We start from the raw sequence: 54,513 nt of genomic DNA, 5'->3' as shown, positions 1-54,513 counted from the left end.
GATGCATCGCAGCAGTGAGCATGGCGCGGTTTGGGCCTCACTACCTTGTTGCGCTCTCCGACGACTTCCCTATGACGGCCGAGGCGTCCAAATGTTCATTCCTGATTGTGTTGATGGAAAGACGAAACAGAGGTCAGTATTTGCCAAAATCAAATACGTCGCTGGTCTTTACTCGTGACGAGTATTCCGACACCGCCTCCATGTTTAACGAGTCGATTGATCATTTCAGACCGATCGATGAAAAATTGAGAGGCTTAACTGTAGACAGTGAGATGCCTAGCGTCATCATCGAAAGACCCAAAGATTTACTGTCTCGTATTGGGACGGAGGACAAGGGGGCGATCGCGGCGAGCATCAACCAGCACATTCACACCGCACTGGATAACGCCTTCTCTGACTTTGAGCCGGACGCAATGAATATCATCTCTTCAGCCAGTCGATTTGTTGGTGGCATGTTGGGCGAGTATGGCCGGGAGTTCGTTCGCAAGGCAACACATATAGAAACTCTTCTCGTGCAGACGCGATCCAATCTCGCTGGCCGCGTCGAAGAGCTTATTGCCTCAACCGCATTAGATGAATCAAGGCTGTCGTCCGACAAGCCACAAGGCTTTAGCCACCTCTGGGGCATGTTCTAACCTCAACAATTCACTGCCATGCCGTTGCACTTCGTTTATGATATATGTATAAGTAAGTGCATACATAGGTGCAACGAGCATGAGCAAGATAAATATCAGCAAACTTCCTTCAATTTCCAACAACAGCTATTACCTGAAGTGCTCTGCGCCGTCTGCGAACGGCAAAGATATGGGGTGTAGCTACACGGTATGTCAACACACTGTCATTACGTTTCAGGCCGGAAAACTTAAGGGATTTGATGGTTGTCGCAAGGCGATCGCTGAGCGCAAATGCAAAGCCGTTGGAATGATGGTCGAGGAAATTAAGTCGGGGGTTCCGATTTACTTCGTCGATAGCGCTGAAGAAATCCGTCTCGTTGAAGAGGAACGCGCCAGATCAAGCATCTTCGCCGCGCGGAAAAAATCGTCTCCGACGTTCGCATCTCGTATCGCCAAAACCGAATCAGTGCCGGCCGCTAAGCCAGCGGCTCCAATCGTAGATATTTACGCGGAGCTCGTCGCGGCCGAATTGTCCAGTAAATAAGCTGTTTACATAATAAGAGAGAGTACACATGAAACTGTCATATACGCCAGTTGTAGGCGAGCTATGCCAAATATCCGCGCAGTATCTCGGTGCCGGGTGGTTTGACTGCCAGGTGCTGGCGATGTCGGAGTTCGGTATTTGTGTGAATGTTACGAAGGAAGACGGGAAGAACTTCTTCTGGATTGACTCGACCGACGAGAGCGTGGCGGCCGACTTCCGTCGCAGCCTGTCTTTCCATCTCCACTGGGCCAACAAAGAGACTAACGACCGTGTCGAGATGATCTGTGTCGCCGACGACGCAACGACGCCTGAGAGCCGCACAAACAAGATTGTCGCATATATCGATCGTACTGCCGGCGTCGTGTCTTACCTCCAGTCTAATGACTTCCTCGACAGATTCGAACGTGTGGAGGGTTTAGACAACTTCCCATCCGCTCCGCAGCCTCAAGACGGTTGCGACATTCTGGAATCTCAAGACAACCCGATCATCACATCAACCACACTGGAGGCCACTGCCTAATGGAAAAGCTGATCGCATTACGTGACAAACTGGACGCCATTAAAGCGATGGGGACCAATGCCAAAAAAGTCGCCCTGGCTGAGCTGGATGCGTTCGAGCAGAGCATGGTGTCCATGATGCTTAATCCGTTCATTCGTTTCGGCGTGAAGAAGTACAACGTGGCAGAGCCGGCGCTGGAGAATAAAATCTGCGATGAAGATGCTGTCCAGATCCTGTGCTCGCTGGCCGACCGTCGAATTTCCGGTGGCGCCGCTGTCGCAACGGTAGAACAGGCGATATCTGACATGACGGCGGAAGGTCAAGACGTCTTCCGTCGCTTCCTGATTAAAGACCCAAAGGCCGGCATCGGCATTAGCCTGTGCAATAAAATCTTCGACAACCCGATTCCGGTGTTCGAGGTTCAGTTAGCTACGTCGTACAAAGAAAAAGGCGACAAGTATCCGTTTAAGGAAAACCCGAAAGCCAAATTCCCGATGATTGCCAGCCTCAAGCTGGACGGGATGCGCGTCATTGCCGAAGTCATCGTTGACGAGGAAGAGGTTAACTTCCTGTCCCGCACCGGCAACCCGGTAACGTCTCTCGACCATCTGAAGCCAGCAGTATTAGATTTGGCGCGTATGACGCCGCATAAGCACATCTTCTTTGATGGTGAAGCGACGGCCGGTTCGTTCAACGATTCCATCTCAGCGCTGCGTAAAAAAGGCGTATCAGCTATTGGAGCGGTGTTCCACGTCTTCGATTACTTCTTGCCTGAATGGAAAGCCATTGCCAAAACGAAGGAGTACAAAAAGACCGGCCGCGTCCTGAAAGATCGCCATATCGATTTGTGCAGCTGGACTAACTGGAAACGTCGACCGGACAACCAATACAAAGGCGACGTGCGACTACATCCCTTCCAGCTGGTGCATAGCCATAAAGAGTTTATCGATCTGTTTATGGCGGCGCTGGACGCCAACGAAGAGGGGTACATGGCGAAAGACCCGTTCTCCGTTTATGAATTTAAGCGCACCAAAAGCTGGTGGAAGATGAAGGATGAGATTGAGGCCGATGGTGAAATTGTCGGGTTCAAGCCAGGCAAGCCAGACTCAGCATTCGCCAACACTCTCGGCTCTGTTACTATCCGTCTGGAGAATGGCGTGGAAGTTGAAGCGTCCGGCATCAAGCATATGTACCTGGATGATATCTGGAACAATCAGGACAAGTATCTTGGCCGTATCGTGAAGGTTAATGCCCACGAAGAGACGCCAGACGGCAGTTTACGCCATCCGCGCCTTAAATGGCCATCCTGTCTGCGCGACACCGAAGATCGTATTGGTGACAAAGAATGATGGACGGTTTGGCTGGAGTTGGCTTGTTGGCCTTTCTTCTGGGTTTCTTTCTGGGCAGCATGATGCTCATATCGGTAAAGAAAGACAACGTTGAGGCCGGGTTCATGGGGTTCAGGGGCCGGATTTATCGGCTCGTGGATGTGACACATGTTGTAAAAGCCCAGAGCGGGGAGTAGTGATTCAGCTAACGAAGCGGGAGCTGGCCACACTGTTCGAAATTGATAAGTGTGGTTACTTCCTGGAAAACTGGCGACCAAAGACAAGGGCGCGTTTAGAGCGCGTCCGTTTGGTTGATATGAAGGAGTCGAACGGAGAGATACGCTACAAGCTGTCCGACGTCGGCAGAGAGCTGATTTTGGCTTTAATGGAATCAAAAGAGAGTGTTTGAAATGATGGATATTGTTTTGTATGCGGCGGTAGTCGTCAGCTTGTTTTACACGACGGCCAGTCTCGTTGGGTGGCTGTTCAATCTGTTCTCTGCAAAGTGCCTGGCAGATAAGAAAACCGTTCAGAATGGTGCATCCAGGCTTATTAGCCTGGTGATTCTGCGCTGGGGCGAGCTCAGGAAAGAGACCGCTTATGAGATCGTCACAGGCGGCTATGTCGTGACAATCAAAAAAAAATAGCGGTTTAGATATATAAGTGTTTACATACATATCCGTAATGTATAAGATTGTTTTGTTTTCGGAGTGATGCGATTTTTGCGGAGTTTTAGAAACTGACCACAAAGATAAATGCAAACGATGATGTAGTTCTGATGGCGGCTTAACAGCCTATAAGTCAGTGAGGTCTTCCGATTCCTCATTAACAAATTCGGCGCATTGTGGGTACCGAGATGTGATTAATAAATCGGAACCTTGAAGAAGTGTTTTGGGTGATGGCCTTTTAGTTTGTCGATTAGCTGTGCATAGCGTCGGCGAGCGAAGTCTGGTGACTTAAAGGTTTATTCCGATGCCTGGTGTGTGAAATGCAAATAGCATATTTGAGGCAGAGGATTGTGGGTTCGATTCCCGCGTCACTCTCCAGCGTCTTAGTGTTTTGGGTGGTTGGTTAATTCTTTTTAACCCCCCGGATTTAAAGCAACCTGCTGACCATCCAAAACACTGCGTCGCATTACATTTCATTATGTCTCATTTAAATTGGGTTAAACGAGCGCGGCGCAGTGCAAAGAAGGTTTGAGAAAGCCTTCTCTGGAGCAAACAAAGCAGTCTGGTTGACTGCGGCCGAGGAAGACGTCTTATCCGGCAGAGAGTGGTTCGATTCCGCTTGTTTGCGCCAACCTAAAGGGCTTTTTCGAGAGTCCTTCAGATTGGATGCCCAATGCGACAAAACGGTAAGTCGAGAGGATGCTGAATCCGATGATGCAGGTTCGAGTCCTGCTTGGGTAACTTATCTAAGATGATGTGATTCCATACATCACTTAGTGTCGAGGTCTAAATGGTGCGGCCATCAACCGCGTAAACAGCCATTAGATCCGAGCCACAAGCCTCGTCTGGCACTAACGTAAAGTGCAAGTGACGTGAAATTCAGGCTGTACGGCCAGAAGAGTAGCGTCGCTAACCATAGATCAACTTCATAATTTAAAAGAGAATACACATGTCTGAAGTCAAGAAGGTCATTACCGTAGCTGAACGTTCCACCAAAGCTCTGGTCAAAGTCGTTGCTGATAGCCAGAAGGTGCTTGCTGAACTGGCTTCTATGGCTGATTCAAACGTTATTCTGGCCGAAGAGATTGAGTTTAAACAAGGTCAGCTGGCTGATATCGAAAACCAGATCGCCTCTACCGAGCGTGAAGCTAAAGCCCAGCTGCGTCTGCGTGTAATCGAAAACGAAGACAAAGTTCTGGCCGACCTGATGAAAGCGCGTGGCTATGCCGTCATCACCTTCTCTGATCTGGATTCTCTGAACTCTGACCTGGTTGCGGCTAAAACCGACAACGATTTCGCGGTGTCCGAAGCGCGTGAAGCTGGTTATCAGGCAGCTGCTGCTAAATTTGGCGCAGAGAACCGTGAACTGGCATCCCAGCACAAAGTTGAACTGGCAGAGTTTAAGGCTCAGGCGGTTGCTAAAAACCAACGCATCTCTGACCTGGAAGCGCAGGTTTCCGAACTGCGTGGCCAGATCACCGCAGAGCGTGAAACTCGTCTGGAAATCGCTAAAGCTGATGCTGGTCGCGCAGGTGTGGTTGTGAACGCCGGCAAGAACTAATGTCGACTTGGCCTCTTCGGAGGCCATAGCCGAAAGACTGATTGCGATTGTTCTTTCGGCTGTGACTCGACCCATAGCAACTCCATTGTACCGAGATAGACACGATAGAAACTTTTGTTCGCGCAAAAACCAAAGGAGCCGAAAGGCTCCTTTTTTGTATCAGGAGAAAGGATGACCAGTAAAACTATCAACCCACCGCTGAAGTGGCCAGGCGGGAAGCGAACCGTGATGGGGTTCATCAACCAACACTTCCCAGAGGGCCGGCGACTCATCGAACCATTTGTCGGCGGCGGTTCCGTTTTCCTGAATGCCGGGTTTGATCGCAATCTACTGAATGACGTCAACCCGGATCTGATTAACTTTTACCGCCAGCTGGTGGCCGGTGGCGCCGGTTTCGTTGAAGTGGTGCGTAATCGTACTTGATCTGGACCCCCTTTCGCATTTCACTTGGGCATTGTTCCCAAATCACTTGATCACCTCCAGCAAAAACCAGAGGCACTCACCTACAATTGCACATACATTGTACAAAAGGAAAAGATGAGTGATGGACTGTTGACTGTCACACAGAGGTCTCTCCTTAATTAAAATTCATGCGACGAAACCGACTAAACCTGTTATCGGGCAGCGAATATCGTATAATTTCCAAAACTCAACCAGCCGCAGACTGACCACTGATATCTCTGATTTTTTTTGTATTTTTTGTCATGATGAACTGTCAGTCTGTCTTAACAGGAATGAAAATGACCAGTTTGCAACAACGTGCCGAGTTACACCGCCAGATATGGGCGATTGCCAATGATGTCCGAGGCTCCGTGGATGGATGGGATTTTAAGCAATACGTGTTAGGGGCGCTGTTCTATCGTTTTATCAGTGAAAACTTTGCCAGTTATATGAACGCTGGCGATGAAAGCGTTAACTACGAAAAGATGGATGATAGCGTCATACCGGATTACTCGAAGGATGATGCTGTCAGAACCAAGGGTTACTTTATCTACCCCAGTCAGTTGTTCAGTAACGTGGCAGCGAAAGCCAACACCAATGACCGCCTGAACGCTGACCTGAACAGTATCTTTGTGGCGATTGAGAGTTCAGCTTATGGTTATCCGTCTGAACCCGACATTAAAGGGCTGTTTGCTGACTTTGATACCACCAGTAACCGACTGGGTAATACGGTTAAAGACAAAAACACGCGTCTGGCCGCCGTTCTGAAAGGCGTGGAAGGGTTAAAGCTCGGTAACTTTGACAAGCATCAGATTGACCTGTTCGGGGATGCTTACGAGTTCCTGATTTCCAACTATGCGGCTAATGCCGGTAAATCAGGTGGTGAGTTCTTTACCCCTCAGCATGTTTCTAAGCTGATTGCTCAGCTGGCGATGCACGGACAGACCCACGTCAATAAAATCTACGACCCGGCAGCTGGTTCAGGTTCATTACTGCTTCAGGCAAAGAAGCACTTTGATAACCACATCATCGAAGACGGCTTTTTCGGGCAGGAGATTAACCATACGACCTTTAACCTTGCGCGTATGAATATGTTCCTGCACAACATCAACTACGACAAGTTTGATATCCGCTTAGGGAACACATTACTGGCCCCTGAGTTTAAAGACGAAAAGCCGTTTGATGCGATTGTGTCTAACCCGCCTTACTCCGTAAAATGGATTGGCAGCGATGACCCTACGCTGATTAACGATGACCGTTTTGCACCTGCTGGGGTACTGGCTCCGAAATCCAAAGCTGACTTTGCTTTTGTTCTCCATGCGCTTAACTACCTGTCGCCCAGAGGTCGCGCCGCTATCGTCTGCTTCCCCGGTATTTTCTATCGAGGTGGTGCAGAGCAGAAAATTCGTCAGTATCTGGTAGACAATAACTACGTTGAAACCGTGATTTCATTAGCGCCAAACCTGTTCTTCGGCACCACCATTGCGGTTAATATTCTGGTGCTGTCAAAGCATAAGGCCGACACCAAAGTACAGTTTATCGATGCCAGCAGTCTGTTTAAGAAAGAGACCAACAACAACGTTCTTACCGATGCCCATATAGAACAGATTATGGCGGTGTTCGACAGTAAAGCCGATGCAGACTATCTGGCTAAATCTGTTACTGCTGAAGCCATTGCAGCTAATGATTACAACCTGTCTGTCAGTAGCTACGTGGAAGCCAAAGATACCCGCGAAATCGTCAACATAGCCGAACTGAATGCTGAGCTGAAAAAGACCGTCACCAGAATAGACCAGCTTCGTACTGATATTGATGCGATTGTTGCTGAGATTGAAGGTAGCGAGGTACAGGCATGAGCGAGCTGAGTTATCTGGAAAAACTGCTGGATGGGGCTGAGGTTGAATGGTTACCTCTTGACGAGATAATAGAATTAAAACGTGGGAAAAGATTAGTCAGGAGTCAGCTTGCGTTAGAGGGGAAGTATGCTGTATACCAGAATAGCATGACCCCTTTGGGGTATTATCACGAATGCAACACGAATCCTGAGATGGTTTTTGTTATTTGTGCAGGGGCTGCCGGTGAGGTGGGTTATAGCATTAATCCTATTTGGGCTGCGGATGATGTCTATTATGTTGCTTCATCAGGGAAATTAAATAACAAGTTTTTGTATCACTTTTTGCTAACGCAAAGAACCAAAATTTTATCACAAGTACGCAGGGCTAGTATTCCTCGACTATCAAAATCATCGATAGATAATATAGTCATCCCCATCCCTTGCCCCAACAACCCTGAAAAATCGCTGGCAATCCAGTCAGAAATCGTCAGGATTCTGGATAAATTTACCACCCTTACCGCTGAGCTTACCGCTGAGCTTACCGCACGTAAAAAACAGTACAACTACTATCGTGACCAGTTGCTGAGTTTTGAGGAGGGGGAGGTTGAGCATCTTCCAATGGGGCAAAAAGATATAGGTGAATTTATTCGAGGAGGAAGTTTACAGAAGAAAGATTTCACTGAATCCGGCGTCGGTTGCATACACTATGGGCAGATTTTTACGCACTATGGAACATATACAGACAAAACAAAAACATTTGTATCTGAGTCACTAGCCAAGAGGTGTCGTAAGGCTCAGTCGGGTAATTTAGTTATCGCAACCACCAGTGAAAATGATGATGATGTGTGTAAAGCGGTAGCATGGATGGGAGATGACGATATCGCGGTGAGTAGTGATGCTTGTATTTATAAGCACAAACTCAACCCTAAGTACGTTTCTTATTTTTTTCAAACAGAACATTTTCAAAACCAAAAAAGACAGTACATCACTGGAACCAAAGTGAGACGTGTTAATGCTGATAATTTGGCGAAAATACTAATACCCGTGCCATCACGGGAAGAGCAAAATCGTATCGTCACCATCCTGGATAATTTCGATACTCTGACCAGCTCTATCACTGAAGGCTTACCGCGTGAAATCGAGCTTCGCCAGCAACAGTACGAATACTACCGTGACTTGCTGTTCAGCTTTCCAAAGCCTGAAGCCGTAACAGACTGACATAAGCGCTCCTGCCAGCGAGAGTGGCTGACTGGCAGGGCCGTTCGCATGGCTATTAGCCGATGTTCACGCCGTAATGACATCACCGTTTCATCCTTCGCAGTATAACGACAGCAGGGAGTAGCATGACACAGCAGACCAGAACCATCGCCGAATCCAATAACTTCATCGTGCTGGATAAATACGTCACAGAATGGGAAGCCGGTGAGCGCTACCAGAGTGAAGCGGAGTTAGAGCGTGAACTGATTCAGGATTTACGTAATCAGGGCTATGAGTTTGTGCCTGATTTAACCTCCCAGTCGGCGATGCTGGCGAATGTCAGGGTGCAACTTCAGACACTGAATCAGGTGGTGTTTAACGAAGGGGAATGGCGGCGTTTTACCGAACAGTATCTGGATAATCCTAGCGATACGATAGTCGATAAGACCCGTAAAATTCACACCGATTACATCTGTGACTTTACCTTCGATGACGGACGACTGGAAAACATCTACCTGATTGACAAGAAAAGCCTTGTCCGTAACAAGGTACAGGTTATACAGCAGTTTGAACAAACTGGTAGTCATGCCAATCGCTATGATGTCACGGTGCTGGTTAACGGCTTACCTCTGGTGCAAATCGAACTGAAAAAGCGGGGCGTAGCGATTCGGGAAGCCTTCAATCAGATACACCGCTACAGCAAAGAGAGCTTTAATACCGAGAACTCCCTGTTCAAATATTTGCAGCTCTTCGTGATTTCAAACGGAACCGATACCCGTTACTTTGCCAATACCACAAAGCGGGATAAAAACAGCTTTGATTTCACCATGAACTGGGCACGGTCTGATAACACCCTGATTAAAGACCTTAAAGACTTTACCGCCACCTTCTTCCAGAAACACACCTTACTCAATGTTCTGTTCAACTACACCGTGTTTGATGTCAGCAACAATCTGCTGATTATGCGTCCCTACCAGATAGCAGCGACGGAGCGGATTTTGTGGAAAATCAACGGGGCTTATCAGGCAAAAAAATGGAGCTCCAGAGAGGGGGGCGGTTTCATCTGGCACACCACAGGTAGTGGTAAAACCTTAACCAGCTTTAAAGCCGCAAGGCTGGCAACTGAACTGGATTTCATTGATAAAGTCTTCTTTGTGGTTGACCGTAAAGACCTTGATTACCAGACCATGAAGGAGTACCAGCGTTTCTCGCCTGACAGCGTCAACGGCTCTGACAGCACCGCTGGACTGAAGCGTAATCTGGAGAAAGATGACAACAAAATCATTGTCACCACTATCCAGAAGCTGAACAACCTGATGAAAGGTGAAGCAGATTTACCGGTCTATCAGCAACAGGTGGTCTTTATCTTCGATGAGTGTCACCGCAGTCAGTTCGGTGAAGCCCAGAAGAACCTGAAAAAGAAATTCAAACGTTTCTATCAGTTTGGCTTTACCGGTACGCCGATATTTGTCGGTAAAAATGCCTTAGGGGATGAAGACACCGCCAGCGTATTCGGGGCAGAACTACACTCTTACATCATCACCGATGCTATTCGTGATGAAAAGGTGCTCAAGTTTAAAGTCGATTACAACGACGTTCGCCCGCAGTTCAAAGAGCTGGAAACGGAAACAGACGAAAAGAAACTCAGCGCCGCCGAGAATAAACACGCTTTGCTGCATCCGATGCGGATTAGCGAAGTCACGCATTACATCCTGAAGAATTTCCGTCAAAAAACACACCGGGCATTCTCTGGTGCTACAGGCTTCAATGCCATGTTTGCCGTCAGCAGTGTGGATGCAGCCAAAGCCTACTATGAAGCGTTCAGGATCATACAGCAGTCGGCTGTTGAACAGGATAAGAACTACAAGCCTCTGAAGGTGGCGACCATCTTCTCCTTTGCCGCCAATGAAGAGCAGGACGCGGTCGGTGATATCAATGATGAAGGGTTTGATGTCACGGCGATGAACAGCAGTGCGCGGGAGTTTCTGGAATCGGCTATCGGTGACTACAATGCCATGTTTAAGGTTAACCATAGTACTGATGGCAACAACTTCCAGAACTACTATCGTGACCTCTCTGAGCGCGTCAAAAAGCAGGAAGTAGACCTGCTGATTGTGGTCGGGATGTTTCTGACCGGATTTGATGCCCCGACACTCAATACCCTGTTTGTGGACAAGAACCTGCGCTACCACGGCCTGATGCAGGCATTCTCCCGCACTAACCGGATTTATAACGCCACCAAAACCTTCGGGAATATTGTCACCTTCCGTGATTTAGAACAGGCCACAGTGGATGCCATTACCCTGTTCGGGAAGAGCAATACCCGAAGCGTGGTGATGGAAAAAAGTTATGACGAGTACATGGAAGGCTTCACGGACACGCTTACCGGAGAGGCGCGACGTGGCTTCACAGATATCGTGAGCGAGCTGGAGACGCGTTTCCCGAAACCCGCAGACATTGAGTCCGAAAAAGAGAAAAAAGCCTTCGTTAAGCTGTTCGGGGAATATCTTCGGGTAGAGAACATACTGCAAAACTACGATGAGTTTACCACGCTGAAAGCGCTGCAAACTGTTGACCTCAGTGACCCGGTAGCCGTGGAGGCGTTTAAAGCCGGGCACTATCTGGATGATGAGGCTTTCGCTGTGCTCCAGACTGTACGCTTACCCGCTGAGCGTAAAATTCAGGACTATCGCTCCAGCTACAACGATATCCGTGAGTGGCAGCGCCGTGAGCGTGATGCAAACACCAAAGACAAAAACACCGTTGACTGGGATGATGTGGTCTTTGAGGTGGATTTGCTGAAGTCTCAGGAGATTAACCTCGATTACATTCTGGGGCTGATTTACGAGCATCATCAAAAGAGTACGGATAAAGAGACCCTGAAAGAGGAAGTTAAACGCTTAATCCGCGCCAGTCTGGGGAACCGTGCGAAAGAGGGGCTGATGGTTGATTTTATCGAGCAGACCAGTCTCGATAACATACCGGGTAAAGAGGGCGTCATTGAAGCTTTCTATACCTTTGCACAACAGGCTCAGCAGCGCGAAGCCGAGGCTCTCATCAAAGAGGAGAACCTGAATGAGGAGGCTGCCCGGCGCTATATCAGAAACTCTCTCAAGCGCGAATACGCCACGGAGAACGGCACAGCACTGAATGAAACGTTGCCAAAACTCAGTCCGCTAAACCCGCAATACAAAACCAAGAAAAAAACCGTTTTTCAGAAGGTGTCCGCCTTTATCGATAAGTTCAAAGGTGTCGGCGGAAGCGTCTGATATCACACAGGAGGCTTCGGCCTCCTGATTTTGTTCTCAGGGCTTCTCTCTGCAATGGGAAACCATATTGAATAATTGTGCTGTAGGTGATCAAGTAATTTGCGAACAAGTGTCCAACTAAATTGCGAATGGGGGATCAAGTAAATGCAAATACACAAAATGGCGAGAGAACTGTTTTCAAAAAACAGTGAAGGCGAGTATTACGACATCCGTGAGAAATTTAGAGCGCGAGATTCTGCGCCGGATATGCAAGCAGCCTACTTCCTGTATCTCAACCGGCACTGTTTCAACGGGCTGGTCCGCTACAATCAGGCTGGTGCGTTTAATGTCGGGTATGGGAAATACAAAGCGCCACATTTCCCAGAGGCAGAGATGCTTGCGTTGATCCAAATGGCTGGCTTGCGAGAACTGGCGTTTGTCTGTGGCGACTTCGACAGTGTCATAGAGGAAGCGGGGGATGGTGACGTTGTGTTCTGCGATCCGCCATACGAACCCATGCCAGATAAAAATGGCTTCACAGCGTACTCAGGGGCGACGTTCAGCTTCGCGGACCAAGAGCGTCTGACTCGTCTGCTGATCGCGGCCACGGAGCGTGGGGCGCGTGTGATGATAACCAATAGCGGAGCGCCAAAGATTCTGGAGCTGTACCACAACAACGGATTCACGCAGCGCCGGTTATCCGCTCGTCGCTCCATTTCATGCTCAGATTCCGGGCGTGAGACGGTAAGTGACGTGTTAGCCATTATTTAAAACACGAATATATGTAATGACATACATATGTGATAGCGGTATATTCCAGATGTCACTCATCAATTAAAGGGATTTTAAAATGGGTTTACCACGTAAGAAGGCTCGCAAAGCAGGGAAAGGGGATCACGCATTACGCGGTCGTCGCGCTGATTACATCATTGTCGATGATCTGGCAGACGTCCAGACCCCGCGCTCCAAGCGGGACAATACACCCATTGAAGCACGCAATGAGGCTCAGGGTCATTACCTGGCCAACATTCAAGCCAAGTCGCTAATCATCGCCACCGGCGAAGCCGGCTGCGGCAAAACGTTCCTGGCCACCGCGTATGCTGCGGACCGTCTGCTTGCGAAAGACGTCCAGCGCATTATTGTTACCCGCCCCGTACTGCAAGCTGAAGAAGATTTGGGTTTCCTTCCGGGCGATGTGGGTGAGAAGTTTGCTCCCTACTTCCGACCCGTCTATGACGTTCTCCAGAAGCGTCTGGGCGCGTCCTTCCTCGAATACTGTCTCAAGCCAGAAGTCGCCAAAGTAGAGATCGCCCCGTTCGCTTATATGCGTGGCCGGACGTTTGAGAACGCTGTGGTCATTCTGGATGAAGCGCAAAACGTTACACCGTCACAGATGAAAATGTTCCTGACCCGCATGGGCGAGAATGTCACCGTCATTGTGAACGGCGATGTGACGCAGTGCGACCTTCCGTTGGAGGTTGAGTCCGGTCTGGACGATGCTCTTCGCCGCTTCAAACCCAGCCGTGATGTGGGGATGGTCGAGTTCTCGTTAGAAGATTGCGTCCGCTCTGACCTCTGTAAAGTTGCACTAGACGCCTACCAGTAAGGAAACACAAGATGTCCAGAGTCGTATTGCCGAAATATCAAAGCATTAAAGTTGTGGAGGCGGCCAAGATTGCGAGAATCCACGGTCAGGTAATGCTGTTATCCTTCTGCAATCGTGTAACACGCTCTGAATTGGGCCACGTTACCAAAGTTGAAGTAGAACAGAGTTACATCGACAAGCATCAGCCGCAAGTTGGCGGGTATTACGTTCGTTACGAAGATGGGTATGAGTCCTACTCACCACAAGGCCCATTTGAATCAGGTTATTTGCCGGTCGACACCGCTATCCATGCCGCCAAAGTCGGTGCATCTTTTGGTATTGCGATCGAGATGCTGAAAGACGGCCATCGCGTCGCTCGCAAAGGCTGGAACGGCAAAGGTATGTTCTTGCGCATGGTGTCAGGCAAACAGTACGACGTCGCTTGCGGCATTGCTCGTGATCTGGAGCTGGCGCCCTGGATCGGCATGAAAACAGCGGACAATAAGTTTGTTCCCTGGCTGGCCAGCCAGACCGATATGCTGGCTGAGGATTGGGTGATTGTGGAGGTCGCTAAATGAAAGACCAGCACACCAAAATCAAAGGCTATCGTGATCTGTCGGCTGAGGAAATCGCGCTGATGAACGAAGGCAAATCGCTATCCCAGAAGGTTGGCGAGTTTATCGAGAAGCTTGAACGTGCCGAGTTCGCCAAAACTGGCGATGAAGTACCGGACAAACGCTGGCTTGCCATCGGTAAAACCGACCTGCAAAAAGGCTTTATGTCTGTGATCCGCAGCATCGCAAAACCAACAACTTTCTGAGGCTGAGATGACTCCAGAACAATTTGCATATTGGTTACAAGGGTTCGTCGAGCTCAATGGCCAGCAACCGACTGACGCGCAGTGGGACAGCATTAAAGAGCACCTGCAAACCGTGTTTAAAAAGGTGACGTCGTCCGTGCCGCCTACAGGTCCAGTCCCTCGTGGTGGCCTGGAGCAGCTTCGTGGCTCGGCACTTGATCAAACTCTCTTATCATTATCTTGTTAGGAAAACGCATGAAAATTACCATCTACGGTAAAGAAGACTGTTCATACTGCAAACGTGCGGTTGAGCTCTCCAAACAGCTTATCGAACGTGGTTGCGCGGATTCGTACACCTACTTCAACATCGTCGAAGAGGGGTTCGACGCGGCGACACTCAGTATTATTTTGGGCCGACCGGTCCGAACCGTCCCGCAGATCCTTGTCGATGGGGTCGCCATCGGCGGGTATACGGAACTGGCCGCACTCGCCACAACGCTTTAAGTAACAAAGGCCCGGTCTAACCGGGCCTTCTTCTCCCCGCACCGCCTTCCTCAATTTGTAGACACGAACGCAAAAAGAGATTAAATTAGCTCTAAATTTAGAGTTAATCGGAGGTTTTATGTTCACTGAAACGGTACTGGCCAAACGCACATCGTCTATTAGCGAGTTCAAGAAGAACCCGTCCGCCGCAATGAGTGAGTCGCATGGCGAGCCTGTCGCTGTCCTGAGCCACAACAAGCCGGCCTTTTACTGCGTCCCACCTGCTCTGTTTGCCCTCATGATGGACCAGATTGGCGACCAGCTCCTTCTGGATAAGGCTATGTCTCGACTGGATGATGATGAGGTGGAAGTCACCCTGGATCAGCTTTAATGGGCGACAATTTTACAACAAAGCTGACGTTCAAAAGGCTTGCTCTGGCCGAGTGGAAGTCGCTATCCACACCCATAAGGGATAAGTTCAAGAAGGTTTTGGCTAAGCGTCTGGAGTCACTGGATTCGCTGACGATGCCGAAAAATAGGCTCTCTCTTCAGCATAATTGCTACAAGATTAAGCTGAAGAACGACGGCTATCGTTTGGCCTATACGGTAAAAAATGACGAGTCCGGCACCGTCACCGTCGTAGTAACTGTCGTTGCGGTGGACCGCCGTGATGAAATTTACAATGAGTTGAAAAAGAGACTTAATGACGAATAGAGAACGGGAAAATAAACCCGCTCTGGGCATAAGGCAGAACATGACCACCGAAGAAATGCGCGACTTCCTTTTGCAAAACAACTTTATGCGCGTCAGACAGCTGGAGGATGGAAGTTGGATCGGCACGATGAAGTTGATGTTCACCACGTCAGTTTGCATGGACATCGATGAGCTTTCCCCCTTCCGCTATCGCTGGTGCTTCGCGGACCCGGAGGAAGCGAATCACTTCTTTGATACGGCAGTCGACTTTGACGAAGTTCCGACTCGTCGAACGTCACTGAAAGGACACCGGTATCGGGGAGAGCCTTTGTTGCGCGAAAAAGACGAATTTGGATTTGATAAATGGTAGGCGGAAGCCTGCCAGAATCCACCATAACCCACCTCTTTGATTCCATACTTATATAGTATGGAATCAAAGGTAAAATGAAGCTATATTTGGCATCATCCTGCCGCCCATTTCCTATCAGGGAGCGTTATGAGCCTCGATCTCGATCACCAAAAAGCCATCGAAAACAGTTCAGTTGAGACAGTCGCCTATCTGGAACAGTGTCGGGCGATGTCCGGCAAGCAGCTGCTGGACGCCCCGGACGAAATGACATTTGAGATGGGCTTCCGCATTTTCACCAGGCTTTCACTTCTCGTCACCCGGCGCCGGCCGGAGATAGCGGTACACTGTGTCCTGATTCACATCATGCCGATGTTGCAGTCAAAACAAATTACCGCCATAAAGCGATCCGACATTAACAAAATCATCAATGGCCTGGTGCTGGACGGCAAGATTGTCCAGAGCCGACGCGTCTTTTCTGTTATGAAACAGTTCCTTAGCTGGTGCGAGTTCCAGGGCCACATCGACACATCTCCCCTGGCTTCCATCTCGCTAAATAAGGTTGCCGGCGGCGTTCGCATGAAGCCGAGAGAGCGGATCTTGAGCGACGAAGAGATAAACCTGTTCTGGACGATGTGGGATTTGGCCGACGTTGACGACTGCACCAAGTGGGCCGCCCGCCTCATTCTCTGCTCAGCCAGAAGGCCGGATGAGGTGCTAAGGGCCAGGCGCAGTGAGTTCGATCTTGATAGAGATGTATGGAATCAGGGTACGCGCAACAAGTCCGCAAGACGACACACACTCCCCATAAGTCCAATTATGAGGGAGTGTATTGAGTCATTGTTTTTGGCCGGAGGTAACAGCGAGTGGCTGGTTCCGTCAAAAAGAAGGGAGGGCAATCCGGTATCCAAAGTGCTGATTTCTCAGGCATCACGTCGGATACAGGGATTGTCCTACAGTGGATTTAATGAACCCTTTGAGATTCGAGACTTAAGGCGCACCGCCAGAAGTGCGTTTTCGCGCCTTAAGATTTCTCAAGAGGTAGCACGACAAATTATGAATCACTCGCCAGAAGGTCTGGATAACGTATACAACAAGCACGACTACTTGGATGAAATGGCCGAAGCTATGTTGAAATATTCAACCTTTTTAAGAGGTTGCATTAAAGGGTAGATTTCAGACGCTCTATCTCCGCCGTCAACTCTTCTTTGGATTTCTTCAGAAGTTCGTTTTCTTTACGGAGTGCGTCGAGGTCTGCTTCGAACTTCTTCATCATCTTCTCTTCACGGGTGGCGAAGTGGTTGAAAATGGCAGGCTCGCGTTCTTCCAGAACCATCATCATAAATTTGTGGCCGTTGATTCCAGTTGCATAGGCAAATGGAAGGACGCGGTCGAATGATAGATGTGTTTTCCCGGCCTTGATAATTGAGAGGGTGTTCACGTTGGGGAACCCTACTTCAGTCGCTATTTGACCTTGTGTTTTCCCAGAGTCGATTATGGCCGCATCCATGAGGGGGCGGTATTTGCCGATATCTACTGTCATTTAATTCACCTTTTCGATGATATTTGAAGTTTGCTGCTTGTTTGTTGTTCTACGAGAATATCTTATCTAAGTAAGTACATACAATATAGCATAGATAAATATACAGATACACAGCATAAAAACAAGTTCAGGTCACCGCCTCAATAACTACTTGTTTATGTAGGTTTTTTTAACTTGACAGCCATCAAGTCCAGTAACAATATTTTACAAATTGGTAGAATTATGACAAAAATGTGAATTTATTAACTTAAGAATATTCCTTTTATTGTAATTGAAGAGTATATTCACGCTTATGTTTTTGATAGTAGTATGACTTACAGGGATAAGGTTTTCTCAATATGCAAGATACAATCAGTTCGCTGGAAAATTTGAATGTTACAGCCTCCCTTGTCCTTTCGCGGGAGATGGCTGCGACATTGAGCGTCGATTATCCATTCACACCTATCAACGATCAGTGTCAGGATCTTCTGGCCTCCATTTTGACGTCCGGCGACAAGCAGTTCGCGGTCATACAGCACCCCATCAACAGCACCCTGGCCATCATCTACCGCTTCGTTTAGTACGCCCCCTTAATTTGATTATTGAGTGCCTCTTTAAGATGTTTATACTTAGTTTATAAGTAAACACTTACAGAGGCATTAGATATGGCAACCGCGCAGCAAGTATCCGTTTTCCGTGACGCAATTAAGAAAGTAACAACCATCCTTGCTGGTAAAGACTTGCCTGTCATTGAGCGTGGGCGAAAAGCCTATGTTCGATATCACAACGACGAGCCCGTCGAAATCTGCATCCCATCCATACCGGATGACGCAAGCGAGAAGTTCATGGAGGCGATTCGTGGGTTTGTCGATCATGAAGTCGCGCACATACTTTTCACCGACAACAAGGCCATCACGGCAGCCACTGGCGGGAAGAAGATTAAGGCGTTTTTCATCCTGAATGCGGTAGAGGACGTCTTCATTGAAAAGAAGATGTCGAAGCTGTTTGCCGGTTCCAACGCCAACCTCATCGCCACCCGTCGTCACGTCATTGAAGACGTTTTCACGCCTCGCTTACGCGATGCTCTGGCCCAGAGTGCAGATGAGGTCCAGCTGTTCCGTAATTTCTTTCTTGTGCCAGCGCTACGTTCGTGGGGCGGCCAGTTGGACTTCATCTCCTTCATGGAAGAGCACGGAAAGCATGTAGGCGAAGTCTGCGCTTTCCTTGAAGGCAAAGGTATTCGCGCTGACGTTGAGAACCTGGATAAGAGTCTCGATTCGCTGGCGCTCGCCGGAAAAATCACCAAGTGGCTCAATGAGTTTTCGGATCTGAAAAAGAAAGACGAACCAGAAAAAGAGAAGTCCGAGGCGAAAGACAAACCTGAAGAATCGGAGGAAGAAAAGCCTGAAGAGTCGGAGGGAGAAGCCGAGGAAGATCAGTCAGACGAAGAAGTTGAAGATGCTGATGAGGGCGACGAAGAGGCTGGCGAAGCCGAAGACGAAGAGGTTGGCGAAGCCGAAGACGAGACCGGAGAGGATGATCTGCCGTCTCTCATCGACGCTCTTATGAAAGCTGAAGGCAGCGATGGTGATGATCTGTCTATCGAAAAGGCGCTGAATGAAATCATGGGCATTGAGGAAGAGATGTCCACTGAAGACAAAAGCTACCGCCCTTTTGAGCGCACTAACGACTATATGGGACCTCTGGAAGACGCAGACGCCTTTATACGAAAAGTATTTGGAGACCCAGAGAACAGCCGTCTCTACGGGGCGCCATATGGCGTTGAAGGCTATAAAATTGAGGACGACGAGAGATGTCTTCGTACCTTTTCTCGGATCGGCAAAAAAATGGACACAGGTGATGATACCGCCGCAGCGATAGCCAAAGACCTGGAGCGCGCCATAGCATCCAAAAACAGGACCATGTTTATCCCCGGCCAAAAGAAAGGGAAGGTTCATGGGCCGAGCCTGTATCGCCTCAACATGAATGACGACCGCGTGTTCCGCCAGAAGGACGAGAAGCGAGCGGTTAATGCGTGTGTGCAGCTGGCGGTCGATATGTCGGGCTCAATGTCGGGCGAACGCATCCATATGGCGGCAATGGCAGCATATACGATGGCAAAGGCGCTGGATGCCATCAAGGTTCCTTGCATCGTTGCTGGCTTCACCACTGGCACAATGCCAAGAGGGAGTTGGCATAACGAGTCCGCCAGCAGACCCTTCACACGATTTGAATCGCTTTTCCTTCCTATCCTGAAAGGATGGAATCGCAAGGCAGACTCTCTGGAAACTCGTCGTAATTTAGGCCACGTTATGAAAGGCGTCCCACTGCTCAACAATGTCGACGGTGAAAGCATTCGCTCTCTTTCGCGTCACTTCAATGATCGCAAAGAGGACCGCAAGATAATGATTGTGCTCAGCGACGGTGAACCACATGCAGTTGGTCGCGGATTCGCCAACGACTTGAGGAAAGCGGTTGGCGACATTGAGCAAGCTGGCATCGACCTGTATGGCGTGGGCATCCAGACCACTGCACCCAAAAGGTTCTACACAAAGTCGGTCGTTATCCACAACCTACCAGACCTTGGCAAAGAATTAATCAGACTGATTGCGGGATCTCTGATCGAGTAACGTTACTTTTTCCAACCTAATAATATGTATGTACTTACTTGCTTACCTATATCGAGTAAGTACAATTCATATAACTAAACGACATTACTCAAATAACGACGGAGATACGCATGGATCAGGTTAAAGAAGTTGCTGCGGAAAACGAAGGTTCTGAGTGCATTCAGTGCTCGTGGTGTGGCGAGTATAGCCACCACATAGGCCAGCATCTTCTTAAAGGTCGCTGCAACAACATTCCTGCGGAGCTCGTTGGTCTGGAGCCAGCCGAACTGTTCAAAAAGTACAAGGCGATGCATCCAGACGCCCCAACCATGAGCCAGCTGGCGGCGGCGAAGATCCGCGAAGCGTACAAGAAGGCAGATGGGAAAGTGCCGGCGAAGGATGAGGTTGTCAGCTACGCCATTGCCGAATTTAAAACAGAGCTAGTGCCAGCTCACGGGGTGTTTGGGTTAAAGCTGTCGGCACTCTCTCGCAGCAATGGCGAGCCGCTGATGGTCAACGTAAACGTCAATACGCCGTTCCCAGAACTTATCCCGGAGATCCGCGAGGACTATGTCTTCGGTGATGTCGAGTTGCTGAAAGATGTCCTGATGATGCTGGAAACCGGTATCCCAGGCTACATCTTCGGCCACGCTGGTACTGGCAAAAGCACAATTATTTCGCAGGTTTGCGCTCGTCTTAATCGTCCGATGATCCGCGCCCAACATACAGCGTCGACTGAAGAGTCGCAAATCGTCGGCCAGATTCTGGCGAAGAACGGCAGCACTTACTTCGAGCCTGGTCTTCTGTCTCTGGCTATGCGCTTAGGTTGGGTTTATCTGGCGGATGAGTACGACTTTGCCTACCCACAAATCCTCGGAATCTATCAGCCGGTTCTTGAAGGTGAAGCGCTGACGCTGAAAGAGGCCACTCCAGAGTGGAGAACCGTTAAACCACACGCCAAGTTCGCTTTCATCGGTACTGGTAACACCAACGGATCAGGCGATGAAACCGGTCTGTATCAAGGTACGAACATTCAGAACGCCGCCAACTTCTCACGCTTTGGCATCGTGGCTGAATCCCAATACATGAAGGCGGCGCAGGAAATCGACATGCTGGTCAATATCGGCGTCGACTTCGATTCGGCTAAGAATCTGGTGAAGTTCGCGACGGAAGTTCGCTCCGCTTACATCTCAGGAAAGGTATCGCAGCCAATCGGTCCGCGTGAGCTGAAGCTGGCAGCCATCGTCGGTCTGGCACGAGGCAATCTCTCTCTTGGCATCAACAAGGCATACGCCAACAAGATGCCGTCCGTCAGCGCCCAGGTCGTCCGTGAAATAGCCCAGCGCATCTTCGGTGCCTAATCCATGAATAAAGGCTGCTTCGGATCATACGTCGTGGCGTCTGAAGTGAATGAGGTTTGTCTGGCTTGCCCAGACAAGCCTCTTTGCCACGAAAAGGTAAAAGAGACGCTGAAAGAACATTTCGGGGATGTTGAAGGCTTCCCCATCGACAACATAGGAAAGCGCAGAAAAAGCGCTAAGGCTAAAAACACATGAAAACTTTACTCATTCGCACCGACTTTTCTTTGGGCGAATCGTCTCTTAAGGCGAACAGAGCGCCCATCGTTGCAGCGGAGAAAGGTTACACCTCGATCATTGTCGCAGATACCAACAATATCGCAGCCATTATCCCGGCCCAGCAGAATGCGCCTGAAGGATTCGATGTGATCGCCGGCGTTCGGGTGCTACTCGTTGACGACGTGGAGTATGAGCATCGCTTACGTGAAGAAGGGATCGCCAAGAAGGATGCGCCAGCGCCAGTGAGAAAGCGGATGTATAGCTTTACCATTCTCGTGAAGAACGACGCAGGGTATGGCGATGTGTGCGAGCTACTGACTATCGCCAATATGCGCGAAAACATTTATATGGTTCCTCGACTGTCCATCGACCATTTGGCCGCCATCTATGCTCGCGGCAATGTGATCATCATGAACAGCGATCGCGACAGTGTTTTCCACCGCGACGACTTCGTTAAAATCATTTCTGCGCTGGTCCGCTCCGGCGGCGCAGAGAACTTCTACAGCGTCGTTTACCCGATTTCCACTCCATTGTATGACCAACTCAATTCACGCGCTCTGAAGGTCGCACAAGCGCTTAAATTGAATCCTGTGGCCATGTACCCCGCTTACTACGAAAGTGAGGAAGATGCTGACCTGAAAGACGTCGCGCACCTCGTCATCAACAACATCAAACTCGATCAGGACTATCGCTTCCGCTTCCCGTATCAGCGCGACAACGGCATTCAGGATCGCAAGCATTTGCTGACCCGGCTGAAAGAGTTTTCCATCCGCATGGGCGTACCGGTTCATCCTGATATGGTCACGGTCAATCAGGACAAAATGACGGAGGCATGTGCGTGGCGGTGGAAGCCAATGCCGGTCACGCTGCCAAAGCTGGCAGACAACGAGGCGAAAGCGCTGACGGAGCTGGCCATCGCCGGCTTGCGTAAGCGTTTAACGACAATCCAGTTTGGCTACAAGCCGGATACAAAGGACTTCAGCACATACACCGCTCGCCTGAAGTACGAACTGGAAACGCTTATCAAGTTGGGTTTCTGCGGTTACTTCCTGATGGTGGAGAATCTGATCAGCTGGGCGCGGAGTAACAACATTCCGACCGGGCCGGGTCGTGGTTCTGCGGCGGGTTCATTGGTGGCGTGGGCCATTGGCATTACCAACATCGATCCGATTCGCCACGGCTTGCTGTTTGAGCGATTCATCAACCCGGAGCGTCTCGACTTACCGGACGTCGATGCCGACTTCAGTCAGGTCCACCGCCCACGAGTTCTGGAATATCTGGAATCCCATTACGGCGAAGAGTATGTGGCCGGCATCCCCAACTTCACCTACCTGGGGATGGCGTCGGCGTTGCGCGATACAGGTCGTATCTTTGGCGTCAGCGCGGATGATTTGGCGGTGTCGAAGCAGCTCAAGCCGTTTGACGACGAAGGTCTGTCTTTGGAAGAAGCCAGGGAAGAGTTGTCGGCGCTCGACAAGTATGCAAAAGCGAATCCGAAGGCGTTCGAGTCCGCGACCAAAATTCAGTCATTGATGCGTGGGTTTGGCAAACACGCAGCGGGTGTGATCGTGTCTGGCGTTCCACTGACAGAAAGGACTCCCGTCGAAAGACGTGGTGATTCGCGCTGTATCGCGTTTGACAAGCGTTACTGCGAGGCAATGGGTCTTATCAAGCTGGACGTGTTGGGACTGGCTACGCTCGATTTGCTGGCTTTATCACGCCAGTACGTCAAAGAGCAGACCGGTCTGGAAGTGGACCTCGATGCAATCCCACTGGACGACAAGAAGGTGCTTGGGGAGATGGCGGAAGGTCACACCATTGGAATCTTCCAGTTGGACGGCGGAACCATGCGCAAATTGCTGAAGAACATTGGCGGCGGCATCGAGCCATTAACCTTCGAATCTACCGTCGCAGTAACCGCACTCCATCGACCTGGCCCAATGCAATCTGGCATGGAAGACACTTACGTCAAGGTGGCGATCGGTTATCAAAACCCAGAGTCGATTCACCCCATGATTGACCACGTTACGGAAAGCACAAACGGCGTACTGGTTTACCAGGAGCAGATCATGAAGTCCGCGCAGATTCTGGCCGGATTCACGTTCGCAGAGGCGGACAACATCAGGAAAGCGATTGGTAAAAAGGACGTCGAGAAGATGCACAAAATCGGTGGCGAGTTCGTGCAACGCGCGACTGAAGGGTGGATTGAGGTCGAGATGGACGACGGATCGGTTGTCCAGGTTCAGAAGACGTCGATGCATATGTGCTCCGACGGCAAGCGTCGGACCATTTACCAGGCCATTGACGAAGATGCCGATATTATGATGTTGGACGCCGCGCATTAAACAATACAATTAGTAAAGCTGTAAACAATGTAATTAGTAGCGCAGTAAACAAGGTGTTTGCTGCGTCACATGGAGAAAATACACATGAAAGTCGCAAAAATAGTGTCCGAAAGACCGGGCTTGTCAGAAGAGAAGGCCAAAGAGATCTGGGACGCATTCGAGAAGTTCGGCGGCTATGGATTTAACAAATCTCACTCCGCCGCCTATGCCACCATCTCCTACCAAAGCATGTACATGAAGGTACACCATCCGGCAGAGTTCTTTGCGGCCGCGCTATCCATTCTCGGCGAAGACAAACACCAGGCGATAGTGAAGGACGCGGCAACTTATGGCGTTCGCGTCATGCCGCCGGACGTCAACATTTCAAGCGGACGCATCGAAATCGGAAAGCTGCCTTCTGGCCAGATAGCGTTATTCGCCCCCTTCTCTTCCGTTAAAGGTTGCTCGGACAACGGATGCGCTGCCATCGTGAATGCGCGGCAGAAGGTCGGTGGGAAGTTCGAAACCTATGAGCAGTTTGAGATGGCCGTGGAGAAACGAGCCTGTAATGCTCGCATACGTGAAGGACTGATGCGCGTCGGGGCGTTCGCTTCCATTCAGCCAGGCACATCGCCGGCAGACGCTGAAGACCGCAAGAAGGATCAGGCGGAGTTGATGGGCAGTCTCTTTACCGGCACCGTGAAGATCGGTCGCGTGTTCGAGTCGACGCCACGGAAGACGGCGGAGTTGTCCGTTCTGATGGAAGAGATGCGCAGCAAGCTGGGCCTGGGCGAGAGTATGGTGACGCCATACATCGGCCTGAAGCCAAAGGTCATGATCATCCTGAACAACGCCAATGGCAGTGATGCCAAGAGCGGCATATTCATGAATAAGGGGTATGAGGACTTCAAGGGGCGCATTGCCAACACTCTGGGCCTCCGTATGGGCGATCTTTATGTCACCGGCGTCATGAAGCGGGCAAAGGGGAAGGATGAGCAGTACACCAAGGATGAAGAGGAAGTGTTTATCGAAGGTATGCGTCGTGAAATCGAGATCATGAACCCAACATACATCCTTGCGTGTGGAGCTTACGCTTCAAGGCTGTTTAACGAGAAGGACAAGATGGGTGATTTGACTGGTCGCAAGGAGTATTTCGCGGACAAAGACTTCACCGTCTTCCATGCTTTCACACCGGGCATCCTTCACTTCCGCCCGGAGGAAGGTGAAAAGCTGGATGAAATTTTGAAAGATCTCTGCGACGCGATTGAAGGCTAACGCAACTACCAAAATCCGCCTTAATTCAGCGCTTTACCCCCTTCCCCACTGAGATAAAATCTACCAAACAACGAAACTACTTGTTTGGTAGATAACTCATAAGGCAGTCAAAATGAAACAAACTCTGGTCGGTTTATTGCTTCTGGTTCCAGCGGCCGCGTTCGCTGAATGCACCACCGTGGGTGAATACACATCTTGCATGTACATCGACGGCAACCATGTTCGCCAGGTGACAACCGGACCTGGCGGCCAGCGTATCGAGCAAAATACGCGACTCAATTCTGACGGCAGCATCGACGGCTACACGACGGGCGACTTGGGTGATCACACCACCTCTATCCGCCGGCTTCCTGATGGCAACACCATGATCAAGACTGACGGCAAAACGCAGATCTGCAACGAGCTTAAATGCTACTGACCACAAGGGGTGAAAGCCCCTTTTTTTTGCGATAACATATATGTACACACTTACATATACAGGCAGCACATGAACAAATCTCTCATTGAACAAATCCTGGAAGACCTCAACTTCGACAAAAACAATCTCGATGAGGTCTGGCGCGAACAACCACGCCTTCTGATGCAGTACGGATACAAGCTGGCCGAAGCAGAGCGATCGATGGCCGACGCCAAGCGAAAGCTGGACGTCACGGAGGCGAGAATCTATCGAGAAGCCCGTTCAAAGCTGGGTTTTGACGGCGTCAGGATCAGCGAAAGCACACTGGACTCTCGCGTAAAAAGCGACCCTTCCTACGTCACCGCTCGCGCTCTCTATGACGACAGCAAGTATCAGGTGGATGTTTATAAACAGGCTGTGTCAGCGTTTTCTCACCGCAGAGACATGATCGTCCAGGCGTCAAAGGCATTCATTATCGAGATGGAAAGGTTGGGCGATGGGCGTTTTTCTGGCCCCCGCAGTTAATCATTCTTCCCGCATTTTGTATCTTGCTTATATGCAAATACATAACTAATATAGCTGTGTCGAATACGACCAGAACGCCACTAACGCTAATGCGCAGCCGGCCATATAAAAAAAGAAAATCGAGGATTTACACATGTCAGTTCAAGCACTGTTACGCCGCAGTAAGAAGGCTCTCGAAGAGGCACGTCCTACTCGTGGGCAGGATTTGGAGAAGCTGAAAGCAGGTGAAAACTATCTGCGAATCTTCCCGAACAAAGCGGATCCGGAGAACGGCGACTTCTTCCACCCATACGGTTTGCACTATGCCAAGCAAACTGGACCGGATGGCAAAATTCAATATTCGGCGGTCCTGTGTCAGCACCACACCCACAACAAACATTGCGCCATCTGCGACATGGTTGAAGAGGCAAAAATCTACCATCGCGGCAACGAAGCGATGAAAGATATGATCAACGATGTGCGAGCCGGTTTGCGCTATGTCGTTATGGGTATGCTGTCGAACAATGAAAACTTCTCTGGCTGCGAAGGTCCGAAACTTATTGACCTGCCTCAGACGGTATTGGATGACATCATTGCTCTGATGGAACAGGACTACGAAGACGAAGTCGGTGAACCACTGAGTCGTGAGCGTGGTTTTGCATATCTGATCAAGCGTACCGGCACCGGTCGCGACACCAAGTATGAAATTACGCCTAAACGTAAACTGAAGTCTCCGATCACCCAGGCTCAGCTTGACGCACAGCCTAACTATCTGGATTTCGTGAACCAGAACGATTCGGCGAAAATTCCGCTGACTACCCGCATGGTATCCGCAACTCTGGGTATCGCTCCACCAGCAGGTTTAGCGGACAGTGCCGGCGCTCTGCCAGGTATGTCCGTTGGCGCACTGCCGGGCATGTCCGAAGGCTCAACCTATATTCCGAAAGAAGAGCCGGTTGGCAAAGGCATTGATAACGAAATCCTGAACGAAGAGCTGGAACGCGCTGAAGAGGCGGTCTATGAAGAAGTGAAGGAGTCGAAGGCAGCTGAAGCAGCTCCGGCGCAGGAAGACAGTTTCGAAGATGAGTTAGCGGCACTCGCTGCGCTCGGAATGTAACCCACCATTCCTGCAACTAACGGGCGTCTACGGACGCTCGTTTCATTTGGAGAGCAAGCCTATGAATTATCTCTTCGTCGACGGCAATGGGTTGGGTTACTACCACCATGAGTCTGACAAGCTGAGTAACGGTGAAATGGAAGTTCAGGCCATCTTTGGCTTCCTGAAAAACGTTCGTCGCTATGCGTCCATCCTGAGAGCGCGACCGGTCATCCTGTGGGATGGTTTCTCAGATAAGCGCCGCGAATTTTACCCGGAGTACAAATCCAATCGCGATGAAGACGCGAAAATGAAGTCGATGAAGGAAGGTTTCGCCAAGCAGAAGCCTTTCATTAAAGACATTATGCGTGTGGCCGGCGTCAACCAGATTACCGCCGTGGATGGCGAGGCAGACGACCTGGCTGGCATGTTGGTGGCCAAATACCGCCACGACGACAACGTCGAAAACGTCTATCTGCTTACCGGCGACTCTGACTGGAAGCAGCTGGTTAACGAGAAGACGACGTGGGTCGCCTTACGTGAAGATGCCAAGCACAAGCGCATCAACATGGAAATGTTCGCAGAGCTGACCGGCTACCCAACGCCAAAAGCGTTTCTTGAAGGTAAAGCGCTGCAAGGTGATAAGTCGGACAACATTCAGCAGGTGGGCGGCATTGGCGAGAAAGGTGCGCAGGATCTGCTTCACGAGTATGGCTCAATCGTCTCTCTGGTTCGGGGCATCAACGATGGCTCAATCGTCATTGACTCCGGGCGTAATAAAACAGCCGTCAACAAGTTGGCTCGTAACGAGTTCAATGAGAAGACAGGCTGCAAGATGCTGGATGCTTTTCTGCGAAACATCAAACTGATGAACCTCATCCAGACGCAATTTGCCCCAGCCAAGCTGGATATCGTTCGCGGCGAGCAGGACTTTAAGGGGCTGGAAGAGTTGTGTAATCGGCTGAATTTCCGGTCCATCGTAGAGGACTTTGAGGTGTTTGTGGTGCCATTTGAGCGCTACTGCGGGGCTTCCTCATGATTACGTCCATTGTACGTTTGGGAGAGACAACCACGGCGAACAAGCTGGCTATGGAAATGGCGCACCAGTTTGGCACGTACTCGATCAACGGGTTCAAAAGCATTCTCGAAACCAACGGGTTGAAGCTGACTTACCGCGAAAAATTGATGGTTGTCGATCATTTGATGACCGCATTAACCCGAATCACAAAACTATTTTCATCTGGCGGTCTGTCATTCGACGCAGAGAAGGCGAAGACATACATCGTCCATCAATTAAACACAGGGGTAGAACAAAATGGCTAAAAGTCCATTGGCATTGGCGTTAGGCAAGAAGCTGGGTAAAAACGACGAAATCCAGAAGGTTGAGCAGTGGATTGATACCGGATACCCACCGCTGAATGAAGTGGTATCAGGAGATCTGGAAGGCGGCTTCCCATGCGGGCGCATCGTTGAGGTGTTCGGTCCTCCGTCGGCTGGTAAGACGTTCCTTGCCACCAAAGCGATGATTGCCGCTCAGAAAGCGGGTGGCGTCTCAATGTTCCTCGACCACGAGAACAGCTTCGATGTTGGTATGGCTGTCGGTATGGGTCTGAATGCGGATGAAGACGAAGGTCAGTGGATCTACAAACAGCCAGACACTTTTGAAGACGCGATCGACTTAACGGGCCAGCTCCTTTCAGCGATCCGTAAAGGAGAGTTGATTCCAGCTGACGCGCCAATCGTCATCGTTTACGACTCGCTTGCCTCGATGGTTCCGCGCCAGAAGTTCGAGAAGTTCGAGAAGATGGCGGACGGCACGGCCAAAGAGAAAGACGAGCTGAATATGAACGACAACACGGCGCTGGCGCGAGCGACCTCAGCTAACCTGCCGACGCTGGCTAAGTGGGCGCAGAAATATAACGCCTGTCTCATCTTCCTGAACCAAGTTCGTACCAAAATGGGCGTAATGTTCGGCGATCCGACCACGTCACCGGGTGGCGACTCTCCGAAGTTCTACGCTTCCGTCCGAATCAAGTTGGGCGGTGGCCAGCTGAAAGACGGTGGTGATCGCGTTGGTCAGCGTGTTACCGCCGAAGCCGTGAAGAACAAGGTCGCGCCGCCATTCGGCAAATGTGAGTGGAACTTCTACTTCGATCCGTCCCGCAGCCTGGACGTTATGGAGTCGATGGTGGAATACATGCTGGAGAATGGCTATCTGCCTAAGAGCGCGACCGGGCGCATCGAGATCGACGGCAAGAAGTACACCAAGTCCCAGATTGTCGATTTGTACCGTAAGCAGGATTTGTCGACAGTCGTGAAAGCGATCAAGCGTATTCAGGCGAGTCGAGTGAAGGAAGAAGTCGAAGAGGCTGAGGAAGCGTAGTCGACCGACAAAAACAATCAGGCGTCCATTGGGCGCCTTTTTATTTTCGTTGTTTGTATGTATGCATTTACTTAGAATATATATAAGAAATTAACTCATCTGAGGAAATAGAGACGATGGAAATCAAGTATCTGTCAGACGGTAGAAAAGTGGTTGTCGTGGGTCAGCTGAACCAGACCGAGACGATCGTTCAGGAAGTGTTTGTGACCGAAGCCGGCGACGAGCTCCCTGGTGGCGAGCGCTTTGTCACCAAATCACTGCATGATGTGCCGGTTGAGTCGTGGTATTCACGCGAAGTGAACCAGATCACTCAGAAAATTAAGGACGCCCAGGTGGAACTAAAGCGCGTTCATGATCAGATAACGGAAAGCAAGTCCAGGCTGCGTACATCTCTCAAAATCTCCGAAAGCGTAAGGCAGCTATCTACGGCGCTGGAGAGTCGGGGTGTAGAGAGTTTTTGCGACATTCTTACCGGCAAGATGAAGTTCGCTGTAGTCGGTGGAGGTCATTACCCAGAAAATAAAGAGCCGCACATGTTGCGGCTTTTTGTCTTTGTGTCTTGATGATATGTATTCACATATATAACATATAAGAATAGAGCCTTTCCATATTTGCGGCGCAGCTTAGACGCCGTGGCCAAACCCATATAATTAGCAAACAAGTTGTTTACTGCGTTAGAGAAAATCATGAAAGACGTAATCCCCGAAGAGTTCTTTGAGAAGGCAGTTGGTGCAATGGAGAAGTCCAGATATTGGGAGATCCTCGACTGCCCTACCGTATTAAATCTGGCAGAGACGCAAGCCAGACTCGCGGGAGAGCGCATCCCTCACGCCATCAGGACTTCAGCCAGACGTATGCTTACGCGCGTTAAGGAAGCGGAGGCAAGGCGTCTCCTGATGGGTGTAGCCAATGCGATGGATCCAGCTGAGAAAATGAAGGAGTTCGAAAATTACCGCACGAGAATGGTCTGGCTGGTGGCCTCGGAACTTCTCGAAGCGGCACGTATTGGCAGCGTTGCGCAGTACCGGAAGCAACGACAGGAGATGGCGATCCGCTCTAAAGCCGTCGCCAGCGCCTTGGCCATTTAAACGCGAATTATGCCGAAACAAGTTGGGACTGAATGAAAACAATATTTGTGACCGTCGAAATCGACGTACCGGACCACGCCTCACGCAAAGATATTGCCGACTTCGTTGATGTCGAATACGGCCAAGTTGGTGGCATGAAGCTTGATAATCCGTGCCGTGGCGATGCGACAGAGATCGTGAGTGCAACGTGGGAACCGGCCGATAAAGAGAGAGGTTGAAAATGGGTAAAGAAGACGAGTCATTCCGTGCGGCCTTTGATGTCTGGCAGGATAAAACGGATTGGGTGCAGAAAGATCGGCGCTTTGACGTGCTAAATCCTTGGGGTATGCATCGCGCCGACGTGCTGAAGGCATTCATCGAGCATTTGGAAGGTCGCATTACGGAGCTGGAGCTTGATTGTGCCGAGTATCTCAAGTTTAAAGAAGTGATGGAAATGGCCTCACGGCATCTTGCGAACGACGAGCCGTTAGACCTTGAATCTTTGTTCAGGGGCGAATTGGCGTCAGCCATGTTCTCGATGATGTTTGCCGGCGAGTTTAAGCGCAGCGGCGCGACCAATTACCTTGAACTTAGTTATGACGTTCCTGAGTTTGGTGGCGTGATTGTCACCATCCAGAAGCAGGACGGCAAGACGCCAGGCCAGCGAGTTGGGGAGCTGGAAGAAAGAATCGCCGAACTGGAGTCCCGCACCGTGACGCTGCCAGATTTGCGGCAGATAGTATCCGGTGACAGGTATGTATGGTCAGATGGCGTTTTCAACTACAACCAAGATGTTAAGAAAGCGATAGCCGACGCTGGCGTCAAGTTGAGGACTGAGTGATGTTGACTCTCGAATACCATTCAACGCAGCAGCTGCGGGAGCGCATTGCCTCAACGCTACGGAAATATAGTCTGTAGTCTGTCCTTTGTGGTATGTATGTAAATACCTACAAAACTAAAAGGCATCGCTTAGATGCCTTTGCAAAAACAATATAATTACTAAACAAGTTAATTACTAAATAATGGGAACACACATGAAAGGTTTGGTTCGGATTTACAACTCCATCGACAAAGAGATTCTCCCCTACTTCTTGGTGGAGCTTGGCGGGACCACCGCGCCAACTCTCACGGTTGACGAAAAGTCGCTCGTGTTGGAGAAGCTGGAAGCGAGAATTGCTGAAATTATCCCCGAACATTACTGCGATGGCATGAAGCCTGATGGTGACGGTGTTTTTTGGATTAATGGCGGTTGTCTGTATGTCGAGGATGCGGAAGTGATCAGCGACAGCGATGCCACCCATCTTGAAAGGCTATTGTGTCTTTCTACTTTTTAACATCATGTACGTAGACATTTACTTATAAGGGTGTATTATGCCGCTCCTGTCCGTTATTGCGTCGCTTTTCCTTGTAGTGGATAGCGTCTTCATAGGCAGCTTCAGAAATGCTCTTTTCCCTGTAAGTGGTCGAGTGATCGACATAGTTGTCGGTGTGTTTTTTTGCATTTCTATTTGGAAGCTGGCTGGCGCATGAAAGGTTTATTGGCAGTATCGTTAATGTTGTTCTCGGCTCTCTCTATTGCGGATGAGCAGAAGGTCGAGCAGTGTGACATGAATATCCTGAAGATTGAAAATGGTGAGTTGGCACAGGCGGGTCACGCGATGGGCCTGGCCATACTGACCTCAGATTCAACTCAGTTTTATGCGGTGGTAGGTGATCGAATCATCAACTCCCCAATCCTAATGGACCACAAGGGTCAGAAGACCGGTCAGAAAGCTGGCACCGCATTCTTCATGCGAGACGGCAGCTTTGGCGTGATGTATGACGACTTTGGGTACGTGTTTGATAACTGCAAGAAGGTGGCGTGATGGATATCGGCAAAAGCATTGAGATGGAAAAGATAAGACCGTACTGGCGAGCCAAAGGCTTTACGCGCCCGGAGAACTTCTCCACCACGCTGGAGCGGAACGACTGCCAGATCGTGTATCGATACCGCTCATGGCAAATGATTGAGCACGGAGAGAAGAAAGCCAGGGTGAAGTCACACAGCCTCTACAATCTCTTGACCTCCATCACCTAATTCAACGACTGACGTTAGTGAATGCTAACCGTTGAATATCAAGCTCTCTCAGGTTAGTAACCACTAGGGGGCTTGATAAAAATCTCTTAATCCGATGCGTTATAGCAATCGCCGCTGATGGCATATAGTGCCGCTGGCAGCATACATAACACCGCTCACAGCATACATAATACCGCTCACAGCATACATAATACCGCTCACAGCATACATAACAAAAAAGCCCTCAATTTGAGGGCTTGGGCCTGTGACCAGCAAACCACTTTTAACCTACCAAAGTACCGCTGACAGCATACGATTCAGGCTTATTGCCGCTGGCAGCATACCGAATACCGCTGGCAGCATACATAACACCGCTGGCAGCATATCAAAGCAGCTTCAGCCCGTTACTCAGTATCTCAATAAGCTTGATATTCTCAGGCGTCAAGTCCGCTGACAACTCTGCTATCTTGTTGATCATGTTTTGCTTTACGGCGTCCATATCGCCTTTCCCCTGTGGCGCTTCAACCTGCTCTACCAGCTTCTCAGGATTATCCGGCTTCTCTTCACTTACAGCTTTAAGCTTCGGATTTCGGCCGTGGATCTGGATGTATACGGAGCGGCCTCGCTTCACTTCTGAGTAATCGAGATACCCAAGTTCCTGAAGTGATTTAAGACCGTTCCTGATGGTCTGGTTCTGGGAGCTGACGCTCGCGCTGTTCAGATTCAACCTTGCGCGAAGACGAGCCAGAGAGATCGGCGCCGGCCGCGTCGGAAGGCTCTCAATGAAGGTGTATAGCGCCTGGGCGGTTTCTTTTCGTGGGAGTTTGTTGATGACCTTCAGCTGGAGTAGGACTTTGTGATCGAACCGGTACAACTCCGACAGCTTGGGCTCGGCGTGAAATATGATGGTGTCGTTCTTCTCGTTGTAGTCCACGCTATTGACCAGGTGAACCATGAGCAGAGAAATCTTGTTCGATCCGTCAACGTTCTTTTCTTCGTATGTGCGCTGGAAGGACAGGGTCGTGCGCATTATCTTCAGCAGACTGTTTGTAATCCTGTCTCGCAGCGTCTTTCGTATCTGGGAGGATGGGTACCCGCAGAACTTGGCAAACTTCGTGATGCTCAGCTCAACGCGCCCACTGGCCTCTCCGTATTCGGCGAGAGATCGGACGACGCCGACCCACGTCTTGAAGTCATGGTCCATATCGAGGCGAGGCCCGGTGATTTTAATGTCTGAGTAACCCTCAGATCTCGCCACCTCAAGCTGAACAAGTTCTTTCGAAGCGTCTATCTGATTTGAGTTATTTCGTTTACTGTTTCTCGTGCCTTTGAGTGTTGGGACAAACAAGCCGAGTCTCATCAATGCGATGGGCTGTACGGTATTGTTGTTGTTGGGGGTGAGGTCGCCTGTGTACAAGCTAGGAACACTTTCGTCGATCGCGTCATCGTCCTCGATTAACGGTATGTTTTCTTTCTTGTTTTTCTTTCTTGTGGACATGTGGATACCTCATTACCAAAACCGCTGACAGCATACTCCATTTGCAGTTGACAGCATACTTAAAACAGTCCATAGCATACGACAAACCGCTCGCAGCATATCCTGTACCGCTCACAGCATACGAGAATAGCCTCTCAAGGCAGACGTGGCGCGGCTTGCGGGGATCGGGGATCTCTTTGGATCTAATATATGATCTCTATAGGGATCTTATTATTTGGATCTATCCGGTTGATATGTGGATAACTTCTCTCAGAAATATTTCACATCACGACTAGGCACATTCAACAAAGCCTAATCGAATTGTTTTATGATCTCCCTGGCCAACAAAAAACTAACGAGACGACTATGGGCGATTTGAAGCACCTCAAGTATGTGAAGCGTCTGGAGGATGGCTCTTTCTCCGTTATACCGACAAAGCAGGTCGAAACCCAAAAGGATTTGTGCAGTCTGTGTGGCATTGAGTCTGTATGCCGCATTCGCATTGCTCGCGAGCGTATCAAGCAAGCTGGCGCGGAAGTATCAATGTCATCGTGCAAACGCTACGTCCCTATCCTGACGTTCCGCAAACCGCACGTTGGACTGAATCTGACCTTCTTCAACACGATCCGCGCCGGGACTACATGGGCGTTTCGTCTGAATAAGGGCAGCATCGTATGCCTGGCAGACGCAGAGACAGGAGAGCCTATCAGGTTCATGAGAGTGGAAAGCGTTCGCACCGGAGGTGTAGACAGTCTTCTCGCCAAACACGCTCGATTCAACCATCTTGCCGTAGGTGGCAAAGGTGCGGAGTTCACGAGGAACTTTGTCAAGAAAGCCTATGGCCACTTCCTGAAGGAAGATGGGATGCTGACGGCGATATACCTGCGCAACATCAAATCTGACTTCGACTACCAGTACCACGACGCGACCGACGTTCTGTATATCGACGGAAAGCCGGCGCCTGATAACGTTATTTCCATCAGTCGATCCTGATCACCCTCCCGCCGACTGCCTTAGTCGGTGTTTTTTGCCATGATGATATGTACTTGCTTACATATCTTTTTAAAACGATAATCGCCCACCTGTAAGACACCAATCCGCCTTTCAATTCAGCTTTTACGCCGTATGCATATGCATATAATTAAGCGAAACAAAGGAGAAAATACACATGAGCAATCCTTTCGGACTGATCTCTGATCAGCACTACAACAACTGGAGCCAGTTCGGTCGAACAATCGGCCTCGACTACAACTCGCGGCTGAAAATCCAGCTTGAAACAACGCTTGAAGCAGCAAAAGCAATGAAGGCAGCGGGTTGCGAATATCTGTTTTGTGCAGGAGATACCTTCCACGTTCGCGGAACACTCCTTCCCTCCGTCCTGAACTACGTGACCGAAACGTACAAACAGATCATCAACGAGATTGGGCTGAAGGTCGTCATGCTGGCCGGCAACCACGATTTAGAAACGAATGCGTCAGTCTACTCGTCAAATGCATCAAGCAGCCTGGCAGGCATTGGCGTTCACGTCGTCTGTGGCGCTCCATACAGCGTTAAGGTGGGCGATGCGACCATTCATCTGGTCAGCTGGCGCGAAAGCTACACAGAGCTTCTGGTGGACCTGAAACAAGTTCGCGCTGAAGCGGGTGATGGTATTCACGATCTGATTATCCACGCGGGGATTAACAACGCGATCCCAACCATGCCAAACACCGGCATCGATGCCGAAGATCTGAAAGCGCTTGGATTCCGCAACGTCTACGCCGGCCACTACCACAACCACCGCGAAATTCTGCCAGGCGTTATCTCTATCGGCGCACTGAACCACCAGCAATGGTCTGACGTGGGCAGCATCGCCGGCTACATGATTGTGAATGCAGACGGGACGTTTAAGCAGTACGAAACATCCTCGCCGAAATTCATCGCGCTGGAAGGCGAGATTAGCGAAGAGGATCTCAAAGGCAACTACGTCCGCTATCGCGCAGAAGTGGAATCGGACGAAGAGGCAGCGGAGATTCGCTCAGAGCTCGATGCGATTGGCGCGGCTGGTGTGGTCACTGCTTTTGTCCGCAAACGTGCGCTGGCGGTGTCTGGGCCAAGTACGGCGGATACGCGGCGCATAGACAGTCTGGGTGAGTCCATCAGCTCATACTGCAAGGCGCAGCATGAAAAGACCAAAGACTTCGATCTGACCGCGCTGGATTCTCTGTGCAGAGAAATCCTGATGGAAGCCGAAAGCGCCGGAACATCGGATTGAAGATTTTAATTCCCGACAAGACCGCGCTGCAACGCTTGAATAGCGGGATGACTGTCTGTGTTCATAGAAAACACTTTGAAAGTGTCGTGAGAAAGAGTCTGGCCCGGTACGTGAAAACTGGCTTGATTGAGAAAGTGATTTTCACCTCTCACATCGAGTACCGCCGCGCAAAACTTTCTGAAAATACTAACCCGGAGCGGTTATGAAATTTCTACAGCTTAAAATCGAAAACTTTATGGTCATCGGGGAAGCGACTGTCGATCTGGATGCTCGCGGACTCCTGCTGATCCAGGGCATCAATAGCGCGGACTCCAGTGCCGCCAGCAATGGCGCGGGTAAATCCACGCTGATGAACGCGCTGATGTGGTGTCTGTATGGCGAAACAGCCACGGGTTACAAAAGCGATGATGTGCTTTCCAGCCACAACCCCAAAAACTGTCGCGTAACGGTGATGATTGAGGATGAAGGCCAGAAGTACGCCATCATCCGCCACCGCAACCACAAAGAGTTTAAGAACCGCTTGCTGGTGCGCAGCGAGGATGGCGATTTAACCAAGGGCAAAGATACGTTAACCCAGCAACTGGTTGAGCGTCTTATCGGTTCGTCAAAAGACGTCTTCATGGCGTCCATTTACGCCAGTCAGGAGGCGATGCCAGATCTGCCTGGCATGAGCGACAAGAACCTGAAGGAGATCGTCGAGGAAGCGGCCGGGGTCACTCGTTTAACCAAAGCGTATGCGGTGGCGCGTGAACGAGCCAACAACGCAGCGAGCCAGGTCAATATCATCCAGACGAAGATTGACGCCAAGCTGTCGGTCATCGATACCACGGAAGAGACGATAGGTCGTTTGCGTGAGTCGTCTGATCGGTGGGTGGAGACGACGAAGGAATCGGCCGATCGCGCAAGGATACTCAAAAATAATGCCGAAGTTGCGCTGACCGAGCATCAAATGTCACACAGTGACGACGATATCGAAATCGAACGCATTAAGCGCCGCATTCAGGAAGAACAGGCGAAGATGTCCGGCCGCGCGGAACACGATGCCAAGGTGTCGAAAGCCAACACCATTGTCGCGACGATGAGGGCTGACATCCGTAGCCTGGTGGCCGAGAAAGACCGCAAGGTTAAGCAGATCCAGCGTCACCAGAAGGACGCGGAGGTTGTCGACTCTAAAATCGGATCGCCATGTACGACGTGCGGTAAACCATATTGCGAAGAAGACTTGGGAGCAGTCCGCGCCAGCCATAAGGCGTTGGCCAGACAGGTTCTCGAAGAAGCGAAAGATGTGGCCGCCAAACACAAAACGCTGGCTGAAAATCTTGAAAAAGCTGAAGCCATTTACGATACGTTGGTTGCCGCCACTCCAGACGTTTCGGCGATCACTGCAACCATATCCAGCCTCAATACTCAGCTGACCAAACTGAATGCGAGCAAATCTGAAGAGAACATGCTGGCGTCCAGGGTGAAGCAAGCCGACGATGCGCTGAAGCAGATCATGGAAGCGAAGAACCCACATACGGCGAACATCACACAGCTGGAAAAGACGCTCTCAGAGACGCGCAAAACGTTCAAAGAGCTGAAGGAGTCTATGGGTGAGGCCAAAGCACGCCATGAGCTGCTGGAACGCGCCAAAGCGGTTTACGCACCATCCGGCGTCCGCTCACACATCCTCGCGTCGATTACGCCGTTCCTGAATGCCAAAACGTCGGAATATCTGTCCACCCTTTCCGACGGAAACATCACGGCCGAATGGTCGACGATGGAGGAAACGAAGAAGGGCGAAGTTCGTGATCGCTTCAACATCGCGGTGGAGAAGACTGGCTTCAGTCGAGACTTCCGTGGTCTGTCTGGCGGCGAGAAGCGCAAGGTCCGTATCGCTTGTGCGCTGGCGCTTCAGGATCTGGTGGCCAACCGTGCGAGCAAAAACATCGAGCTGTTCATCGGCGATGAAATAGACGATGCGCTGGACGCGGCAGGACTTGAGCGTCTGATGTCCATTCTGGAGATGAAGGCTCGTGAGCGCGGGACGGTGATGATCATTTCGCACAAAGAAATGAAGTCGTGGTTCCGGGAAACCATCACTCTGGAAGTGAAGGACGGGCGCAGCTATGTCCTGTAAGTTAACACCGGCACAGTTTATCCAGGCGGTCAGTTTGACCGCTTCACTGATTAAGCTGATTAGCGCATCGAAGGAAACCATCATTGCTCACCGGTCAGTTGCGATTGAGATGGACATTTTTAATGTACCGCTTGACGAAAATGACAGCGTAAAGGAGGCGATCCATAGAATGGCGCTGGAGCTGGCCGGTCTTACACGATATGAGCTAGGGCCGCTCGTTCCCATCAGTCATGGCATGGCGGTGTCGGATATGTCTGGCAGCATCGAGAATGACGTCATGATCCAGAACTTCTTCGCCGGGAAGATGGTCGAGATAAACGCTATATGCTCAGGCAACGACAGACCAGCTTTCAGTGGGTCCGCGCATTTAAACAATTCTCCTGAATGCTACGGCTGTGTGGTGGCGATGTTTGACGAAAGCAATCAATGTGTATTCTCTGCTAAAGGCGAAGTTATGAGGCTTATTGGCCAGCCCGAAATTATCGCCTGTGGTCTTGCTGAATCTCAGACCCGGATGAACGCTTTCTCGGATTTTGTGAATGAGTACGTGAAGCGCGGCCAAGTGGCTGGTCTGGTGGATCTTGGTCAGACCGAGCCAATGAAAAACAGATCGGAAATAGAAATTGAACCTGTACGCCAGAAGACGGCGCAGGATATGTCACACCTTTGGGGGATGTTTTAAATGGGAAAGAAAATCAGGATCGCCGGACTTGATCCGTCATTGTCGAACTTTGGTATTTCAGTCGGTACGCTCGACATTGAAACCAACAAGGTGGATATCGAGAAGTTTTACCTGGTGGAAACAAGCGCTGGTGGGAGCAAGAAACAGGTCCGCGTAAACAGTGATGATCTGCGTCGAGCCAATGAAATCTGGCGTAATTTGAAGCCAGTCATTGACGATGCGCAGCTTATTTTTGCCGAGCTGCCAGTGGGCAGCAAGTCGTCAAGAGCCCAGACGTCATACGGCATTTGCCTTGGCGTACTGGCTTGCATCAACAAGCCACTCATTCAGTTAACCCCAACGGAGATTAAACAGTATGTCGGCGGAAAGAAAGACACTTCAAAGGCAGAAATCATCGAGTGGGCTGTATCTCAGCAACCAAATGCTCCTTGGCTTAAGAAAAAAACTAAAGGTGTCGAAACCCTCGTCAACAAGAACGAACACCTTGCCGACTCCGTTGCCGCAATCTACACAGGACTGACGACGGATCAGTATCAGAACGCGGCCAACATGATGCGGTCTTTCGCTTCATAAGTTGATATGTATTTACATACTTAATATCATGTGTCCCACATATAGCAAAAAACCAACGTGGGACACACATGATATACGTCATCAAGCGAGACGGCAGCAAAGAGCCTCTCTCCGAAGAGAAGTACAATCGAGTGCTGATGTGGGGTGTCGAAGGCATTGATAATGTCAGCGCATCCAGCATCGCATTTGCCGCAGCAAACAGCATCGTCGACAACGTCACTACCTCCGAATTACATGAGTCGCTGGTTAAAGCAGCCGCCGACTTAATTAGCGTCAAAACCCCCAACTACAGCCAGGTCGCAGCACGTCTTAACATGTTTAAGATCCGCAAAGACGCCTTTGACCAGTACGAATACCCGGACTTCTACGAGCACATTCTGAAGAACATCGGCCGTCGTGTTTACGACAACGAAATCCTGCACAAATACACCTGCGAAGAGATTGATGAGCTGGGCTCTTACATCGACCCGGAGCGTGACGACAAATTCGGCTACGCCGCGACCGTCCAGCTGCGTCAGAAGTATCTGGTTCAGAACCGCGTTGATGGCAGCGTGTATGAGGCGCCGCAGCACATCTACATGCTGGTCGGCATGTGTCTGTATCAGGATTGGGAAAATGGCGCGGCCGGCAAGTCTCGTCTGGAAATGGTGAAAGGGTTCTATGATGCGACCAGTACGTTCAAGCTGTCTCTACCTACTCCGATCATGGCTGGTGTTCGCACACCTACTCGTCAGTTCTCCAGTTGCGTTCTGATTGAAGCGGGAGACAGTCTCGACTCCATTAACGCTGCGAACAACGCTATCGTTAAATACGTTTCCCAACGCGCAGGGATTGGCATTAACTTTGGCGCGATCCGTGCGCTGGGCAGTCCGATTCGCAATGGTGAAGCGCAGCATACTGGCGTGACCCCGTTCCTCAAGATGTTCCAGGCGGCAGTTAAATCCTGTTCCCAGGGTGGCGTTCGCGGTGGCGCAGCGACGGGCTATTATCCGTTCTGGCATTACGAAGCTGAAAGTCTGCTGGTCCTGAAGAACAACCGTGGCATTGAGTCGAACCGCGTTCGCCATATTGACTACGGTGTGCAGCTGAACCGTCTGATGTATCAGCGTCTGATCCGTCGCGAGAATATCTCTCTGTTCAGCCCACATGACGTGCCTGGCTTGCTCGATGCCTTCCATGCAGATCAGGATGAGTTTGAGCGTCTGTATACCAAATACGAAGCCGACGAATCCATCCGCAAGAAATCTGTGCCGGCAGTCGACCTGTTCTCTTCTCTGATGCAGGAACGCGCTTCCACCGGTCGCATTTACATCGCCCATGCGGATCACATGAATACGCACGGCGCTTTCGATCCAAATATCGCACCGGTTAAGCAGTCCAACTTGTGCGCTGAAATTGCTCTGCCCACCAAGCCAATGACGGCGCCGGGCAGCGACGATGGCGAGATCGCTCTGTGTACGCTGTCGGCGTTTAACCTTGGCGCTATCGAGTCTCTGGATGAACTGGAAGAGATCGCCTTCTACGGCGTGACGGCGCTCGATTGTCTGCTGGATTATCAGGACTATCCGATGAGCGCGGCAGAGCAGTCTGCCAAGGCCCGTCGCAGCTTAGGTATTGGCGTGACCAACTTCGCTTACTGGCTGGCGAAGCATGGGGTGAATTACTCCGGCAAAGCGGGTAACAAGCTGACCCACGAAACGTTTGAAGCGGTCCAGTATTACCTGCTGAAAGCGTCTAACAAGCTGGCGAAAGCCAAAGGCAAATGCGACTGGTTCAACGAAACTCGTTACGCCAATGGCGAGATGCCAATCGACACATACCGCAGCCAACTGGATAAGCCGCAGTATGAGGCCAACTACCCTCTCCTTCTGGATTGGGAAGCGCTGCGCGTCGATATCGCCGTTCATGGTCTGCGTAACTCGACGCTGACCGCCCAGATGCCGTGCGAGACGTCCAGTCAGATCACCAACTCCACCAATGGCATTGAGCCGCCGCGCGGCGCGGTGTCCATCAAGTCGTCCAAGGACGGCACGATCCGAATGGTCGTTCCAGATTACGAGAACCTGTCCGCCGGCTATGAATTCCTTTGGGATATGCCGTCCAACGAGGGGTATCTGATCAAGGTCGGCATTATGCAGAAATTCATCGACCAGTCCATTTCTGCCAACACCAACTACGACCCGAAAGCGTTCCCTGGCGGCAAGGTTCCGATGCAGACCATGCTGCGTGATCTGATGCTGGCGTATGACCTTGGCGTCAAAACGCTGTACTACCACAACACCCGCGACGGCGCCGGTGAACGTGAAGAAGAGAAGATTACGCACCAGGCACATCTTCCGTCCTCGACTGAGATTGTCGAAGAAGAGGAAGAGTGCGACTCCTGCAAAATCTAACGCAGATGGTGGGCGAAAGCCCACCTTTTCAACTGCTTGAGCGCCTTTAACTAGTAAATAAAATGTTTACTAACTTACTAAACAAAATCTTTCCTAACTTATTAAACAAGGTGTTTAAATAATGTCTTACTCAACCTTCCGGCTTGGCGCAAATGACGCCACCAAAGAGCCGATGTTTCTGGGCAACTCGGTCAACGTCGCTCGCTACGACGTCCAGAAATACCGTGAATTTGAAAAGCTGATTGAGAAACAGCTGTCTTTCTTCTGGCGCCCGGAAGAGGTGGATATCAGCAAAGATCGCATCGACTTCAACACCAAACTTCAGGAACATGAGCGGCACATCTTCACCAGCAACCTGCGTTACCAGACTCTGCTGGACAGCGTACAAGGTCGCAGCCCAAACGTGACACTGTTACCTCTGGCGTCCATCCCGGAGCTGGAAACGTGGATTGAAACCTGGGCCTTCTCCGAAACTATTCACAGCCGCAGCTACACCCACATCATTCGCGGTATGGTTGACGACCCGAGTGAGATTTTCGACGGCATCGTAACGGACGAAGAGATTATTTCCCGCGCGTCGAGCGTGTCGGCTGAGTACGACAAGCTGTATCAAATGATCTGCGCTCGCGAGCATCTTGGGGAAGACGAATTTGAACGTCTGTATGCGTCTGAGTTCGACGGAAAGCCATACCCGATGGAACGCCAGCTGTTCCGTACTCTCGTCTCTGTGAACGCGCTGGAAGCGATCCGCTTCTATGTCAGCTTTGCCTGTACGTTCGCGTTTTCAGAGCGGAAGCTGCTGGACGGCAACGCGAAGATCATGCGTCTGATTGCGCGTGACGAGGCGCTACATTGCGAAGGCACTGAGCGCATGTTGCGAAATATGCGAAGTGGTCGCGAAGGTTTGCTGTGGAAGCAGATCGCCGAAGAAGAAGAGCCATTTGTCTACCAGACAATGATGGACGTAGCCGAGCAGGAAATGCGCTGGGCCGACTATCTGTTCAAAGATGGTTCCATGATTGGCCTGAATGCGAACATCCTGAAGCAGTACGTGAAATACCGTACCAACCTGGCCATGCGCCGACTCAACTTGCAGCCTCTCTTCCCCGAAGTCACCTTCGATCCGCTGCCGTGGATGAACAGCTATCTGTTCTCCGACAACGTGCAGGTCGCCCCGCAGGAAACCGAGATCTCCAGCTATCTGGTTGGCCAGGTTGACGCCACTGTCGCAGAAGATGCCTTTGGCGGATTCGAAGACCTGTAAGCCGTAACATTTGTCTGTGTGGCCTGTCCTGGATGGGTCACAATACACACATCGAAAACAAAACGAGAAACACATGAAAAAGGTTCACGAAATTATCGCCAGCGTTGTTGGAAACAAAACGAAGAAAAACCAGGCACTGACGTCATTCTCTGCTGAAGGTTTTATCGATTTTTCGGCAATTATCGATATGGTCCATGAGTTTCACAAGCTGTTCCAGCACCCGATTATGGCAGCGCCAACGGCGGAGCTGATGGCTTTCCGGGCGGAGCTGATTGACGAAGAGGCCGGTGAGCGTGAAGGCTTGAAAGCCATTCGTGAAAGAAACATTGACCAGACTCTAGATGCGGCCGGCGACACACTGTACGTAGCCGCTGGTGCATTCATCTCAATCGCTGGCGCCGGTCTGGGATTCGTCGACTCGAAGGAGTTCGATCGTGCTCGTGAAGAACACCTCCAGTTTATGATGAAAAATGTCTCTCTCCCCAAACATCTTGGCATGGCATTCCAGGAAGCGGTCGATGTGGCCAAGAAGATTGCCTCTCTGGGTGACGTGAAGAGTGTTGACGACCTTCGTCAGCCGTTCATCGAGCTCTACCGCGCATGTGATTACATCATGTCCATCGTTCGTCTGGGCGGAGTCGACCCGGTTGAGCTGGTTGCAGAGATCCACAACAGCAACATGAGCAAGCTTTGGGCCTATGACGATGCGGTTCGCAAGGACCAAATTGCTCGCTGCAAATACGATCTGAGTGACTTAGGCTTCCGCGTGGCGCCAGGTCGTGATGCTTTCATCGGCTATCGTCTGTCTGATGGCAAGATCCTGAAATGCCCGGACTACAAAAAGGCGAACTTGGGAGAGTTTGTTGAGCAGATTGAAGATAAAGGCTACTTTGTGGATTGACACTCGGTAGATATCGAAATACTATGTGTTCGCATATGTAAGCATGATACTGCTTTGTCATGATTAATTAATCGCTCCGCTAACCACGGAGCTTTTTTTTTTGCTCGAAATACCCACCTTCCCCAACGTGAAATTATTGTTTATGATAGGTATGTAAATACATATCATGGCGGGAAAAATGAACTTCGCACAACTTAATGACGCTGCCTATATTGGCGTAATCAACTCCGTACTCAGTCGGGGCATCGACAGCCAGAATCGCACCGGCGTAGAAACAACCGGGACATGCTTCATCCTGTCCGACTATGCGCTGGAGGCCGGCAACGTCCCGCTCATCTCCACCAAAGCCGTCAATCTGAAGCCGCTACTCGTTGAGCTTGAATGGTATCTGCGCGGCGAAGGCAATATCGCATTCCTGAAAGAGCATGGCGTGAAAATCTGGGACGCCTGGGCCGACGCTAATGGCGATCTCGGACCCGTCTACGGTCGCCAGTGGCGTAAGTGGGAAGACACCCGGATCGTGAGCGCCGCGGACTATGCCGCTAACAAAGAAAAGTATGACGAACGCGGCTACCACGTTGAAGGCGAGTTTGAGAATCGCGTCGCCATCTCTCGTGAAATTGACCAGCTGCAACGTATCGTTAACTCGCTGCGCGACAACCCGACGGACCGCCGAATGCTTATGTCAGCGTGGAACGTGGGCCAGCTGGAAGATATGGCGCTGCCACCCTGCCACTTTGCCTTCTCCGTATGGAGTCGCGAGCTTGAGTTTGAAGATCGCCTCCGTATGGCCAACGATATCGCGGCGGAACATGTGTCTCGCGGCATCTCTTCCAAGTACGTTCAGATGCTGGATGCGGTCGCCAAAACCGGCGAGATCAACGAGGAAACGCTGAACGAGCTGGAAATCCCAACCCGCATGTTGTGCTCTTCCGTTATGCAGCGGTCGGTTGACGTGTTCGTGGGTATGCCATTCAACATCGCAGGATACGGCATCCTGACTCACTTCCTCGCGCACATCACCAACCACATGCCTTCCATGATGTCGCATTACGGCTGTGACGTTCATATCTACGCAGATCATGCGGAAGGTCTGAAGGAGTTTGGGCAGCGCGAAATCCCGGTCGACTCGAAGCCTATCGTTCTGTTCCCCGACACCTGGCGCGAGCTGAACGACTTCCGTTGGGAAGATGTCGTCATTGACGGCTATAAGCCGCTCCCCTGGATCAAGGTGCCGGTGGCGGTATGAGTGCAAGACGAACACATATCCTCGTAGAACTTGATGGTGTGCTGGCAGACGGCCAGCACCGTTCGAAAGAGGAAATCCTGGACAACGTCAAATTCCTGATTCGCGGCGACAAACTGAATCACGTCGTCTCTCGAATGCTGAAGGGTTTTGAGCGTACCGGAGTGGAGATTGTGATCGTCGCACCCAACAGGTCAAAGCTGTACGAAAAAGAAACCAAGATGTGGCTGAAGGATGTCGGTGTTTCGTTTGATTATCTGATGATGGCCGGCGACCAGCCGTTCTTCACGAGAATGGTCGCCTCAGAAAAAGACGAACTTAGCGAAAGCGTCCTGTTTGCCGTCATCGGCTCATCCAATGCCGTCCTCAGCTACGGCAAAGAGCATCCCCACAAACCAACTCTATGTGAGATCCGAAAGTGAAAATGATTGCCGCCGTTGGGCGCGACTTTGAGATAGGCAAAAACAATGCGCTACCCTGGAAATGTCCGGCCGACTTGACCGTTTTTAAACACCTGACTCTAGACCATACGGTCATTATGGGCGCGAATACCGCAAAAAGTCTGGGTCGCCCTCTTCCCGGCCGCCACAACATTGTGCTGACGCGCGATGCCAGTTCGCACGTTGGCGATCTGGAAGGATTCGATACCGTTTCCTCAGCTAAAGAAGCCGCTCTCCTGTTTCCTGATGCGTGGGTTATCGGCGGTGCGCAAGTTTATGAGGCGATGCTTCCCTACGTCTCTGAGGTGTGGCTGTCCCACATCAGCGTTGAAACGAAAGCCCCGGATACCTTCTTCCCCGTCGACAAGATGATCGGGATGGGATTTAAGTTTTCGCATATCAGCTGTGAGCATATTGCTGAAAACGAAGGGTTGTCATTTAAACAAGTTGTTTACAAGGTTCCTAAATAATGAAAATAGGAATTTGTGGCGCACAGGGGGTGGGGAAAACCACGCTGGCTCGCCAGTACGCGGAAGAGAACGGCATTCCCCTGCTTGAAACTAAGGTTGGGGATTATCTCAGCCATTTAGGTATCGAGATCGGCAAGGAGTACGATCCGCTGAAGAGAATGCAGGTCCAGTTGGCCATTCTCGACTATCTGGATCGCTGCTACTCGATGGTCGACAGCTTCATCACCGACAGAACCCCTCTCGACGTTGTCGCCTACTCCCAGGAGATGATGTTTAACCAGACCGACCCGGACGTTATTGCCGTCTTCGAAGAGATTCAAAAAAGAGCAGTTACTCTGTGCCTCCAATTTGGGCTGATTATCCAGATTCGCCCAGGCATAGAGCTCAAGCCTGAAGACTATGAGCGTCGGCAACGCGCCGCACTCGACCGCGTAAGCGTCAACCGTATCGATACGCTGATCTCCGGCGGCATTGTCGACCTGATTCAGACGCACAAAGACAAAGTCACTGTCAAAACGATGCCGAAAAGCAGACTGGCCCTGCGTGAGCGGATCGACATTCTCAAAGACACCGTCGACGATCTTGAGAGGCGACTTATTGCCAGCGCCAGCGCCCTCACCCATTAAGTTGAACGCCTATCCAAAGTCGATAGCATTGAAGAAAATAAATAACGAGGATTACACATGGAACTCGATTTTGACAACGAACTTGATAGAAAGGTGAGCGAGACTGTCGCCCACGTCGCCACGCTGGTTGAAGAGCGGATTATGTCGCGGGAAAACGCCCACCACGCCATCAATGCGCTGTATATGGGTTGTTATGGCCTTAATGGTCACGAAGTCTCAGAATTGCTTTCAGACGCTCTTAACGAGTTTCGTGACGGCGCCCCATCCATGTTCCCGTTCGTGGTTAAAACCCCAAAAGGTGATGTGGTCGTTGTTCGCGTAAACACCGTCCATCCGGCCATGACGATGACCATGATCGGAAGCGAGGTCAATACGAAGTCTTTCACGTATGACTCAGCGAAAGAGGCGCTCTCCGGTGCGGCGAAGGTTGTTACGACTCTGCTGAAGAGCGGAGGTGTGAAGTGTTAGTTACCGGTATCGACATCGAAACAACCGGTCTGGACTTTCGCAGTGGGCATAAGATCATTGAGATTGCCTTCTCCATGTACGATCTGAATACCCAGAAGAAGGTCGATGAGCTGGCGATGCGCTTTAACCCTCGCCGAAACATTGATGCCAAGGCCCAGGCGGTTCACAAGATTTCTCTCGATATGCTGGCCGGCTGCCCACTGTTTGAGGATGAGGGTCAGGAGCTGATTGACCGCTTCGTTAGCAAAGCGGGTTTGCTGGTGGCGCACAACGGCGAATCGTTCGATATTCCGTTCATGAAGTATGAGCTGGCGCAATACGGCATCCGTGTGCCGGACGTTCCTCTGATCGACACCATGCTCGACGGTCTATGGGCATGTGAGGACGGTAAGCGTCCGCGTCTGGAAGAGCTGGCATTCTCGTTAGGCTTTGTCTATGACCACAATCAGTCGCACGGGGCGCTGTACGATACCGATCTCATGATGCAATGCTTCTTCAGGGCGCGTGAGAAGTATAATCTGTTCCCACTGCCGGCCTCTCTGTCGGCGGCAGCCGCCGCGTAAGCAAGGAAACAAGGAAACAAGATGTTTAGAGCGCCTTTAAACATCTTGTTTGCCTAACAAGTCAGCTTTATCGCCTACCCACCACTGTCATAATCATCTCATCGAAAACGAAACTAATTAAAACGAGGATTCAGTCATGACTATGACCGCACATGTAAACGACGACACCAATGATCTGCTGGCTATGCTGAACGAGCTTGAGACGCTGAGCGACCCGACTCCGTCTTCCGAAGCTAAGCCGACCACCACTGACCTGCTTGATGGTCTGGACCTGGATCTGTCCACCGAGGAACTCCTGTCCGACATGGGCACCATCTCTGCGGCGGTAGATGATGAGCTGGTTGTTGACGCCGCGCTATCTGAAATTGAGAGCGCCGAAGTCATCGAAGCGTCACCTAAGAGTGATTACGTTGTCGATATTGAAGCGGAGAAAGTTAAGGCTGAAGCAGCAGCCGCCAAGGAAAAGAAGCCGAAAGTCAGCAAGCCAAAGGCACTCAGTGCGCCGCGCGAGAAGAAGGAACGCCCGGTCGCCGCTCGCAAGCGATTTGCAGTCGGCGAAATGACGGATGAGCAGTATGAGTCTGTCGGGATCTTCCGCGAGACGTTCGAAGAGGCGCTGGGGGTCGCGCCAGTGAAAGCGGCAGACAAAATCGTCAATCTTCTGGCGTGGTACTTCAACGACGTGACCTTGAGCGTATACACCGAGATTTGCTTGCGCAAAATCTGTGAGAGCAAACAGGCGAAAGTGGCTGAAATGCGCCTGGCCATGATGAGCAATCCATCTAAGCCGTATCCAGTCAGCACGGCAGGATCGCAGGCTGGCCAGATGCTGGCAGTATTCCCGGCGCTCAACATTGCGGACAAGCAAGAGCCTGGCGTACTGGTCCTGAATGAAGATTCGCCGATTGTCGCTAAATTCAAAGCGACGATGTAACCACCCTCTCGAAACCACAAAACGCGCCATGATCGATTGTGGCGCGTTTTCTTTTCCATCCAGATAATCTCCCCACGAACCAACACAAAGCCATCAGGGTGAGTCCTGTCGCTCTCGGAGCGCATCGGCGCCCACTGTCTTCACGAGCTGTATCATTTGAATGCCTTTCATTGTTTGGTAAACTATGAAACAAGCAAACAAGTAAACAAGTAAATTACGAAATAAGGGCGTTAAATGCACAATCACACCAACGTAGTGCCGCAAGTGGAGACAGACTTTATCACCACGGCGCGTGACTTGATGACTGACAGGAGTAAGGCTGTGTCGCTTTTCACCTGGTCCAGCGAGGCGATCGTCAACAACAAACATTCTGATGAGCTGATACAGCTGATCGGTTATCTCATCAACGAAAACTTCGCGCTGGACGTTCAGCTTAAGGGCCGCGCCCAAGCAAAATAATCTCAGTTTGTAATGTATGTAGATGTTTACTTACCTACCACAGTCACGATAAAATACACATGCCCACCATCTGGTGGGTTAACTGTGAACCACAATCGTAAAAATCCCTTAGAGCAGTACGGGCAGGCAAAACGCAGACGGAGCGGTAGAAGTATCTCCACTGTTCACAGTTATCAATATGACACTTAGATCTCGGGTGAAGAGACGGTCGGTTTAAGTGGCGCAGTAAGAAGCGGATCTCCATATGGGGTGAAGTGGGAAGCCCAGACGGGACTACGCTTAGGGCAAATTTGTTGGACATGTCAGGTAAAACTGGCGAGCGACGCAATGCGTAAAACGGTTTTGATTCGGGAACAGTATCAAGCGGATCAACACTGGATGGAAGTCGCTCACTTGATTGCCGTGGCTGACGCCATAATCGCTTTTCTTCAAGAGTGATTATGAGGTCCGCCTGGCCACTCAAGGAGGTCGGTCAAATAACTTAGTTTGAGCTTTGATGGTTCAGTTGGAACCTAGCTTTGACGGTTATTTGCCTAGGAACTCCTTGGCCATAGGAACCCAAAAACCTTAAAACCTTACAACCGTAAACGGTTGTAGAAACGTGAAACGTGAAACGTGAAACGTAAGGCCCAAGTCTCGCCCAGAATTTAAAACCCAAAAACCAAGGTCAAAGTCAAAACCAGCCCCTTCGGGGAAAGCGCTCAGGCTTCGCCATCGCGCTTTGAAAAAAGGTGATCTGGGATGGTTGATAAAGTCAAAACCCAAAGTCAAAACCCAAAGTCAAAACCAGCCCCTTCGGGGCAAGCACTCCGGCTCTGCCGTCGCGCTTAATTCAAAGATCATATCTGGGATGGTTGATAATCAATCGCCAGACCTCTCCTTCCTTCCTTCCGGCACATTTTAAATATGTATTTACATACATATATCATGTGTGTATGCTGTTTCTTAAGGACAAGCTCACAAAGTGAGTATCTCAAGGATGAGAACCCTTGCGGCTGGTAAACCCAGCCGCTTCCATTTGAAACTTATGGAAGAGACCTATGTTCCGTTTCCTTTCAGAAATGCTTCTGCCGAAAGAAGTTATCGAGTCAGTCGTCCAGGTGAAGACTCGAAATCTTGAATCCAGAATTGCCATCCTTTTAGACCGTATTCGCTCCGCTGAGATGAAGATTGAAAGCCAAGCCGATGCCATCGTTGCTCTGACCAATGTGTCTAAAGGGAGAGGCCAGCCAAACAAGGATCGTAATCGTAATGGAAAACTACCAGAGAAAAAGGCTCAAACCTCTAGCTTATCTGGTCGTCGGCCTATTGTCGGCTCCACTAGCTCTCGCTCCAGTGGCCGGTTTGTTACAGAGGGTAACGCCAGCACCGGAATTGCCGCGCCAGTTCACGCGCCAGTCGTTGAAGAGCGCAGCTACGGCAGCCACCACTCACACAACGACACCAGCCACCACCACAGTCACTCCCACCACAGTCACGACACTGGAGGGTATGACTCTGGATGCTCCGATTCGTCATCTTCGTCGTTCTCCTGCGATTGATGAAAGTCAGGAAACAACGAAACAACTTGTTTAATAAATAACGTTGGAAATAAAAATGTTTGGAATTTTTAAGAAGAAAGTTCGCAAAGCCGCTGTAGAAGTTAAGAAGATGGAAAACCGCGATGCGGTTGAAGCGACCGTCTGGGGCGCTTACGCGATCGCATATGCTGACGGCACCTGTGACGCGAAAGAGATCGGCGTTCTGGAAAAAACCATCTCCGCGCTGCCTTCCTTCTCCCCGTTTGCCGGTGAGATCGCCCAGATGAGCTCTAACATCCGCTCCCGCTACGAAGCCTCCCCGCGTTCTGCTAACGCTGAAGCAATGCGCCAGCTGGCGGAAGTCGCCGGGACCACCGATGCGGTCGATGTTCTGTGCCTGTGCCTGGATATCGCCGACAACGACGGTATCGATGAGAAAGAAGAGCAGATGCTGAAGAAGATCGCCCAGGCTCTGCAACTGTCTCTGGATCAGTATCTGTAATGGTTAGACTCGTCGTGGCCGCGCTGCTACTGACGATGGCCGTGCTGGTGGACTTCACCAGCCGGCTCCTGTCCGTAGTCTCTGATGGCGTACTTGTCTTCTCGGCAATTGTCATCATGATGCCCATCCTCACCAAAGTCATAACAAGCAAATAAGAAAACAACTGACGCCGTAAACAACTTGTTTACTGCCTACTCAAGTTTGCCAGAATGACCACATCGAAACGAACAAATGAGAGAGAGAAGTTATGTGCCGTAAATGTGAAGAAAACAAAGCCAAAGTTTTAGAACGCGCTGATGAGATTGCCGATTTCGCAGTCCTCTTTGCCGGTGGGACTAAGTCCAATCAGGATTTCGCGCGTCTTATCGTTGGCTCAGAAGCGCTTCACGAAGGTGGGTATCTCAGTCCGTCCAACTTGCTGCTTCTGGTCGCCCACTACTACAGCAAGCTGAAGACGGTTTCCGCTGACAACCAGGCGCTGCGTGAAGCGATGGATATTCTGGCTAACAATGGTGGTGATGACTCTATTCAAAAAGCCATTCAGCCTAAAGATGCTCTGCACCTGGTTGAATCTATCGTCAATACGTTCGAAGCCGCTCAGGTTCGAGCTATGGAAGGGGCCAACGCCCAGATCCGAGAGCTGAAGAACCGCTACGGATTGAACAAATAGCTATTCAAAAAGCTATTCAAACACCCATTCAACGCAGCCATTAGGCTGCGTTTTTATTCAGGTGGAAATATGCGCAAAGTTGAATGTCCATACTGCCTCAAGTTAGCTGATCTCGTTACCGGTGAGCGAATTTACCCACATCGGGCAGACCTACACAGTCTTCAATTTTACCTTTGCTCTGACTGCAACGCCTACGTCGGATGTCATAAGAGAAGCAACGGCGCACCATTGGGCCGCCTGGCCAATGCAGAGTTAAGAGCCGCCAAAAACAAGGCTCACTTCTTTTTTGACCGTATCTGGAAGCTGCGACACAAATCCCGTTCGGCGGCATATCAGTGGCTATCCAAAGAGCTGGGTATACCGGCTAAGGATTGTCATATCGGCATGTTCGATATCGTGCTCTGCAACAGGACTGCTGCGATATGCAGCAACTACCTTTCGAACAAGTAACGTAGAAAACAACCAAACAAGGAGCACCGTAAACAACTTGTTTACTGCCTTCCTTGTTATTGGATAATGTCTGCAACGGAAACTATTTAGGAATCAACTATGTCAACCGCAGTGTCAATACTCGAAAGCTCCGCCGGCGCCGTTGATTTCCGCAAGGAAATGAACGTCATCCATGACATCGTGGCAGAGTGTGAAAAAGAGATCGCCCTGATGAACCAGGTGCATGATTTCGTTTATTCACACGACCGCGTGTCGATGATCAACCGTCTCCAGGTACTGAGTCGCCGGCCAAACGATGAGAGCCTCCGAAACGTCCACCAGCTTAACGCCGTCAATCTGGACTTCGTTAAGCAAAACATCTGGGCCGAATACTGGAGCAAGGTGACGGATATGACTGGCGCACTTCTCATCATGCCGGCTGAACGCCGCGACCAGTGGCGCAGCCAGTTCACGTTAGGCGTTCAAAAGATGGCGAAGAGAGATCGCGGTGGATTCGAGCGCCAGGTGGAAGAGTTCGTCGGTGTTCCTGAGTTCACGGCTGACACAGTGATTCCTACCATGACCGCGCTGCTAAATGACCGCCACAAATATCTGGCCGAGCGCGTCTATGGTCTGTTTAAGGCATTAAGCCCAACGCACAAAACCAACAAAACATACGGCTTCAGCGAGAAGCTGATCATCTCCTACTGCGTGACCGACTTCTGGAATAGCAGCATTAGCCTGAACTACCGCAAAGCGGACGTGATCGACGACCTGCGCGTCATGCTGCACTTCTTTGCACATAAGGAGTTCATCACCCTTAATAGTTGCTCTGAGATGCTCTCGGCGGCTTACAGAGCGCATAACTGCGAAACCGGTCAGTGGATGAATGTCGACGGCAACTTAATGCGTGTGAAGATTTTCAAAAACGGCAATGCCCATTTTGAAATCCACCCGGATGTCGCGTGGAAGCTGAATGAAGTGCTGGCGCACAGTATGCCGGCCGCCATCCCGGCGCCGTGCCGGAAGGCGCCAACAACCAAGGCTCCGAAAGAGTTTGGCTACATCCAGAAAACGGTTTCGACGAGAACGCGAACGCTGATCCGCGACCGCCGACACAGTGGGGCCGACGAACTTTTCTATTTCCCGGACTCGCATCTTCAGAAGGCTGAGATTCAGGATCTGGAGCGCACGTTGAGATTTATCGGCGGCGTGAAGATTAGAGGCAGCTGGAAGTTTCCATATGAGTGCGAAGCAACGCTCGATAGCATTGTGAGCCTGGGCGTCATTCCAGAGGTGAAGTCGCACCAGTTTTACCCAACGCCTGAGCCAATAGCGAAATACGTTTCGCAGATCCTGAAGTGCCAGCCCACCGACCAGATTCTTGACCCGGACGCTGGGCGGGGTGATCTGGTGGCGTTCCTCGATGTGCCGGAGGAAAACATAACGAGCGTGGAGATATCCCCGCTGTTCTGCGAGATTCTGGGCGCCAAGGGGTACAACGTCTACAACAAGGACTTTCTGGCCTGGTCGAAGGAGTTCGCCACCGCCCCTGGCTACGACAAGATAGCGATCAACCCGCCTTACTCAGAGGGCCGTGCCAAAGAGCATACGCTGGCGGCGCTGACCCATCTCAATGAAAAAGGAATTATGGTCGCAGTCCTGCCAGCCGGCTACAAACCGGAAGAGTGGATCGGCAATGAGTTCGTTTGTGCCAAATCAGGTCGTGACTTCGCCAACGAGTTCGAGGACACCGGCATCACGGTAGCAGTATTCGTTTTCAAAAGAGCATAGAGGTGCAGATGATTGAGTTAACGCTGAAGGAGTACAACGCCATCCACACAGACTATCGGGGCGTATGGTCAACGGAGCG

General features: G+C 50.6%; 60 protein-coding genes, 2 tRNA genes and 3 pseudogenes (1 of these 65 cut by a window edge). 63 read left to right on the top strand and 2 right to left on the bottom strand.

The features are described 5' to 3' along the window. From ACKLKD_RS11845 to ACKLKD_RS11745, 21 genes and pseudogenes are all read left to right on the top strand, one after another. Positions 1 to 635, top strand: a 635-nt coding sequence (locus tag ACKLKD_RS11845; RefSeq protein WP_420061973.1) for a hypothetical protein, incomplete at its 5' end; no start/stop codon positions are given. Between the two features lie 79 nt (positions 636 to 714). Continuing rightward, positions 715 to 1,158 (top strand): hypothetical protein, encoded by a 444-nt coding sequence (locus tag ACKLKD_RS11840; RefSeq protein ID WP_114269649.1) that lies wholly within the window; start codon positions 715 to 717, stop codon positions 1,156 to 1,158. Positions 1,159 to 1,186: 28 nt separating this feature from the next. Further along, positions 1,187 to 1,678, top strand: a complete 492-nt coding sequence (locus ACKLKD_RS11835) for a hypothetical protein (protein WP_087804755.1) — start codon at positions 1,187 to 1,189, stop codon at positions 1,676 to 1,678. Then, positions 1,678 to 3,006 (top strand): DNA ligase, encoded by a 1,329-nt coding sequence (locus ACKLKD_RS11830; RefSeq protein ID WP_087804756.1) that lies wholly within the window; start codon positions 1,678 to 1,680, stop codon positions 3,004 to 3,006. The genes ACKLKD_RS11835 and ACKLKD_RS11830 overlap by 1 nt, the downstream gene beginning before the upstream one ends. 389 nt (positions 3,007 to 3,395) lie before the next feature. Continuing rightward, on the top strand, positions 3,396 to 3,632 hold the full coding sequence (locus ACKLKD_RS11825; RefSeq protein ID WP_064186127.1) for a hypothetical protein: 237 nt from the start codon (positions 3,396 to 3,398) through the stop codon (positions 3,630 to 3,632). 569 nt (positions 3,633 to 4,201) lie between these two features. Continuing rightward, positions 4,202 to 4,284 (top strand) — tRNA-Arg (locus ACKLKD_RS11820). A 36-nt stretch (positions 4,285 to 4,320) separates the two neighbouring features. Beyond that, positions 4,321 to 4,394 (top strand) — tRNA-Gln (locus ACKLKD_RS11815). A gap of 208 nt (positions 4,395 to 4,602) precedes the next feature. Next, positions 4,603 to 5,214 carry a hypothetical protein gene (locus ACKLKD_RS11810; RefSeq protein WP_049140159.1) on the top strand — a complete coding sequence of 204 codons (612 nt, stop codon included), beginning with the start codon at positions 4,603 to 4,605 and terminating at the stop codon, positions 5,212 to 5,214. Positions 5,215 to 5,415: 201 nt separating this feature from the next. Next, positions 5,416 to 5,589 (top strand): annotated as a pseudogene (locus ACKLKD_RS11805) (DNA adenine methylase); the annotation flags it as partial. Between the two features lie 365 nt (positions 5,590 to 5,954). Continuing rightward, a complete protein-coding gene (locus ACKLKD_RS11800) occupies positions 5,955 to 7,511 on the top strand; it encodes a type I restriction-modification system subunit M (protein WP_049140163.1) in 1,557 nt (518 codons plus the stop codon). Beyond that, positions 7,508 to 8,707: a restriction endonuclease subunit S gene (locus tag ACKLKD_RS11795; RefSeq protein WP_049140168.1), complete on the top strand. Its 1,200-nt coding sequence runs from the start codon at positions 7,508 to 7,510 to the stop codon at positions 8,705 to 8,707. The genes ACKLKD_RS11800 and ACKLKD_RS11795 overlap by 4 nt, the downstream gene beginning before the upstream one ends. Positions 8,708 to 8,832: 125 nt before the next feature. After that, positions 8,833 to 11,955: an HsdR family type I site-specific deoxyribonuclease gene (locus ACKLKD_RS11790; protein WP_087804760.1), complete on the top strand. Its 3,123-nt coding sequence runs from the start codon at positions 8,833 to 8,835 to the stop codon at positions 11,953 to 11,955. Between the two features lie 144 nt (positions 11,956 to 12,099). Further along, positions 12,100 to 12,705: a DNA adenine methylase gene (locus tag ACKLKD_RS11785; RefSeq protein ID WP_053093556.1), complete on the top strand. Its 606-nt coding sequence runs from the start codon at positions 12,100 to 12,102 to the stop codon at positions 12,703 to 12,705. A gap of 79 nt (positions 12,706 to 12,784) precedes the next feature. Beyond that, positions 12,785 to 13,540, top strand: a complete 756-nt coding sequence (gene phoH / locus ACKLKD_RS11780; protein ID WP_087804762.1) for a phosphate starvation-inducible protein PhoH — start codon at positions 12,785 to 12,787, stop codon at positions 13,538 to 13,540. Positions 13,541 to 13,551: 11 nt separating this feature from the next. Continuing rightward, the gene (locus ACKLKD_RS11775; protein ID WP_420061972.1) at positions 13,552 to 14,097 is read left to right on the top strand and encodes a DUF2829 domain-containing protein; all 546 of its coding nucleotides are present in this window, start codon (positions 13,552 to 13,554) and stop codon (positions 14,095 to 14,097) included. Then, positions 14,094 to 14,339, top strand: a complete 246-nt coding sequence (locus tag ACKLKD_RS11770) for a DUF7681 family protein (RefSeq protein WP_087804764.1) — start codon at positions 14,094 to 14,096, stop codon at positions 14,337 to 14,339. The genes ACKLKD_RS11775 and ACKLKD_RS11770 overlap by 4 nt, the downstream gene beginning before the upstream one ends. 234 nt (positions 14,340 to 14,573) lie before the next feature. After that, complete coding sequence (locus ACKLKD_RS11765; RefSeq protein WP_087804766.1) at positions 14,574 to 14,822, top strand: glutaredoxin domain-containing protein; 249 nt, start codon at positions 14,574 to 14,576, stop codon at positions 14,820 to 14,822. A gap of 118 nt (positions 14,823 to 14,940) precedes the next feature. Beyond that, entirely contained in the window at positions 14,941 to 15,192 is a 252-nt protein-coding gene (locus ACKLKD_RS11760) for a type II toxin-antitoxin system Phd/YefM family antitoxin (RefSeq protein WP_049140176.1), read from the top strand. Further along, positions 15,192 to 15,515: a type II toxin-antitoxin system RelE family toxin gene (locus ACKLKD_RS11755; protein ID WP_087804768.1), complete on the top strand. Its 324-nt coding sequence runs from the start codon at positions 15,192 to 15,194 to the stop codon at positions 15,513 to 15,515. The genes ACKLKD_RS11760 and ACKLKD_RS11755 overlap by 1 nt, the downstream gene beginning before the upstream one ends. Beyond that, positions 15,505 to 15,864 carry a hypothetical protein gene (locus ACKLKD_RS11750; protein ID WP_087804770.1) on the top strand — a complete coding sequence of 120 codons (360 nt, stop codon included), beginning with the start codon at positions 15,505 to 15,507 and terminating at the stop codon, positions 15,862 to 15,864. Before ACKLKD_RS11755 ends, ACKLKD_RS11750 begins: the two co-directional genes overlap by 11 nt. A gap of 126 nt (positions 15,865 to 15,990) precedes the next feature. Continuing rightward, complete coding sequence (locus ACKLKD_RS11745; protein ID WP_087804772.1) at positions 15,991 to 17,013, top strand: tyrosine-type recombinase/integrase; 1,023 nt, start codon at positions 15,991 to 15,993, stop codon at positions 17,011 to 17,013. Here the strand turns inward: ACKLKD_RS11745 and ACKLKD_RS11740 are convergent. Further along, positions 17,003 to 17,383 carry a hypothetical protein gene (locus tag ACKLKD_RS11740; RefSeq protein ID WP_087804774.1) on the bottom strand — a complete coding sequence of 127 codons (381 nt, stop codon included), beginning with the start codon at positions 17,381 to 17,383 and terminating at the stop codon, positions 17,003 to 17,005. The two genes, ACKLKD_RS11745 and ACKLKD_RS11740, sit on opposite strands and share 11 nt — an antisense overlap. A gap of 338 nt (positions 17,384 to 17,721) precedes the next feature. Between ACKLKD_RS11740 and ACKLKD_RS11735 the strand changes: the two genes are divergently transcribed. The 18 genes and pseudogenes from ACKLKD_RS11735 (at position 17,722) to ACKLKD_RS11650 (ending at position 32,671) form a co-directional block, all read left to right on the top strand. Next, entirely contained in the window at positions 17,722 to 17,943 is a 222-nt protein-coding gene (locus tag ACKLKD_RS11735; RefSeq protein ID WP_087804776.1) for a hypothetical protein, read from the top strand. Positions 17,944 to 18,027: 84 nt separating this feature from the next. Then, positions 18,028 to 19,992, top strand: coding sequence for a cobaltochelatase CobT-related protein (locus ACKLKD_RS11730; protein WP_087804778.1), 1,965 nt, complete (start codon positions 18,028 to 18,030; stop codon positions 19,990 to 19,992). A 110-nt stretch (positions 19,993 to 20,102) separates the two neighbouring features. Next, a complete protein-coding gene (locus ACKLKD_RS11725) occupies positions 20,103 to 21,332 on the top strand; it encodes an AAA family ATPase (RefSeq protein ID WP_087804780.1) in 1,230 nt (409 codons plus the stop codon). A 191-nt stretch (positions 21,333 to 21,523) separates the two neighbouring features. Then, positions 21,524 to 23,854: pseudogene (dnaE, locus tag ACKLKD_RS11720) on the top strand (DNA polymerase III subunit alpha); the annotation flags it as partial. 123 nt (positions 23,855 to 23,977) lie between these two features. Then, positions 23,978 to 25,147: a uracil-DNA glycosylase gene (locus ACKLKD_RS11715; protein WP_087804783.1), complete on the top strand. Its 1,170-nt coding sequence runs from the start codon at positions 23,978 to 23,980 to the stop codon at positions 25,145 to 25,147. A gap of 112 nt (positions 25,148 to 25,259) precedes the next feature. Beyond that, positions 25,260 to 25,565 carry a hypothetical protein gene (locus ACKLKD_RS11710; RefSeq protein ID WP_087804785.1) on the top strand — a complete coding sequence of 102 codons (306 nt, stop codon included), beginning with the start codon at positions 25,260 to 25,262 and terminating at the stop codon, positions 25,563 to 25,565. A gap of 69 nt (positions 25,566 to 25,634) precedes the next feature. Next, on the top strand, positions 25,635 to 26,069 hold the full coding sequence (locus tag ACKLKD_RS11705) for a hypothetical protein (RefSeq protein WP_064186069.1): 435 nt from the start codon (positions 25,635 to 25,637) through the stop codon (positions 26,067 to 26,069). A gap of 133 nt (positions 26,070 to 26,202) precedes the next feature. Then, positions 26,203 to 27,165 (top strand): regulator, encoded by a 963-nt coding sequence (locus ACKLKD_RS11700; RefSeq protein WP_132312483.1) that lies wholly within the window; start codon positions 26,203 to 26,205, stop codon positions 27,163 to 27,165. 61 nt (positions 27,166 to 27,226) lie between these two features. Next, the gene (locus ACKLKD_RS11695) at positions 27,227 to 28,183 is read left to right on the top strand and encodes a 5'-3' exonuclease H3TH domain-containing protein (protein ID WP_087804788.1); all 957 of its coding nucleotides are present in this window, start codon (positions 27,227 to 27,229) and stop codon (positions 28,181 to 28,183) included. Continuing rightward, a complete protein-coding gene (locus ACKLKD_RS11690; RefSeq protein ID WP_049140190.1) occupies positions 28,180 to 28,467 on the top strand; it encodes a hypothetical protein in 288 nt (95 codons plus the stop codon). Before ACKLKD_RS11695 ends, ACKLKD_RS11690 begins: the two co-directional genes overlap by 4 nt. Further along, positions 28,460 to 29,527: a recombinase RecA gene (locus tag ACKLKD_RS11685; RefSeq protein ID WP_087804790.1), complete on the top strand. Its 1,068-nt coding sequence runs from the start codon at positions 28,460 to 28,462 to the stop codon at positions 29,525 to 29,527. Before ACKLKD_RS11690 ends, ACKLKD_RS11685 begins: the two co-directional genes overlap by 8 nt. Positions 29,528 to 29,643: 116 nt before the next feature. Continuing rightward, the gene (locus ACKLKD_RS11680; protein ID WP_053093558.1) at positions 29,644 to 30,090 is read left to right on the top strand and encodes a hypothetical protein; all 447 of its coding nucleotides are present in this window, start codon (positions 29,644 to 29,646) and stop codon (positions 30,088 to 30,090) included. 123 nt (positions 30,091 to 30,213) lie between these two features. Beyond that, entirely contained in the window at positions 30,214 to 30,615 is a 402-nt protein-coding gene (locus ACKLKD_RS11675; RefSeq protein ID WP_064186072.1) for a hypothetical protein, read from the top strand. A 32-nt stretch (positions 30,616 to 30,647) separates the two neighbouring features. Next, positions 30,648 to 30,833, top strand: coding sequence for a hypothetical protein (locus ACKLKD_RS11670; protein ID WP_064186073.1), 186 nt, complete (start codon positions 30,648 to 30,650; stop codon positions 30,831 to 30,833). Between the two features lie 2 nt (positions 30,834 to 30,835). Then, positions 30,836 to 31,435 carry a hypothetical protein gene (locus tag ACKLKD_RS11665; protein ID WP_053093559.1) on the top strand — a complete coding sequence of 200 codons (600 nt, stop codon included), beginning with the start codon at positions 30,836 to 30,838 and terminating at the stop codon, positions 31,433 to 31,435. A gap of 193 nt (positions 31,436 to 31,628) precedes the next feature. Then, positions 31,629 to 31,928, top strand: a complete 300-nt coding sequence (locus tag ACKLKD_RS11660; RefSeq protein ID WP_087804793.1) for a hypothetical protein — start codon at positions 31,629 to 31,631, stop codon at positions 31,926 to 31,928. A gap of 192 nt (positions 31,929 to 32,120) precedes the next feature. After that, complete coding sequence (locus tag ACKLKD_RS11655) at positions 32,121 to 32,459, top strand: hypothetical protein (RefSeq protein WP_049140198.1); 339 nt, start codon at positions 32,121 to 32,123, stop codon at positions 32,457 to 32,459. Continuing rightward, positions 32,459 to 32,671 carry a hypothetical protein gene (locus ACKLKD_RS11650; RefSeq protein ID WP_049140200.1) on the top strand — a complete coding sequence of 71 codons (213 nt, stop codon included), beginning with the start codon at positions 32,459 to 32,461 and terminating at the stop codon, positions 32,669 to 32,671. Before ACKLKD_RS11655 ends, ACKLKD_RS11650 begins: the two co-directional genes overlap by 1 nt. Positions 32,672 to 33,035: 364 nt before the next feature. Here the strand turns inward: ACKLKD_RS11650 and ACKLKD_RS11645 are convergent. After that, positions 33,036 to 34,247, bottom strand: a pseudogene (locus tag ACKLKD_RS11645) (RepB family plasmid replication initiator protein). Positions 34,248 to 34,493: 246 nt separating this feature from the next. Here ACKLKD_RS11645 and ACKLKD_RS11640 point away from each other — a divergent pair. The 24 genes from ACKLKD_RS11640 to ACKLKD_RS11525 form a co-directional block, all read left to right on the top strand. Continuing rightward, entirely contained in the window at positions 34,494 to 35,120 is a 627-nt protein-coding gene (locus ACKLKD_RS11640; RefSeq protein WP_087804797.1) for a hypothetical protein, read from the top strand. Positions 35,121 to 35,295: 175 nt separating this feature from the next. Next, positions 35,296 to 36,381 (top strand): metallophosphoesterase, encoded by a 1,086-nt coding sequence (locus tag ACKLKD_RS11635; RefSeq protein WP_049140204.1) that lies wholly within the window; start codon positions 35,296 to 35,298, stop codon positions 36,379 to 36,381. After that, positions 36,378 to 36,587: a hypothetical protein gene (locus ACKLKD_RS11630; RefSeq protein WP_087804799.1), complete on the top strand. Its 210-nt coding sequence runs from the start codon at positions 36,378 to 36,380 to the stop codon at positions 36,585 to 36,587. The genes ACKLKD_RS11635 and ACKLKD_RS11630 overlap by 4 nt, the downstream gene beginning before the upstream one ends. After that, positions 36,584 to 38,500 carry an AAA family ATPase gene (locus ACKLKD_RS11625; RefSeq protein ID WP_087804801.1) on the top strand — a complete coding sequence of 639 codons (1,917 nt, stop codon included), beginning with the start codon at positions 36,584 to 36,586 and terminating at the stop codon, positions 38,498 to 38,500. The genes ACKLKD_RS11630 and ACKLKD_RS11625 overlap by 4 nt, the downstream gene beginning before the upstream one ends. After that, on the top strand, positions 38,490 to 39,182 hold the full coding sequence (locus ACKLKD_RS11620; RefSeq protein WP_087804803.1) for a hypothetical protein: 693 nt from the start codon (positions 38,490 to 38,492) through the stop codon (positions 39,180 to 39,182). Before ACKLKD_RS11625 ends, ACKLKD_RS11620 begins: the two co-directional genes overlap by 11 nt. Next, positions 39,183 to 39,755: a hypothetical protein gene (locus ACKLKD_RS11615; RefSeq protein WP_087804805.1), complete on the top strand. Its 573-nt coding sequence runs from the start codon at positions 39,183 to 39,185 to the stop codon at positions 39,753 to 39,755. It begins immediately after the preceding gene. 68 nt (positions 39,756 to 39,823) lie between these two features. Beyond that, the gene (gene nrdA, locus ACKLKD_RS11610) at positions 39,824 to 42,148 is read left to right on the top strand and encodes a class 1a ribonucleoside-diphosphate reductase subunit alpha (protein ID WP_087804807.1); all 2,325 of its coding nucleotides are present in this window, start codon (positions 39,824 to 39,826) and stop codon (positions 42,146 to 42,148) included. A 121-nt stretch (positions 42,149 to 42,269) separates the two neighbouring features. Further along, positions 42,270 to 43,412 carry a class Ia ribonucleoside-diphosphate reductase subunit beta gene (gene nrdB / locus ACKLKD_RS11605; RefSeq protein WP_087804809.1) on the top strand — a complete coding sequence of 381 codons (1,143 nt, stop codon included), beginning with the start codon at positions 42,270 to 42,272 and terminating at the stop codon, positions 43,410 to 43,412. Between the two features lie 73 nt (positions 43,413 to 43,485). Next, a complete protein-coding gene (locus tag ACKLKD_RS11600) occupies positions 43,486 to 44,313 on the top strand; it encodes a phosphoribosyl-ATP pyrophosphohydrolase (protein WP_087804811.1) in 828 nt (275 codons plus the stop codon). A 178-nt stretch (positions 44,314 to 44,491) separates the two neighbouring features. Beyond that, positions 44,492 to 45,562, top strand: coding sequence for a thymidylate synthase (locus ACKLKD_RS11595; protein WP_224977328.1), 1,071 nt, complete (start codon positions 44,492 to 44,494; stop codon positions 45,560 to 45,562). Continuing rightward, the gene (locus ACKLKD_RS11590; protein WP_049140216.1) at positions 45,559 to 45,981 is read left to right on the top strand and encodes a hypothetical protein; all 423 of its coding nucleotides are present in this window, start codon (positions 45,559 to 45,561) and stop codon (positions 45,979 to 45,981) included. The genes ACKLKD_RS11595 and ACKLKD_RS11590 overlap by 4 nt, the downstream gene beginning before the upstream one ends. 2 nt (positions 45,982 to 45,983) lie before the next feature. Further along, entirely contained in the window at positions 45,984 to 46,469 is a 486-nt protein-coding gene (locus ACKLKD_RS11585; RefSeq protein ID WP_172412451.1) for a dihydrofolate reductase, read from the top strand. After that, complete coding sequence (locus tag ACKLKD_RS11580) at positions 46,469 to 47,095, top strand: AAA family ATPase (protein WP_087804817.1); 627 nt, start codon at positions 46,469 to 46,471, stop codon at positions 47,093 to 47,095. Before ACKLKD_RS11585 ends, ACKLKD_RS11580 begins: the two co-directional genes overlap by 1 nt. Positions 47,096 to 47,152: 57 nt before the next feature. After that, positions 47,153 to 47,563 (top strand): hypothetical protein, encoded by a 411-nt coding sequence (locus tag ACKLKD_RS11575; protein WP_064186083.1) that lies wholly within the window; start codon positions 47,153 to 47,155, stop codon positions 47,561 to 47,563. Continuing rightward, a complete protein-coding gene (locus ACKLKD_RS11570) occupies positions 47,557 to 48,126 on the top strand; it encodes a 3'-5' exonuclease (protein ID WP_087804819.1) in 570 nt (189 codons plus the stop codon). The genes ACKLKD_RS11575 and ACKLKD_RS11570 overlap by 7 nt, the downstream gene beginning before the upstream one ends. A gap of 136 nt (positions 48,127 to 48,262) precedes the next feature. After that, a complete protein-coding gene (locus tag ACKLKD_RS11565; RefSeq protein WP_049140224.1) occupies positions 48,263 to 49,060 on the top strand; it encodes a hypothetical protein in 798 nt (265 codons plus the stop codon). 234 nt (positions 49,061 to 49,294) lie between these two features. Continuing rightward, on the top strand, positions 49,295 to 49,519 hold the full coding sequence (locus ACKLKD_RS11560; protein WP_064186085.1) for a hypothetical protein: 225 nt from the start codon (positions 49,295 to 49,297) through the stop codon (positions 49,517 to 49,519). A gap of 1,040 nt (positions 49,520 to 50,559) precedes the next feature. Then, the gene (locus tag ACKLKD_RS11555; RefSeq protein WP_165931897.1) at positions 50,560 to 51,060 is read left to right on the top strand and encodes a hypothetical protein; all 501 of its coding nucleotides are present in this window, start codon (positions 50,560 to 50,562) and stop codon (positions 51,058 to 51,060) included. 55 nt (positions 51,061 to 51,115) lie between these two features. Continuing rightward, positions 51,116 to 51,541 (top strand): tellurite resistance TerB family protein, encoded by a 426-nt coding sequence (locus ACKLKD_RS11550; RefSeq protein WP_049140226.1) that lies wholly within the window; start codon positions 51,116 to 51,118, stop codon positions 51,539 to 51,541. Continuing rightward, positions 51,541 to 51,696, top strand: a complete 156-nt coding sequence (locus tag ACKLKD_RS11545) for a DUF3927 family protein (RefSeq protein WP_087804821.1) — start codon at positions 51,541 to 51,543, stop codon at positions 51,694 to 51,696. Before ACKLKD_RS11550 ends, ACKLKD_RS11545 begins: the two co-directional genes overlap by 1 nt. Positions 51,697 to 51,788: 92 nt before the next feature. Continuing rightward, entirely contained in the window at positions 51,789 to 52,211 is a 423-nt protein-coding gene (locus ACKLKD_RS11540) for a hypothetical protein (protein WP_087804823.1), read from the top strand. Between the two features lie 69 nt (positions 52,212 to 52,280). Next, the gene (locus tag ACKLKD_RS11535; protein WP_049140232.1) at positions 52,281 to 52,661 is read left to right on the top strand and encodes a zinc-finger-containing protein; all 381 of its coding nucleotides are present in this window, start codon (positions 52,281 to 52,283) and stop codon (positions 52,659 to 52,661) included. A gap of 99 nt (positions 52,662 to 52,760) precedes the next feature. Further along, complete coding sequence (locus tag ACKLKD_RS11530) at positions 52,761 to 54,434, top strand: DUF4942 domain-containing protein (RefSeq protein ID WP_087804824.1); 1,674 nt, start codon at positions 52,761 to 52,763, stop codon at positions 54,432 to 54,434. Between the two features lie 8 nt (positions 54,435 to 54,442). Continuing rightward, positions 54,443 to 54,513, top strand: partial view of a hypothetical protein gene (locus ACKLKD_RS11525; protein ID WP_087804881.1) — the 5' portion only. It continues 118 nt past the right edge of the window; 71 of the gene's 189 nt are visible here — the first part of the coding sequence; the start codon lies at positions 54,443 to 54,445; the stop codon falls past the right edge of the window.

This window comes from Klebsiella sp. 10982 (genome assembly GCF_048589245.1).
In the GTDB taxonomy this organism is placed as follows: domain Bacteria; phylum Pseudomonadota; class Gammaproteobacteria; order Enterobacterales; family Enterobacteriaceae; genus Klebsiella; species Klebsiella quasivariicola.
Note: the sequence above shows the minus strand (reverse complement) of the source record. Positions and strands in the feature narration are given on the sequence as shown.

Bases quoted from the DNA above. Each gene is read 5' to 3' on its own strand.
- ACKLKD_RS11760 (WP_049140176.1), top strand. From the start codon at position 14,941: ATGTTCACTGAAACGGTACTGGCCAAACGCACATCGTCTATTAGCGAG.
- ACKLKD_RS11555 (WP_165931897.1), top strand. From the start codon at position 50,560: ATGTTCCGTTTCCTTTCAGAAATGCTTCTGCCGAAAGAAGTTATCGAG.
- ACKLKD_RS11745 (WP_087804772.1), top strand. From the start codon at position 15,991: ATGAGCCTCGATCTCGATCACCAAAAAGCCATCGAAAACAGTTCAGTT.
- ACKLKD_RS11770 (WP_087804764.1), top strand. From the start codon at position 14,094: ATGAAAGACCAGCACACCAAAATCAAAGGCTATCGTGATCTGTCGGCT.
- ACKLKD_RS11575 (WP_064186083.1), top strand. From the start codon at position 47,153: ATGGAACTCGATTTTGACAACGAACTTGATAGAAAGGTGAGCGAGACT.
- ACKLKD_RS11615 (WP_087804805.1), top strand. From the start codon at position 39,183: ATGGGAAAGAAAATCAGGATCGCCGGACTTGATCCGTCATTGTCGAAC.
- ACKLKD_RS11740 (WP_087804774.1), bottom strand. From the start codon at position 17,383: ATGACAGTAGATATCGGCAAATACCGCCCCCTCATGGATGCGGCCATA.
- ACKLKD_RS11530 (WP_087804824.1), top strand. From the start codon at position 52,761: ATGTCAACCGCAGTGTCAATACTCGAAAGCTCCGCCGGCGCCGTTGAT.
- ACKLKD_RS11590 (WP_049140216.1), top strand. From the start codon at position 45,559: ATGAGTGCAAGACGAACACATATCCTCGTAGAACTTGATGGTGTGCTG.
- ACKLKD_RS11825 (WP_064186127.1), top strand. From the start codon at position 3,396: ATGATGGATATTGTTTTGTATGCGGCGGTAGTCGTCAGCTTGTTTTAC.
- ACKLKD_RS11715 (WP_087804783.1), top strand. From the start codon at position 23,978: ATGAAAGTCGCAAAAATAGTGTCCGAAAGACCGGGCTTGTCAGAAGAG.
- ACKLKD_RS11585 (WP_172412451.1), top strand. From the start codon at position 45,984: ATGATTGCCGCCGTTGGGCGCGACTTTGAGATAGGCAAAAACAATGCG.
- ACKLKD_RS11840 (WP_114269649.1), top strand. From the start codon at position 715: ATGAGCAAGATAAATATCAGCAAACTTCCTTCAATTTCCAACAACAGC.
- ACKLKD_RS11670 (WP_064186073.1), top strand. From the start codon at position 30,648: ATGAAAACAATATTTGTGACCGTCGAAATCGACGTACCGGACCACGCC.
- ACKLKD_RS11725 (WP_087804780.1), top strand. From the start codon at position 20,103: ATGGATCAGGTTAAAGAAGTTGCTGCGGAAAACGAAGGTTCTGAGTGC.
- ACKLKD_RS11560 (WP_064186085.1), top strand. From the start codon at position 49,295: ATGCACAATCACACCAACGTAGTGCCGCAAGTGGAGACAGACTTTATC.
- ACKLKD_RS11750 (WP_087804770.1), top strand. From the start codon at position 15,505: ATGACGAATAGAGAACGGGAAAATAAACCCGCTCTGGGCATAAGGCAG.
- nrdA (WP_087804807.1), top strand. From the start codon at position 39,824: ATGATATACGTCATCAAGCGAGACGGCAGCAAAGAGCCTCTCTCCGAA.
- ACKLKD_RS11835 (WP_087804755.1), top strand. From the start codon at position 1,187: ATGAAACTGTCATATACGCCAGTTGTAGGCGAGCTATGCCAAATATCC.
- ACKLKD_RS11635 (WP_049140204.1), top strand. From the start codon at position 35,296: ATGAGCAATCCTTTCGGACTGATCTCTGATCAGCACTACAACAACTGG.
- ACKLKD_RS11735 (WP_087804776.1), top strand. From the start codon at position 17,722: ATGCAAGATACAATCAGTTCGCTGGAAAATTTGAATGTTACAGCCTCC.
- ACKLKD_RS11705 (WP_064186069.1), top strand. From the start codon at position 25,635: ATGAACAAATCTCTCATTGAACAAATCCTGGAAGACCTCAACTTCGAC.
- ACKLKD_RS11680 (WP_053093558.1), top strand. From the start codon at position 29,644: ATGGAAATCAAGTATCTGTCAGACGGTAGAAAAGTGGTTGTCGTGGGT.
- ACKLKD_RS11710 (WP_087804785.1), top strand. From the start codon at position 25,260: ATGAAACAAACTCTGGTCGGTTTATTGCTTCTGGTTCCAGCGGCCGCG.
- ACKLKD_RS11650 (WP_049140200.1), top strand. From the start codon at position 32,459: ATGGATATCGGCAAAAGCATTGAGATGGAAAAGATAAGACCGTACTGG.
- ACKLKD_RS11830 (WP_087804756.1), top strand. From the start codon at position 1,678: ATGGAAAAGCTGATCGCATTACGTGACAAACTGGACGCCATTAAAGCG.
- ACKLKD_RS11665 (WP_053093559.1), top strand. From the start codon at position 30,836: ATGGGTAAAGAAGACGAGTCATTCCGTGCGGCCTTTGATGTCTGGCAG.
- ACKLKD_RS11640 (WP_087804797.1), top strand. From the start codon at position 34,494: ATGGGCGATTTGAAGCACCTCAAGTATGTGAAGCGTCTGGAGGATGGC.
- ACKLKD_RS11660 (WP_087804793.1), top strand. From the start codon at position 31,629: ATGAAAGGTTTGGTTCGGATTTACAACTCCATCGACAAAGAGATTCTC.
- ACKLKD_RS11550 (WP_049140226.1), top strand. From the start codon at position 51,116: ATGTTTGGAATTTTTAAGAAGAAAGTTCGCAAAGCCGCTGTAGAAGTT.
- ACKLKD_RS11595 (WP_224977328.1), top strand. From the start codon at position 44,492: ATGAACTTCGCACAACTTAATGACGCTGCCTATATTGGCGTAATCAAC.
- ACKLKD_RS11655 (WP_049140198.1), top strand. From the start codon at position 32,121: ATGAAAGGTTTATTGGCAGTATCGTTAATGTTGTTCTCGGCTCTCTCT.
- ACKLKD_RS11695 (WP_087804788.1), top strand. From the start codon at position 27,227: ATGAATTATCTCTTCGTCGACGGCAATGGGTTGGGTTACTACCACCAT.
- ACKLKD_RS11765 (WP_087804766.1), top strand. From the start codon at position 14,574: ATGAAAATTACCATCTACGGTAAAGAAGACTGTTCATACTGCAAACGT.
- ACKLKD_RS11580 (WP_087804817.1), top strand. From the start codon at position 46,469: ATGAAAATAGGAATTTGTGGCGCACAGGGGGTGGGGAAAACCACGCTG.
- ACKLKD_RS11810 (WP_049140159.1), top strand. From the start codon at position 4,603: ATGTCTGAAGTCAAGAAGGTCATTACCGTAGCTGAACGTTCCACCAAA.
- ACKLKD_RS11785 (WP_053093556.1), top strand. From the start codon at position 12,100: ATGCAAATACACAAAATGGCGAGAGAACTGTTTTCAAAAAACAGTGAA.
- ACKLKD_RS11620 (WP_087804803.1), top strand. From the start codon at position 38,490: ATGTCCTGTAAGTTAACACCGGCACAGTTTATCCAGGCGGTCAGTTTG.
- ACKLKD_RS11755 (WP_087804768.1), top strand. From the start codon at position 15,192: ATGGGCGACAATTTTACAACAAAGCTGACGTTCAAAAGGCTTGCTCTG.
- ACKLKD_RS11730 (WP_087804778.1), top strand. From the start codon at position 18,028: ATGGCAACCGCGCAGCAAGTATCCGTTTTCCGTGACGCAATTAAGAAA.
- ACKLKD_RS11625 (WP_087804801.1), top strand. From the start codon at position 36,584: ATGAAATTTCTACAGCTTAAAATCGAAAACTTTATGGTCATCGGGGAA.
- ACKLKD_RS11545 (WP_087804821.1), top strand. From the start codon at position 51,541: ATGGTTAGACTCGTCGTGGCCGCGCTGCTACTGACGATGGCCGTGCTG.
- ACKLKD_RS11800 (WP_049140163.1), top strand. From the start codon at position 5,955: ATGACCAGTTTGCAACAACGTGCCGAGTTACACCGCCAGATATGGGCG.
- ACKLKD_RS11600 (WP_087804811.1), top strand. From the start codon at position 43,486: ATGAAAAAGGTTCACGAAATTATCGCCAGCGTTGTTGGAAACAAAACG.
- ACKLKD_RS11700 (WP_132312483.1), top strand. From the start codon at position 26,203: ATGTCAGTTCAAGCACTGTTACGCCGCAGTAAGAAGGCTCTCGAAGAG.
- ACKLKD_RS11775 (WP_420061972.1), top strand. From the start codon at position 13,552: ATGTCCAGAGTCGTATTGCCGAAATATCAAAGCATTAAAGTTGTGGAG.
- ACKLKD_RS11675 (WP_064186072.1), top strand. From the start codon at position 30,214: ATGAAAGACGTAATCCCCGAAGAGTTCTTTGAGAAGGCAGTTGGTGCA.
- phoH (WP_087804762.1), top strand. From the start codon at position 12,785: ATGGGTTTACCACGTAAGAAGGCTCGCAAAGCAGGGAAAGGGGATCAC.
- ACKLKD_RS11790 (WP_087804760.1), top strand. From the start codon at position 8,833: ATGACACAGCAGACCAGAACCATCGCCGAATCCAATAACTTCATCGTG.
- ACKLKD_RS11690 (WP_049140190.1), top strand. From the start codon at position 28,180: ATGATTACGTCCATTGTACGTTTGGGAGAGACAACCACGGCGAACAAG.
- ACKLKD_RS11535 (WP_049140232.1), top strand. From the start codon at position 52,281: ATGCGCAAAGTTGAATGTCCATACTGCCTCAAGTTAGCTGATCTCGTT.
- nrdB (WP_087804809.1), top strand. From the start codon at position 42,270: ATGTCTTACTCAACCTTCCGGCTTGGCGCAAATGACGCCACCAAAGAG.
- ACKLKD_RS11685 (WP_087804790.1), top strand. From the start codon at position 28,460: ATGGCTAAAAGTCCATTGGCATTGGCGTTAGGCAAGAAGCTGGGTAAA.
- ACKLKD_RS11565 (WP_049140224.1), top strand. From the start codon at position 48,263: ATGACTATGACCGCACATGTAAACGACGACACCAATGATCTGCTGGCT.
- ACKLKD_RS11795 (WP_049140168.1), top strand. From the start codon at position 7,508: ATGAGCGAGCTGAGTTATCTGGAAAAACTGCTGGATGGGGCTGAGGTT.
- ACKLKD_RS11540 (WP_087804823.1), top strand. From the start codon at position 51,789: ATGTGCCGTAAATGTGAAGAAAACAAAGCCAAAGTTTTAGAACGCGCT.